The sequence below is a fragment of the Pseudomonas sp. F-14 TE3482 genome, from assembly GCF_053629455.1.
The window spans coordinates 4,087,725-4,145,395 of sequence record NZ_JBRJII010000001.1; the positions used below are offsets into that span (position 1 = coordinate 4,087,725).

Sequence of the window (57,671 nt, forward strand, 5' to 3'; positions counted from 1 at the left end):
CCATGGCCTTGGCCAGCTCCGAAATGCGCACGTCCTGGGCGAAGCGTTCCTCCAGCCACAGCTGGGCGTTGGCGGTGAGCGGGTCGTCTGCCAGGTGATCTTCGGCGGCCTGGTGAAGGCTCGTCACATCGCTCAACCAGCGGGCAAGCTCCGGGGTGGTGACGTACTCCACCACGCGCGTGAGTAGCTGAATATCCGCCGCCAGGCCACTGCCGCTGATGACCCGTCCGTGCTCCACCACCGCCGAGCGATGATCAATACGAATATTGGGATACCTACGGCGGAAGAGATGTATCAACGGGCGAGCAATCGTCGCGGTGCCATCGCCCAGGAGTCCTGCTTCGGCAAGCAGGAAAACCGCTGAGCCACTGGCCGAAATCAGTGCACCGCCTGCGTGTTGGCGAATCAGCCACTGGCAGAGCGGACCGTTTTTATCCAGCCAGGGCGGCAGTGTCGATTGGTCGTCAAAGATGAAGGCCGGAAGATGGATCAGGTCATACTGGACCGGCGCATCGAGGCCGCCGTCGGAAGGGAGGGTTCTGCCTCCGGCCAATCGGGCAGGGCGTCCGTCGAGCGTCAGCAGATGAACGCGGGTCTGCATGGCAATCGGTTCGCGGGTGCGATACAGCTCAATGACTTGCCGGCCGATAAGCTCGAATGCATCAAGGAAGACACCCAGGCTGGAAAGGTAAGCGCCTGAGAGGCCGACGACTGCGAAACCCGACATTTATTGGTCCTTGTCAGTGGGGCGCTTTGGCGCAGTATGGCGCAAGCCAGGCGTCAGGCGCATCTGTGTTCACCGGCATTGGCCAGTCAGCCGAACCGTGCGGGGTTCAACACCGGGCCGGCCACGTGCTGGCCGCCGTCGCCATGCAGGGTCTCGCCATTGACGAAGGTGCAGGCGTCCGAAGCCAGAAACAACGCCGCTGCGCCAACGTCTTCAATCGGATCGCCCAGGCGCCCCAATGGAAGCTGGTCGATCATCAGGTCCATGACCCGGGCGCGACGCGCATGGCACTGGCGCATTTCGGGCGTATCGGCCAATGGCAGCAGCAGGTTGGTAGTTATCTGGTAGCGCCCCCAGTCGACCGCCGCAGTGCGCGTCAGCCCAGCCAGGCTCCACGCGGCGCAGTTGTACGCGGCCAACGCTTCGTTGACACCTTCGCCATAACGGTGCCCGACATTGACGATACGTCCGCCGCCTGCCTGTTGCATGACGGGCAGCGCGGCCTGCATCGCGCACACCGCTGCTTGGACCCGGGCGAACGCGTCGTTGAACGCATCGGCCGATTGCTCTTCAAGGGGCGCGATGACGGGAATGGGCAGGACGTTATTGACCAGCACATCGACACCGCCCAGTGCAGCGATGGCGGTTTGCAGTGTCGGTCCAACGTGTGCATCAAAGGCGCCAGCAAACGCGACGGCACAGCCGCCGCCGGCTTCAATGGCCTCGGCGACTTCCTGGGCGAGGGCGAACGTTGGGTCCAGTATTGCAACTCGGGCACCTTCTCGCGCAAAACGGATGGCGATCCCGCGGCCGATCGCATCGGCGCCTACGACCAGCACATGTTTATCTTGTAGCTGGCTCATGGCGCAATCTCCTGCTGAAGGGGTTCCAGGGTGTGCAACTGAGGCAGGCCGAGCAAGTTCTGACCGCCATCGATGTAGAGTGATTGCCCTGTGATAAATCGACTGTCGTCGCTGGCAAGCCCCAACACCGCTGAACCAATATCTTCCTGAGCTCGTCCGTGGCGCCGCATCGGCGTGTGTCGGGCTACACCTTCGAGCTTCTGCAGATCGTCGCCATAGAAGGCCTGATACGCCGGACTCCAGCCGGAGGGCAACACTACGTTGACGGTGATGTTGTGCCGCCCCCATTCGTTGGCCAGGGTTCGGGTGAGGCCGCGAATGGCCTCTTTGGTGGCGTTGTAGGCCAGACCGTAGCGACTGCCGTAGGCACCGTTCACCGAAGCGAAGTTGATGATGCGGCCAGCGCCGGCCTGGATGAACCAGGGAAGCGCGGCTTGTCCGGTCCAGAGCGAGGCATACAGCCCGGAGCGCAGGGCTGCGTCGAGAAGTCCGTCGTTGACTGCAAATTCGGCGGGCGCCAGCGGCGGCACAACCTGGGCATTGTTAACCAGGATGTCGAGACGGCCGAAGTGCTGCGCCGCGTCCTGGACCAGGCGCTGTGCCTGATCTTTATCGGTCAGGTCGGCGCGTATGAATATCGCTTCAGCACCCAACTGCTGCAAGGCGCTGACGACCTTTCGCCCCCTCTCTTCGGATCGACCGTTGACGATCAGTTTCGCCCCTTCCTGGGCGAAACGCATGGCAATGCCCTCGCCGAGGCCTTGGGTGGATCCAGTGACGAGCGCCACCTTGCCGCTGAGCTGATTCATGATGATTCATCCTCCGGATGACGTTGCTGGCTCGAGCGAAGGCACTGATCACCCTTGCCCGGTCTGGTGCATTACCCAACCGCTTTGAGGGCGGGCGTCTTCGAACTCAACGCTCAATACCCTTGCAGAAGAGGCGGCTGTATTGGTCGATGATGTACGTCGCGTCATGTCCGGGGTTGCGCTGCAGTCTCAAGGCGGCGCAATGACACAGGTCGATCAACGCGCGCACGGCGAGTTGGCAATCGATGTCAGCGCTCAATTGGCCATCTGCGCGCGCATCCTCAAGCATCTGCTCGAGCAGGGCTCGGTATTCGCGCCTCTGCGCACGGACCGCAACCTGCTGGTCCTGCCCCAGATAACGACGTTGTTCGGCGAGCACGATCATGCAATCCCGGTGAGTGTCCAGATCGTGCAAATAGGCATGAATCACGGCATGAATCTGATCGGCCAGCGGCGCTCCGGTGTTCTGCGTGATCTGGCGTAGCCGGTTGGTCGACTCCTCAACGGCATAGAGGCACACCGCTTCCAGCGCGCTTTCCTTGGTCGGGAAGTAGTAGTACAGGCTCGCCTGCTTGAGGTTGAGCCGATCGGCGATGTCTTGAGTCCGGCAGCCATGGAAGCCCTTTTCAGCAATCACCGAGGCGGCCGCCATCAGGATTTCCAGGCGACGTCGGGAATACTTGTCGGTACTTGTCCTGTTAGACATGGTTATTTCCGGGGCAAGGCAAGGGAGAGGATGCAGGTAAGGTAGCCGGCACTTCAAAGGAATTCAATAGATCTATAGAAAAACTCGATACGGCGTTGAGGGGGTGTTTATTCGCTCCAGAGCAGCGGAGCATCCGATAAACAGGGTGGGCGGTCGCGATGTTGAATTCACCCCCTGATTATGTCGAATACGACCCTAATGGTGGGGGCGAAGGGGTGGCAGCATGGGGCATCATCAACCTGCTTGGCCGAACGCGAGCCAGAAGGATAGACGGTCCATGAACAATAAAAATGCACAAGCCGTACCGTTGGAACAGCCCCGGACAATGGGGCAGTTGAAGACTGCCAATCATTTGCTTGGTGACCGGGAGGCGCTCAACAAGGCTTGGGAGCGAGACGGTTACTGGTACTTCAAGGATGTATTGGACAAAGGCGTGATCGGCGAAATGCGTGCGCGCTGGATAGACTACCTCCAGCGCCATGGTCTGATCGATCCGGGTGTCAATGAAAACCGCTACAACGGGTCCAGTTTCGAAGGCAAGAGCGTTTCTCCCGCCGAGCTGGCGCGTGTCAGCGAGTTCAATCACAACAACATGCACCGCATGCTGACCGAGAATCCGAAGATTGTCGCCACCATGAAGGAGTTGCTGGGCGACGATCCGTTCTGGTTGCCGATCGCCGAATACCGGGCGAACCCACCTGTGGAAGATCCGGGCCAGAACCGCTTTATCTATCCGCACCAGGATGGCTTTTACAGCCGTGGCCTGGAGATGAAAATCTGCTGGGTGCCCATCGACACGGTGGACGATGAAGTGGGCGGCTGTGCCTGGGTGGAGGGTGCCCATCGCGGCCCGATTTTGCATGATCTGAACAACCCGCCACAATTCCCCATTCCAACCGACCTCATCCCCATCGAGGGTTGGAAACGTGCGGATTTCGAAGCCGGGGATATCATGATTTTCGACTTGAATCTGCCGCATAGCGGGCTCACCAACCTGTCCCGGGATCGCTTTCGCATGTCGATGGACATTCGCGTGACCGAAGCTTCGGGCAAGGTGCCCTCGATTGGCAGTGTGGTGAGCATTACGCCGCAGCATATCACCCTGCGTGACGACCGCACTCAACTAGAGAGGACGTTCGATATCGAGCCCCAGACGTACGTGCGCGGGACCGATGGCAAGAAGCGCGAAGGTGCTGACATTCCGCAGACGTTCCAGCACGGCGAGACCGTACTCGTCAACAGCGACGACGGACGGGCGGCGACGTTGGTGCGTTCGATTCACTGATTCCTTGACTGAAAACCGAGTGGCCAGATGGCTCGCCATGCCCATCATCGGGCAGGCGGGCCGGGGTCATCCTGCTGCCTGCTCGGAACCCGCACGAACTCGGAGTTCCATCATGCCCCAACCCAAGCATTACAACGCCACATTGGCCGGTAAGGTCGCCATCGTCACGGGAGCTGGCGCCGAAGGCGACGGCATCGGGATCGGCCGTGCCATCGCTGTCGTTCTCGCCGGCGAAGGGGCCAAGGTGTGCCTCGTTGACCTCGACGCCCAACGTGCGCAGGACACTCTCAAGCATATCCAGGACATGGGCGCCGAAGCCTTCGTTTGCACTGGTAACGTTACGCTGCGCGATGACTGTGCCCGCATCGTCGAGCAAACGGTCGCCCGTTACGGTCGCCTCGATATTTTGGTCAACAACGTCGGTGTGGCGACGCCCGTCACCCTGGACGCGCCGGACGAAGAAGCGTGGATGAGGGTACTCAACATCAACCTGACCAGCGCGATGCTGATGAGCCGCTACTCCGTGCCTGAAATGATTCGCAACGGTGCCGGTTCGATCATCAACATTTCTTCGATAGCAGGCATTCGCGCCCATGGAAGTATCGCCTATGGACCATCGAAAGCGGCAATGGCTGCGCTTGCGCGCGAACTGACCGTTCTTTATGGGCGCCAGGGCATTCGCGCCAACACGGTCGCTCCTGGTCATGTGCTCACGCCGTTGGCAATGTCGCTGCTGCCTGCGCAGATGCGCGTCACGCGTAAAAATGTCGGCCCGCTCGGCATTGAAGGTGACGGGTGGGACGTTGCCCTGGCGGTGCGATACCTGGCCAGCGATGAAGCGCGCTTCATCACCGGCGTGCACCTGCCGGTCGACGGTGGCGTGACGGAGATCGGCCCGATGGCGGCGCATGCTTTGATCGAAGCAGGTGCGGACGAAAACTGACAGCAGTTTTGTCTGTCCCGTCTATCCATGGGCCCCGATCAAGGGGCCAGCCTGCGTGGCATGGCCACACTGGGTAAGCCAAAAGGAATCTGGACGATGATATTCATTCCCCCGAACCCGGCGCAGCACGCCGCGATTGCCGCCACGTTGCCCGCTGTCAACCTGCTGATTGGTGAGCGCAGCCTTGCGCGCGGGAGCGGCGGCACCTTCAGTCACCGCAATACCGCGACGGGACAGTTTCAGATGGATATTCCCATGGCGGGGCGCGATGAAGTCGTGATGGCCGTCGCTGCTGCACGCGCCGCTTACCCGGCATGGCGTGCGATGAAGCCTGTCCAGCGCCGACAGATTCTTGATCGTTTTGCCGACCTGATTGATCAAAACATGGAGCGTTTTACGCACATTGCCGTGGTCGAAAACGGCATCCCGATCAGCACGATGGTGCACGGCATGGCGCCGCGTATCAGTGCTTGGGTGCGCTACTACGCAGGATGGGCGGACAAGATCGAAGGCCTCGTAACCGGTACATCGCCAGCGGGGCATTTCGAGTACACGGTTCCTGAGCCCTATGGCGTGATCGGCCACATCATCACCTGGAACGCGCCTTTGCTGTCTTTGGCGATGAAAGTCCCGCCATCGCTCGCAGTGGGCAACACCGTTGTGATCAAACCCGCGGAGTCCACGCCCTTCAGTTCGCAACTCTTTGCCGAGCTGGCCCTGGAGGCCGGTGTGCCGCCAGGTGTCATCAACGTGTTGCCAGGCGGGGTCGCGGCAGGGGCCGCACTGGCGAGCCATCCGGGGGTCGACAAAATCTCCTTTACCGGCGGCCCGGAAGCCGCCCGCGCAATCATGCGGGCCGCGTCTGACACCCTCAAGCCATTGGTGTTCGAGTTGGGCGGTAAATCAGCCAACATTGTTTTTCCTGGTGTCGACATTGCTTCCACGGCGGCCTATTGCGCCACATTCGGGCTGTCCAATAGCGGGCAAGGTTGCGCGCTGCCAACCCGCTTGATCATTCATGAGGCGGTGTACGAGCCGTTCCTGGAAGCATTGCAGGCCACTGTCGAACAATTGCCGTATGGCGATCCGCTCAACGAGAACGTGATCGTTGGGCCAATGGTCGACGCCAAGGCCAGTGGACGGGTGCTGGAAATGATCGGCGCAGCGCGTGCTGGCAATGCGGGTCGTTTTCTCGCTGGAGGCATTGCAGTGCAGGGGCAGGGCAATTTCATCCAGCCCACCCTCATTGCCGATACGGACCCCTACGCGTCCATCGCCCAGAAAGAGGTCTTCGGACCGGTGCTTTGCGCCTTCAAATTCCGCGATGAAAACGAAGCTGTGGCCCTCGCCAATGCAACCGAATATGGATTGGCGGCTTACGTGCAGACGAATGACCTGAACATCAGCCAGCGTCTCATTCATCGCCTGCACGCGGGCACGGTCTACATCAATCGGGCAACTCCCGCCTTGCATCCTGCATCGCCGTTTGGCGGCGTGGGTCTCTCCGGATTTGGCCGTGAGGGAGGCAAGGCGGGCCTCGATGAGTTCATCCGTATCAAGGGCGTTGGGGTGAGCGTGATGCCTGAGTGAGCAATGACCGGGAGGCTTGTTCGGTCGGGGACAGCATGACAAGTTGAATGACGTTCAAATATAAGAACAAACAATGATCAGCGCATGAGGAGAAGGGCATCATGAAAACTGCAGTGACGGAGCTGCTGGGCATTCGCTACCCGATTATTCAGGGGGGCATGATGTGGGTGGGTCGCGCCGAACTGGCTTCTGCGGTTTCCAATGCCGGCGGGCTTGGCATTCTGACTGCGTTGACGCAGCCAACGCCCGACGCGTTGCGCGATGAAATTGAACGTTGCCGTACTCTTACCCGTGAACCTTTTGGCGTTAACTTGACCGTGCTGCCGACGGCCAACCCGCCGCCCTATGCCGAATATCTTCAGGCGATTATCGACAGTGGCGTGAAGATCGTTGAGACAGCAGGTAACTGTCCCAAGGAATACTTTGACAGGCTCAAGGCAGCCGGTATCACTATCCTGCACAAGTGCACCTCGGTCCGCCATGCACTGAGTGCGCAACGCAGTGGCGTCGATGTCATCAGTATCGACAGCTTCGAATGCGCGGGGCACCCCGGCGAAGATGACGTCGGCGGCCTGGTGCTGATCCCGGCAGCGGTCAAGGCGCTCAGCATCCCGGTCATCGCCTCCGGCGGCATTGCCGATGGCTATGGATTGGCGGCGGCACTGGTGCTTGGCGCGCAGGGTGTAAACATGGGTACACGTTTCATGCTTACGCAGGAGGCGCCGATCCACTCCGGCATCAAGGAGTCAGTCGTGCAAGGCAGTGAGCGTGACACCGTTTTGATTTTCCGAACCCTGAAAAACAGCGGCAGGGTGTTCAAGAACGCCATTTCCGAGCAGGTCGTGGCCATCGAGCGTCAGCCTGGCGGCTGCACATTCGAGGACGTGCGTCCGCTGGTAGCAGGCGCTCGAGGTCGCGCGACGCTGGAATCGGGCAACGTGAACGACGGCTTGGTGTGGGCCAGCCAGTCGATTGGCCTGATGAATGACATTCCCAGCTGCAAGGAATTGCTCGATCGCATGGTCCGCGAATGTCGAGTGCAGCTTGCCCAAGCGGCAGAACTGGCTTCAGCCTGATCGACACATACGAACGGACGTGCTTGAAGGCGTTCTGCGACTGCGGAGCGCTGTGAGACGACAGTCGGATCAGGTATCACCTCCTAGAGCGAGTCATGATGTTCAAAACCAGAATCACTGAGCTGTTCGGTATCCAGTTTCCCCTGATCCAGGGCGGTATGCGTTATGTGTCGCGCGCCGAGCTTGTGGCAGCGGTTGCCAACGCAGGCGGGCTGGGGTTCCTGTCCGCTCACAGTTTCCCGTCACCGACTGCTTTGCACGAAGAAATCGAGAAGACCCGCGGCCTGACGAACAAGCCTTTTGGCGTCAACCTGACGATCCTGCCCAAGCTCAGCGTCAGACCTGAAGACAGCGCCAAGGTCATCCTGGATGCGGGCATCACTTGTGTGGAAACGGCCGGCGGTAATCCAGCCCAGTTCATTACCGCCTTCAAGGAGGCTGGAATCAAGGTGCTGCATAAATGCACGGCGGTTCGCTTTGCCTTGAAGGCGCAACAGTTGGGGGCCGATGCGGTCAGCTTGACCGGGTTTGAGGCAGCAGGCCATCCGGGTGAGGACCATGTGCCCAATATGGTGCTGATTCCGGCGGCGGTCGATCAACTGAGAATTCCCGTGGTCGCCAACGGCGGATTTGCCGACGGTCGCGGCCTTGTAGCCGCCTTGGCGTTGGGTGCGGAGGGGATAGCGATGGGCACGCGCTTTCTGATGGTTCAGGAGTCGCCCATGCCGAAAGCGATCAAGGCTCGCTACCTGGCGGCCACTGAGCGCGACACCACGCTGATTTGTCGCAGCATTGGCGATACGACGCGGGTACTGCGCAACGCTTTGACCGAACAGATCCTGGAGATGGAAAAGGTCGGAGCGGCGCATGATGAAATAATGGCGTTGGCCAGCGGCCTGCGTTGGGTGCTCGCCACGGAGCGTGGCGACCCGGACGACGGTGCCTATGCCGCAGGCGTGGGAGTAGGGCTGATCCATGATGTGCCCACTTGCGCCGACCTGGTGCAATCGATCATGTCGCAAGCGCGTGCGGTCATTGACGGGCGTCTGACACGATTTTCAGAGTGAGCGCCTTCTTCAGGATGGGGGACGCTCTGTGCCGTGTCAGAGTGGAGGCAGCGTCGTCAGCAGGCGATCCAACACTTCATCCAGCCCATCGCGTTGGGCGGCGGAAAGCGCAATGAAGCCTGCGTAACTGTGGGTGAACTGTTCGTGGCTGATCGCTTCGAAGACCTTCGCCCCTGCGTCTGTCAAAATAACCTGTACCGAGCGCCGATCCCGATCAGCCATCGTGCGCTCGATCAGGCCCATCTGTTCGAGACGGCTTAGCCGTTTTGCAATGCCCGGCAGGGATATCAGCGAGTGCCGGCCCAATTGAGTGGGTGTACAAGCGCGTTCGCTGCCCAGGCGCTTCAACGTACCTAGAATCATCGCTTCTCCGACGTTCAAGCGGTGACGTGCAGCCGTGCGCGCCAGGAGTTGCTCCATGCGGTGACCTGCTACATAGAACCGACCTGCCAGCGCAACGACCTGAGTATCGACCTCAGCGTTCACCGCCTGCCAATTCAACTGTGCCATTTCGGATCGATCATCGCCGCGCAGGGGCGGGACGCATTCATCCACGATGATTGCTGTGGACTCCATGAATGAGCGCGCGTATTCGCTCAGTTTCTCCAGCACTCCCTGCCTTTCTTTCCTGAGCGCATAAATTCGCCGTTGGCCACTCCTGGTTTGCTCGATCAATCCGGCTTTATGGAGCACCTGGAGGTGCTGAGAAACCGCAGAGCGGGTGACCGGCATTTGCTGCGCCAACGCGCCAACAGATGACGGTGCGGTCGCCAGCAACTCGAAAAGTGTCCGTCGAGTGGGGTCGGCCAAGGCAATGAAGGCTTCCGTAAGAACATCAGATTGGTTAGTCATGGCTGTTATGTTGGTCGTTGCCGTAATGAGGCTTGAAGTTAGCAGCTGTGCTCAACAGAGGCCATGGTTTTATTGATTTAAAAGGCGTTGCAATGACAGTCGGAAAGAAGGGGTTGACCACGGCTTTAAACCGGGCTATTAATTTCCCTCGTAAATTAAATGCCGTTCACATATAAGAACAACAAGCCGAGGTATTCAATGACGCCCATACGAAAACAATTGCTTGATCAGATCGTCGAGCCCCACGCGTTCGATCAGCCACAAGCACAGGTCCATGAACTTCAGTTGCTCGCTGCGCAAGAGCTGTTCGAGGTCCGTATCGAACAGATACCGCTGTTACGTCACCGCGCGGAGGAAGCGGGCATCACTCGAATCGACAGCCTCGAGCAGCTGGTGCCGCTGCTTTTCTCTCACACGGTCTACAAGTCCTACCCGCAAACCTTCATCGACAACAATCAATGGGATCGGATGCTTCAGTGGCTGCAAACGTTTTCCGTGGCGGATGTCAGCAACGTCGACGTCACAGGCGTGAAGGACGTTGATGAGTGGCTTGAACGCTTATATGCGGCAGGGCACCGACCGCTGGCGACCAGTGGTTCGAGTGGCAAATGTTCCTTCCTTAATCACACCGCCGCCGATCAAGAGAACAAGGCGCTGCATTACAAACACGCCACCGGTTGGCCGTTCGTGCGTGCCGAGCCCAACCGGGCGCTGTTCTGGCTGGGCCCTATCAAGGGTTATAACAGCGCCATCGAATCGGCGCAGATCGGCCGCCTGAATTGGGGCCGCGCGGGAGCAATGTATGCGTTGACCGAAGAGCCGTTGCTGATCAGCGAGGTCAGCCGCGCCGCTGCCATGCGCAAGGCGATCGCGGAGGGTACTGCACTGCCCGAGGAGATCCAGGCCTTCGAAGCAGCGGCACGACTCAAGGCTCGCCAGGGTGCTGAGGACATGCGCAAGCTTGCCGATAAAATTCTTGATCACCGGCATGAGCCCATCATGATCAGCGGGCTGTGGGCCCAGCACATGATGATCATCGAGTGCGCCCGCGAGCGCGGAATCGGTGACGGTGAATTCCATCCCCAGAGCATCGTTCAGGCGGGCGGCGGCATAAAAGGCGTGGCGTTGCCTGAGGATTATCAGGATCAGGTCGCTCGATTCTATGGCAATGTCATCCGCCCCGCGGCCTACGGCATGACCGAAATCGCCCAACTGATGCCCCGCTGTGAAGCCGGGCGCTATCACCGTGCGCCGGGTCTGATCTGGTTGATCACTGATGAGCCCGGCGAGCGCTTGTTAACGATGGAAGATGCCAATGCAGAAGGTTTCGCCGAGGGGCGCTTTGCGTTTCTCGACCTGCTGTACGAAGGCCGGTGGGGTGGTGTCATCACGGGCGACAAAGTGACCGTCGATTTTTCCGACAGCTGTCCCTGTGGGCGACATGGCCCGACCTTGCTCGACAACATCACCCGTTTCAGCCAGATCGGCCAGGACGATCACATCGGCTGCGCCGGGACGTTAGATGCCTACATTCGAGGAGCGCTTGCAGAATGACTTATTCTCCCGCAGCACAACAAGTGCCCGGTACGGTTACGGTTTGCCACTTCATCAAGGGCCAGACAGTGCACGGCGCTGAATGTGAACACGGACCCGCCCGCGCGCGCTTTGCGACGCCCAGGCTGGACCTCGACCAGTTGGTGTGGACGCGCGACCAGCCCGGGCCTGCATTCGATACGCCTGTTGCTGAGATCATCGAAGTGCTGGAGCAGACGGGGCAGTGGCTCAAGTCGGACCCGCACGGCCTCGTCGCCGAGGCCCTGGAAAACTCGCTGAGGACCGGCCCGTTGCCGCGTCACATCATGGAGTTTTCCTACGAGAACATTTCGGCACCATTCAACCGTACAAGCCTGGAGTTCCAGATTCGCACCGAGCTGGGTGGTGCCGACGTACTGGATGGTTGGCGTGTGATCAACGACGCTCCAAGCGGACGGCAAAGTCGCATCCGTGCGTTCCCCCCAAGATTGATCCACATCGTCGCGGGCAACGCTCCAGGGGTTTCGGCTTTGACGGTGGTGCGGGGTGCGCTCACCAAAGGCGTGCACCTGCTCAAGTTGCCCTCGAACGACTTGTTCACGGCACCCGCCATTTTGCGCGCCATGGCTGCCGTGGCGCCTGGCCACCCGCTCACGCGTTCTTTCTCTGCGGTGTACTGGCGAGGCGGCGATGAGCAGGTCGAGCGTGCGCTGTTCAGGCCGCAGTTCTTTGACAAGGTGGTTGCCTGGGGCGGGGACAGCGCGATCCGCAGCGTGAGCAAATACATCGGCCCAGGGTTCGAGTTGGTGTCGTTCGATCCGAAAACCTCCATCTCCATGATCGGCCGCGAGGTGTTCGACTCGCAGGACACGCTGGAAGCGGTCGCCGACAAGGCGGCTTTTGATGTGACGCTGATGAATCAGCAAGCCTGCGCCTCCAGCCGCTTCCAGTTCGTCGAGGGAAGCACCGAGCAGGTGGACCGATTCTGCGCCCTGTTGCAACGGCGAATGAATATCGACAGGCCGACGGCATCGGCGATCGGACCGCGTGTGTCTGCAGAACTGCGGGATGAAATCGACGGATTGCGCATGCTCGAGCCGTCCTATCGCGTATGGGGCGGGCACGGCGGGGAAGGGCTGGTAATCCGTTCCCAGGAGCCTGTCGATTTCCACCCTGATGGCAAGGTCGTCAATGTCGTGCAGGTGGATGACCTACAGGACGCTGTTCGTCATGTGAACATCGCCACGCAGACGGTGGGCGTCTATCCCCCAGAACGCAAGGCACAGTTGCGCGACCGGCTGGCCTGCGCCGGGGCGCAAAGGGTCGTGAATATTGGCGGTTCCGCTGGCGTGGAAGCGGGCTTGCCCCACGATGGTTTCAACCCTCTGCAGCGTTTTGTTCGCTGGGTGAATGATGAGGGATAGGGCCAGGTACTGATGATTTTTCATCGCCGCCGCGTTGTACGGCGGTTCACGACATTCGAATTCAATAGCGAGGAAACACATGAATTATCAACTACTCGGCCGCTCCGGTTTGCGGGTATCTGAGCTTTGCCTGGGAACCATGACCTTCGGGGCCAAACAATGGGGTACTTCCGAGCAGGAGGCTGGCCCGATTTATCAGGCGTTTCGCGACGCCGGTGGCAATTTCTTTGATACGGCCAACGAAATCTATTCCGATGGTCGCTCGGAGGAAATCCTGGGACGCTTGGTCAAAGGGCACAGGGATGAAGCGGTCATCGCCAGCAAGTACAGCTTCCATGTACCCGGCTCGCGCAATCCGAACATCGCCGGGAACCAGCGCAAAAGTCTCAAGCGTTCGGTGGAGGCCAGCCTGCGTCGGCTGGGCACTGACTACCTTGATGTGCTCTGGACACACTGCTGGGACGGTATCACCCCGGTGGATGAGGTGATGCGTGCATTGGACGATCTGGTTCGAGAGGGCAAGATCCTTTATATCGGTGCCTCCAATACCCCGGCTTGGGTAGTGGCGCAATCCAATACCCTGGCCGAGCTGCGGGGCTGGACCTCATTCGTGGGGCTGCAGATCGAATACAACCTGATCGAACGCGCGGCAGAACGCGAATTGCTGCCTATGGCTGCAGCGCTGGGGCTTTCCGTTTGCGCATGGTCGCCGCTGGCCAGTGGCATTCTTAGCGGCAAATATGGCAATGCTGACGATACTCAGGGCAAACGTCTGGAGACCTTCCAGCTCAAGCCCCTCGATGAGCGTAGCCTCGCAATCGCCCAGGGGGTAAGCGTACTGGCCGAACAGTTACGCAGGCATCCCGTGCATGTGGCGCTGAACTGGCTACGCGCCAAGCAAGGAGTGATCCCTCTGCTGGGAGCCCGGACCTTGGCACAATTGAGCGACAACCTGGCCTGCCTGGATTTCCAGCTGGATGCAAATCAGGTGGCGTCACTAGACCAGCTCAGCAAGCTGGAGCTGGGTTACCCGCATGACTTCATCAAGCGTACTAAAGGCATTGTGCTGGGGGGCTTCGAGGGCGTGATCAAGCTGTAGAGTCTAAAAAGGGGCCGTGCAGCGGCCCCAATTCCAGGGGCGTGATAGTTCCTCGCCCCCGTGTTGCCTTTCAATTCGTCTTACCGCGCGACGTCACGCGCGCGTTTGGCAGCCGCCAGTACTTCGGCAAATTCCGGATTGACCGAAGCGATACCGGCTGACAGCCGCGCACCTGATTGATCAGAGCTTCTGGGCACGGCGTAGTCAGTCTCATCCATAATGCGTGGCAACGCTTCGAGCAAGCCTTCGGGCGACATATCCTCCAGCGTGAATGTCACGCCGGACGTTTCCCCCACGAATACCCGCGAGACGAATCCGCCACCACAATGGAACATTTCGCCATTCACCGGGCAATCGGTATGGGCCAGCAGCATCACCAGATTGCTGACCATGATGGGCGGGGCGAAACGCTCCATGATCGACGGTATGCCCTGAGCTTTGGACTGGTCGGTGAACGCTACCGGGCCAACCAGATTGACCATGATGCCCTGGCGTTCGCCCTCGGTGGCGAGCACCTTGGTCAGGCCTATGAGCGCACTTTTTGCCACGCTGTACGCTTGATCGCGGCGGCGACCGAACATGCCGGCGCCTGAGCCTGTCATGACGATGCGGCCCTGTCCCTGGCGCTGCATGTGCGGCCAGGCGGCATGGGCGACATTCCAGCCTCCGGTCACGTTGACGCGCATGATGCGTTCAAGGTCATCCACGCGGGTCGATTCGAACGGGCCGAGATCCGCGTAGGTGCTCGCGTTGTGGATCACAATGTCAATTCTGCCCCACCGTGCAATGACCGCATCCATCATCTCGGCCACCTGGGCACTGTCGCCGATATCGCAGCAAGCGACCATGGCCTGACCGCCTGAAGCGTGAATCTCGGCCACCACCGAAGCCGCCGGGTCGGCATTCCCGCCTTGCTCGCCGCGCCCGTTGACGCCGTAATCATTCACCACGACAAAAGCGCCGCGTTCAGCCAACGAAAGGGCGTGCTGGCGGCCGATGCCGCGTCCTGCACCGGTGATGAGAGCGACTTTTGCATCGAAACTGAGCATTTGGGTTTTCCCCCTTTTTGTAATCGGGCCGTCGCCAGTACTAAGCAAGCCGATGTCCGGCCTTCAAGTGCCAGCGTGATGGCCAATGAGAAGTGATCTACTCGGGTTCTTGATCCATGGTCAGAACTATCTTGCCCCGGGTCCTGCCCGACTCGCTGCGAACGTGGGCCTGGGCCGCATCCGCCAGGGGGAATTGCTGATCGATCACGGGTTTTAGAGTGCCCTTGTCCAGAAGTGCAGCTAGCTCGGCGGTACGAATGCCATTAGCGGAGACAGCCACCAATGCTGTACGCACCTGCATCTGTTGCGCGAGGGCGGCATCGACGCCAGGCGGCTGCAGCGTCACGATCAAGCCATTTTGTCGCAGCGTACTCATCGATTTCGCCTGGCCTTCACCGCCAAGAGCGTCCAGAACCACATCGACATCTCGCACGACGCTTGCAAAGTCCACAAGCCGATAATCGATCACCTGATCAGCGCCAAGCGAGCGAACCAGGTCCACGTTGGGCGTGGACGTTGTGGCTATGACTTCAGCACCCGCAAGCTTGGCCAGTTGAACGGCGAATATTCCTACACCGCCTGCCGCGGCATGAATCAGTATTCGCTGCCCCTGTTTCAGCTGTGCGTGATCGAACAGAGCGCTCCATGCAGTCAACGCGGCCAAAGGCACAGCGGCTGCTTCGGCATGGCTCAAGTGCTTCGGTTTCAAGGCAATCGCGTCGCTGCTCACAACGATGTACTGCGCGTAGCTACCGCCCGCCTGGACGTCCCGCATGCCAAACACATCATCCCCAGGCTTGAAGCCGTCGACCTGCGAGCCAACTTTCTCCACCGTACCGGAAAAATCCGCACCGGGAATGAAGGGCAGGGCAAGGTCGACGAAGTCCCTGAACCAGCCTGCGCGGAACTTGAAGTCCGCCGGGTTGACGCTCGCCGCATGAATTCGCACCAGAACCTCGTTGGCGCCTATACCCGGCGTGGCTACATCATCCAAAACAAGTTGCTCGGGCCCTCCGTATTGATGGAAGCGAATCGCTTTCATTTTTTTCTCCCTTAATCGTTTTTTATTCTATTATCTGATCGCCGTTCAGATAATGGCATCCCTGGCGAGATAGATGAAGCGTTTTTGAACAAGGCTTCGCGACGTTCATTGATCCGGTGCGGTACCTCTGACAAGAAAAGGAAAATCCATGACCAGCCCATTTGTTCCTGTTGAATTGCAAGAGCTTATCGACCGTCAGAAAATCCATGACTGCATCATTCGGTATTGCAGCGGCGTGGACAGATTCGACCGGGAAATGGTGAAAAGCGTGTATCACGACGATGCCCTGGATGATCATGGCGCGTTTGTCGGGTCGGTAGATGAGTTCATCGACTGGGCGTTCGCTTATCACGCCAAGTATCAACACACCCATAAGCATTACGTGCTCAACCATCGATGCGATCTGGATGGCGATACGGCGCACACCGAAACCTATTGGATATTCTCGGGCAAGAATCAGGTCGGTCCAGGCCTCACTCTGAGTGGCGGCAGGTACCTTGACCGTTTCGAACGCCGTGACGGCAGGTGGGCGATTGCTGCACGCAAGTGCGTGATTGAATGGAACGGTGCGCTTGGCGAATTCCCTCTGCCTCAGGAAGCGCTGGACGCTTATGCCGCTACGGGCGTGGCATCGCGCGATAAGACCGACCCTTCCTACGAGCGTCCACTAACAGTGACTCGCCCTCGAGGCCACTTGCCGTTCTGAGGAGGATGATTGCGTCGATCATTTTCCAGCACAGTCATTGCCGGGCAGAACGAAATTCACTCTGGTGCGCTCGCAGACTCAATTACTGCCGCTCGGTTTGCTCGTATTCACCTGAGGCCCATCAACGAATGATCAACATGAAAGTCAGGACCACAAGCGGCTGGTTCGTGGGCGCTAAAACCGGGAACACCTTACGCTGGCTGGGCATTGCGTACGCACATGCCGAGAGCTTTGGCGCGCCGAATCCCCCGAAGGTCTGGAAGGGCATCAAGCCGGCGGCGTTTGCCAGCGGCCCGATAAGGGTTACGCGCGCTGCACTAGGGGATCGTATCAAGCCCAACTGGGTCCACTTCGTGCGCAACGGCCGCATCGCAAGCCACTTGTGGCGTCGTCATTTGAGCGTAACAACGACCTTGCCCTTGGCTCGTCCCTGCTCGAGGTACTTCAACGCCTCTGCCGTTGATTCAAAGGTGAAGGAGCGATCAACCACAGGTTTAATGATGCCGTCCTCAACGAGTGCGGTGATTTGTTGCAGTTGAGCGCCATTGGCCCGCATGAACACGAACGCGTAGCTGACGTTCTGTTTGCGCGCTTTGCGACGAATGCCAAGTCTCAGCAGACGCATGACTTGCTGCAATGGCCAGGACAACCTTTGCTCCCGCGCGAACTGTGCAGTGGGTGGACCTGAGATGGAAATAAACTGGCCGCCGGGCTTGAGGACCTCGAGTGACTTCTCCAGTACATCGGCGCCGAGGCTGTTCAACACCACGTCGTAGTCGTGCAAGACACTTTCGAAGTTCTGCTGTGTGTAGTCGATCACTGCATCGGCCCCGAGTGCCTTCACCCATTCGACATTTGCGGTGCTGGTGGTGGTCGCGACAAAGGCGCCGAGGTGTTTGGCGAGCTGGATGGCGAGGGTGCCGACGCCGCCGGAGCCGGCGTGGATCAGTATTTTCTGGCCCTTTTTCAGTTGGGCGGTTTCGACCAGCACTTGCCAGGCGGTCAGTGCAACCAAGGGGAGGGACGCGGCTTGTACCATGGTGGTATTGGCGGGTGTGCGTGCGACCGCGTTTTTGTCCACAGCGATCAATTCGGCGAACGTTCCGATCCGCGCTTCAGGCGGGCGGGCATAGACCTCGTCTCCCGGCTTGAACCCCGTCACCTGTGCTCCAATCTGAACCACTACGCCCCCCAAGTCATTGCCCAGCACCAGCGGAAATGCATAGGGCAGGATCAGTTTGAATTCGCCTTTCCTGATCTTCGAATCCAGCAGGTTGACGCTGCTGGCGTGTACCTCGATCAAGACGTCGTGGGCGCCCACGTTAGGGACGGGCACTTCTCCAATGCGCCCAGTGTTCTTGCCATAGCGATCAATTAGAAATGCCTTCATCGTGGTGCGGCTCTTGTCGGTTGGAGGGAGGGGGGGCGGTACGTTTTCGGTGTTGATGGGCTGCGTCGTCAAGCATCGAGGAACGCCAGTGCCTTGGCCACGAAGTCAGCGTAGTTCTGGAAAATTCCGCCGTGCCCGGCATCTTCATAAATAACCAACTGTGCGTTCGGGACGCGGTTGGCCAGCGCCAGCGAGTTAACACTGGGCACCATGATGTCGTTGTTGCCGTTGACGATCAGCGTCGGCGTCCGCAAGCGCTCGAGGTCTTGCGGTGCCTGATTACCCCACGCGGTGATGGCTTTTAACTGCCGCAGGAAAGCGTAGGGCGTCGGGCCTTTGTCGCGATTTGTTTTGCGCGCTTTCAAGCGTTGCAAATACTGCGAGGCGGCTCGGCGGCCATTGGGCGTCGAAGTAAAGAACAGGTAGCACTTGGGATCGCGCAAGGTCAGCAAACCTTTGATCATCAATGGCCACGTCACCGAACCGACCTTGTCGATACCGGTTCCGCCGGCCGGCCCGGTGCCGGTCAGAATCAAGCGACGCACCTTTTCGGGGGCTTTCAGGGCGATGTCTTGAGCGACGAAGCCACCGAGCGAAAAACCGAGCACATCAACGGTTTCGAACCCCAGCGCATGGATCAACTGGATGGCATCGTCAGCCATTTCGCCGACCGTCAGTGGCGCGGTTCCGCCAGAGCCGCCGATCCCGCGATAGTCAGTGGCAATGACGCGTCGTGTTTGTGCCAGGCCATCGATGATCGCGGGATCGAAGTTGTCCAGCACCGCGCCCCAATGGTTGAACAGTACGAGAGGCACACCGGTTGCGGGGCCGATGTCGCGGTAGGCGAAGGGAGTGCCATTGACTGTGATCGACCGGTTCGCCGCGTTGATGAACGCGCGAAATCATGGAAGTGGACGATCTGGTGGATGCCGCACTGGTCGGTTTCGATCGTCGCGAGCCGGTGACGATCCCGCCGCTGCACGAAGCTGAACGCTGGGATGACCTGCAGAGCGCACGTCAGGGATTGCTGGGCAAATCCGCCAAGCTGCGGTTGCCCAGCGCTACCAAACCCTACAGTGATCTTTTGATGAGTGCGGCCAAATCAACGATCGGCAGCTCAGAGCGCGCTAGCTTGTGGCCACGATGTCGAAGTTCTGGTCGACCAGATTCGCAACCTTCGAGTGTCTTCGGTAGCAGCGCGTTCTGAATCGAGTTAGCAACAGAGGCGGAATGATGATCCTGGAGCCTTCATGAGGCAGATGCTCGATATCGAGGTAACACGATCGAAGTTGGAGCGCACGTCAGCCGCTTGCTGACGGAGCAAGCAGCACGACGGCTGGAATATTTTGACGTAGAAACTTGCACCTGCAACCCATCCGGCTTGCCGCTGCCAGACGGTGCTCCGGTTGAGCATCCCAAGATTCAGGATTTCTGTGATTTGTGATCGGTCGACCAGGTCGGGCGTTTTCCCGAACCTAAGCTTCCGACCAACTACCTTCCGAACTAAAACGAGCCTTAAATAGGTGTTGATGCAGACTTCAACATGTCGCAGAAATTCGAGCCCCAGCGGTGATGAAGTCAATCACTCGGTTAACGTCTGGAACCTGCTGTTTCCCGTCCCTTAGACGCTCTCGAATCGGAGCAAGTACGAGCAACGAATAAAAGGCCTGTGCGGAAATCTCTGACTCCATGGCCCCCGCCTCTGATAGCAAGGCTTGGACTATGGAAGTAGCGCGCTCATATCCAGCTCTGTGCAGCGAATCGAGTAGTTCGGGGAAGCGCTTGGCAGCAGTCGCCATACTCCGATCTAAAGATAGGGTATCCGGATTAACAGCTTGCTCCACGAAGACATGACCCAACATCTGTAACCGTGCGCGCAAATCCAAACTAGGGTCGCTTTCAAATCGCTTCAGCACCGCCTGCACTGCTGCGAAACTGCGAACCGTATGGTCGGCTATCACCGCCGCAAACAGCAGCTCTTTTCTAGGGTAACGAAGATAAAGCGTTCGCTTGGAAACACGCGCTTCCATCGCAATGGAGTCCATGGTCGTTACGTCATATCCATTGGCGACGAAAAGGCGGTGCGCAATATCAAGCAGATGCTGCTCCAAACGCGGCGCGTCGGCTTGCGACGGGCGCCCTCTACGCGGCTTGCGAAGCTCGCCTGATGCAGCAGCTGCGTCGGACTCAGTAGAAATGGTTTGCTTCATGTACAAGTAACCCTTGATAAAGATACACGACCGTACCATTATGGTCCTGGCCGCGGCCCGCCTGGCTCTCTACGTAGTACCGGTCGAAACGTTGATTCCGGCGCCTCTGTACACTGTCCATATAGGAGAAAGCTGCACATGTCCAATCTGCAATGGCCTCAACGAGGTAATTTCGGCTACAAGCCCCTAGTCGGGCCGCATTTATATGAACCTGAACGACTGATTGAAACTAGAGGCTATTTTGGCCTTAGTTGGGAAGGCGCGCTGCACTATGGGACGTTGCGAGACGACGAAGGTCATCTCTATTCCCTAACCCGGCGCTTTTGTGATACGAGCAAAGGAGGGCGGGATAGTCTCATCATCCAGTCATCGCGCAATGCTGAGGGGTGCCTGCATTTCGATCCCCCGTTATTCCAAGGCGCCGCGTCCGGCAAGAACGTTGTTAGCGGCATTGAGAACGGCAACGCCTTTCGTCGTAGTCCGACCGACGCTGACGGCGCCGCCTACGAGATTGTCTACGGCTCGGACACGCTGCAATGGCGCGAGCAGGGTGTGATGGAATTGCACGGTAGCCTCTGTGGTCCCGGCCTGCATTGGTACCTGCCGCAGACTGACTCAGGTATCTATTACGCTTCAGCAATGTTCCAAGTGACGGGTAAACTAGCCGGCCGTGATGTTCGGGGCTTCGTCTGCGCCGACACTGTGTTCATGCGCGAAGACGCGATGCTGTATGGCGATGGAGATCCAATGGCCGGCGATCATACGCACGTCACTTGGTACACTTGGGGAACGCGCTATAAGGATGGCTCATTTGAGGGGGGCCACTTTAGTGCCGGACATGACCGATGGGGTTTCGCACTTATAACCACGGACCAACAGGTGGTCACCACCTGCACCGATGTCGAAGCCATCGTAAAGGCTGGCCCCGATCGAAACTTCCCTCAGGCCATCTACCTGCGCGCCGGGGACTCTCTATGGGAGTTCATCCCCGATCCGAAAGGGCGTATGCCTGATTTTCTCGGAAAATCTCAGCCGTCGACCCCTCAGAACGAAGGACGCTGGCGCCGGGTAGGAGACACAAGGGAACCAGAGACGTACTGGGCGTGGGGCGAAATAAGCCCGCTAACCGGCACCGAGCGAAAACTGAGATTTCGACTCTGAATAATCCTGTTCTGGAAAGAAAGAAACCCCTTAGGTTTCAATGAATCGGACGCCAGATACGAGTCTCGTTTCTTTCTCCAAAAACGCAAAAACGCCGCTCACTGAGCGGCGTTATTGTTTGTGTGTAATTTGTGGGCTGCGTCGAGGAGAAGATCGCGATCTCTACATTCGTTCCGGCGCTTCCTGCGAAAACTCCCCCTGAGCCCGTTTCTCAGAACGGTAGGTGCACGCAACAGGCCATTCGAAAAACTAGCCGCCGGTCGAAAAGCAAGACTTCATCCAAGGTGTGGGCTGGAGTGTGGGCTGTGAGGTTTTTCCAAAAGCCAGAAACGACAAGGCCCTGAAAAATCAGGGCTTTGTCGTATAAAGATGGCGGAGGCGATGGGATTCGAACTCATGGACCTGTTACAGTCGACGGTTTTCAAGACCGTTGCCTTAAACCACTCGGCCACACCTCCGTTTGCGTTGCGGGCGCCATAATACCTGAATGAAACACACTGTCAAACTCTCTGCATGGCTTGTTACAGAGCGTCTGTTATGATCTTTGCGACTGAACGTTTCAAACCCAACAGGAGTGTCGCCATGCGCGAACAGGATTACGCAGTTAATAACAGCGTGCAGGCTGAGCAGCTAGAGGTTAGCCGCGTCCTGCGCAACACTTACGGCTTACTCGCCCTCACCCTCGCATTCAGCGGCGTGATGGCGTTTGTCGCGCAGCAGATGCGTGTCGGCTACCCGAATATCTTCGTGGTGCTGATCGGCTTCTACGGCCTTTTCTTTCTCACCAACAAACTCCGTGATTCGGCATGGGGCCTGGTTTCTGCGTTCGCGCTGACCGGTTTCATGGGTTTCCTGCTCGGCCCGATTCTCAACCGTTACCTGGGTATGCAGGGCGGCGCGGAAGTCGTCAGCTCGGCCTTCGCGATGACCGCGCTGGTGTTTGGCGGCCTGTCGGCTTATGTGCTGATCACCCGTAAGGACATGAGTTTCCTCGGTGGTTTCATCACCGCCGGTTTCTTTGTGCTGTTGGGCGCGACTCTGGCGAGTTTGTTCTTCCAGATCAGCGGTCTGCAACTGGCGATCAGCGCAGGTTTCGTGCTGTTCTCCTCGGTGTGCATTCTGTTCCAGACCAGCGCCATCATTCACGGCGGCGAGCGCAACTACATCATGGCGACCATCAGCCTGTATGTATCGATCTACAACCTGTTTGTCAGCTTGCTGCAACTGTTCGGCATCATGAGCCGCGATGATTGATCGTCAGCCTTGAGTAAAAAACCCGCTTCGGCGGGTTTTTTATTGTCTGTGATTTGGCTCAGCGTTGGTTTCAATCAGGTTCGTGGCAACACACGCAGAGTTTGTTGCCGTCCGGGTCGCGCATGTAGGCGCCGAAGTAATCGGGATGGTAGTGCGGACGCAGGCCAGGTGGCCCTTCGCAGGATCCACCATGAACCATGGCCAGTGCGTGACAGCACTTGACGATCTCGCGACTCGGCGCAAGCAGGGCGATCATCTGCCCATTCCCCGGTGTGGCCGGCTGTTCGTCGAACGCAGTGCCAATGACGAACAGCGGACGCGGTGCGTTCTTGCTCATCCACGCAGCCCAGGGTTTGCCGGGATCGCAAAATTTCATCTGTAGCTGCAGTGCATCCATGATCGGTCGGTAGAACGCTAATGCACGATCGAAATCGGTGATGCCGATAAAAACGTGAGACAACATTCACCTGCTCCTTATTCGGCCACAATGATGCTGCCATCAGCCTGTTGCCGATAAATGGTGTAGGGCAGCAGCATGGTGTCGAGAACGCCGGAAATCACTACGTCGATCAGTACAAAGGGCGTGCCGTTGTTGTATTTGTACTCATCGATGCCCGGGCCTGGAGGCGCATGCAGACTGCAAAAGTCATACGTCACGCCGCTATAGATCCGTGGAACCGCACCGCAGTAGGTTTTCTGTTCCTTGAGACTCTTCGCCGCGGCCTCGTCACTGCGCACCACGGTCTGAAACGTGCCGCAACCAGTGAGTATCATTGCCGCCAATAACATGACCTGAGTTTTCATACCGCCAATCCTTCGCCGGAAAACCCCCAATCTACCTCTTTGTGAACAAAACAGCACTCAAGCCATCGGTGGCAGCCGGCGCTTGACCGGGGTCTTCTTGACGATGGCGGTGTTGGTTTCGGCGTGGCTGTTGAGGCGATCGAGGAGGGTGTCCAGTTGTTCCATCGAGCGCACATGCAGGCGGGCGATGAAGCAGTCATCGCCAGTGACTTTGTCGCACTCGGTGAATTCGGGGATGGCCTGAATCTGTCGCTCCACTTCCTGTAACTGGCCCGGCAACGGGCGAATACGGACGATGGCCTGGAGTTGGTAACCGAAGCATTTGGGGTCGATCTCGACGGTGTAGCCTTTGAGCACGCCACGTTCTTCGAGGCGGCGCAGGCGCTCGGCAACACTGGGCGAGGACAGGCCGCTGATCTGTGCCAGGGCCTTGAGCGAGCGGCGGGAATCTTCCATCAACGCGCTAATCAGCACTTGGTCGATGTCGTCGGTCATGGCGAATCCCCTGTTAGGCAATTGGCTGAATAAGCCTTGATAAAAAAGGCAGAAGCCGAGTTTAGCCTGCTTTTTGCGCTGGAGAAGCCCCCAAATTGATTGGCATACTTTGGGCTCAAATACAGGAGGTGGATGATGGACAAAACATTACGTCGCGGCTCATTCGAAATGACCGCCGCCATGCTGATTTCCGGGACCATCGGCTGGTTCGTGCTGGTGTCCGGGCAACCGGTACTGGACGTGGTGTTCTGGCGCTGCGTGTTCGGTGCCGCCACCTTATTGCTGATCTGCGCGGCGTTCGGCTTTCTGCGTCCTGGCATTTTGACGTCCACCACTTTTTTGCTGGCCGTACTGAGCGGGGTGGCGATTGTCGGCAACTGGGTGCTGTTATTCGCGTCCTACTCCCGCGCCTCGATTGCCATTGGCACGGCGGTTTATAACGTTCAACCATTCATGCTGGTGGGGCTGGCCGCGTTGTTCCTGGGGGAGAAGATCACCCTGCAGAAGTTGTTCTGGCTGGGCATTTCGTTTCTAGGCATGCTGGCGATTGTCAGCGCACATGGTGAGCAGGGTGAGGGTGGCAACGATTACCTGATGGGGATTGGTCTGGCGCTAGGGGCTGCCTTTCTGTACGCGATTGCCGCGTTGATCATCAAACGCCTGACCGGCACACCTCCGCACCTGATCGCATTGATCCAGGTGTGCACCGGCGTGCTATTGCTCGCGCCCTTTGCGCACTTCTCGGCGATACCGCAAACGCCCGATGCCTGGGCCAGTCTGGTGACCCTGGGCATCGTGCATACCGGTTTGATGTATGTGCTGCTTTACGGCGCGATTCAAAAACTGCCGACAGCGCTGACCGGCGCGTTGTCGTTCATCTACCCGATTGCGGCGATTTTCGTTGACTGGTTCGCCTTCGGCCATCGCCTGGAGCCGCTGCAATGGATCGGTGTCGCCGCGATTCTGTTGGCCGCCGCCGGGATGCAACAGGGTTGGAGCCTGAAGCTTCGGCGGATGGCGGCGCAGTAAACAGGCCTCAGAAAATGTAGTCAGTGGTCAGGAAACTCGAGTTGCGTCCGCTGATGATCTCGCTGAGAAGCTCTTTGCTGCTCTCCTGGAACTTGGTCGCCACCAGAGTCCGAATCGAAAATACCCGCAGCGCATCGTGCACCGACAGCGTGCCCTCGGCGGAGTTCTTGCGGCCGTTGAACGGATAGGTGTCCGGACCGCGCTGGCACTGGGCGTTGAGGTTGATCCGGCCGACCTGGTTGGCGAACGTATCCACCAGCCTGCCGACTGCCACCGGGTTGGTGCCGAAGATGCTCAGTTGCTGGCCGAAGTCGGATTCCAGGACGTAATCGATCACGGTGTCCAGATGACGGTAAGGCACGATCGGCACGACCGGGCCGAACTGTTCTTCCTGGTAGACGCGCATCTGCGGTGTCACCGGGTACAACACGGCCGGGTAGAAGAACGATGCGCGGGCTTCACCGCCATTGGGGTTGACCACGGCTGCGCCTTTGCTGACCGCGTCCGCCACCAGGGTGTGCAGATAATCGACCTTGCCTGATTCCGGCAATGGCGTCAGGGCCACGCCACTGTCCCACGGCATGCCGGGTTTGAGGCTGGCGAGTTTGGCGTTGAACTTCTCGATGAACGCTTCGACCACGTCTTCATGGACGAAGAGGATTTTCAGCGCGGTGCAGCGTTGACCGTTGAACGACAGCGAGCCGGTGACGGCTTCGCTGACCGCATTGTCCAGATCGACCTCCGGCAGAACGATGCCGGGGTTCTTCGCATCCAGGCCCAGCGCCGCGCGCAAGCGGTGAGGCCTTGGGTGGAGTTTTTTCAGGTCGCTGGCGGCCTTGTTGGTGCCGATGAACGCAAAGATATCGATCTTGCCGCTGGCCATCAGTGCGCTGACCGTCTCGCGGCCGCTGCCGTAGATAACGTTGATGACACCGGCCGGGAAGCTGTCGCGAAAGGCTTCCAGCAACGGGCGAATCAACAGCACCCCAAGCTTGGCCGGTTTGAATACCACGGTGTTGCCCATGATCAGCGCCGGAATCAGCGTGGTGAAGGTTTCGTTCAGCGGGTAATTATAAGGCCCCATGCACAACGCCACGCCCAACGGCACGCGGCGGATCTGGCCGAGAGTGTCCTGCTCCAGTTCGAAGCGGCTGGAGCGGCGGTCGAGTTCCTTGAGGGCATTGATGGTGTCGACGATGTAGTCGCAGGTGCGGTCGAACTCTTTTTCCGAGTCCTTGAGGTTTTTACCGATCTCCCACATCAGCAACTTGACCACCGCCTCGCGCTGTTCGCGCATGCGAGCCAGGAAGGTTTCGACGTGCTGGATACGCTCGGCCACGCGCATGGTCGGCCACAGGCCCTGGCCGCGGTCGTAGGCGCGGACGGCGGCGTCGAGCGCGGTCAATGCGGTGTCCGCATCGAGCAGCGGCGTGCTGCCGAGGATCACCTGTTCATCACCATTCGCACCGCTCAGGTACACCGGGCTGCGGACTTGAGCGAGGGGCCCGGACCAGGTTTTCAGTTCGCCATCGACCAGATACTCGCGCTGTTCGATCGGGCCGTTGAGGCGGTACTTTTCCGGGACGTTGTCGGCGGTGGGAAACAGGTTGCCAAGGATTTGTGCTGTGGTCATATCGCTACCCCGTCTGGATTGGGTGATGCACTGATGAATCGTTTTAGCAGACCTCGGACTCGCTTGTCATGGCTCATCTTATGATTTTTTTTGCTCGGCGTTATGGATCGCGAATCTGTCGGCAGCTGCTACAGGTCGATCTTTTGCCCTGAAAACACACAAGTAACGATCCCCCGGTTAAACTTCACGCTCTTTCTCAAAGGAGTTCATATGAGTTATTACCAGCCGGGCATTCTCGCCACCCCTGTTCCGCCTCAAGCTCGTCATATGTTCTTCGCCCTTGAATCCGTTGAGGCACTGCCGGCTGCGCTGGATAACCTGATGCGCCTGGTGGACGGCAAGTCGGCTGTAGTCGGTTTTGGTGAATCCCTGGTCAAGGCGCTGCACGCGCAGATCGACGGGCTGCGCGCTTTTCCTGCGCTGGTCGGTGTCGGTGTCGACAACCCCTCGACCCAACACGCGCTCTGGTGCTGGCTGCACGGTGTTGACCGTGGCGAACTGCTCAATCGCAGTCATGCGCTCGAAGCCGCGCTGGCACCGGCCCTGCGTCTGGTGCAGATGAACGAAACCTTCCGCCACATGACCGGGCACGACTTGACCGGTTACGAAGACGGCACCGAAAACCCTCACGATGAAGCCGCTGTCGCCGCTGCATTGTTGAGCGACGGCGTGGACGGTCTGGTCGGTGGCAGCTTCGCCGCGATCCAGCAGTGGCAGCATGATTTGAAAGGCTTCCACGCGATGCCGCCCCATGAGAAAGACAACATCATGGGCCGTCGCTTGAGCGACAACGAAGAACTCGATGACGCGCCGATCTCTGCCCACGTCAAGCGCACCGCCCAGGAAAGCTTCACACCTGAAGCCTTCGTGGTCCGTCGCTCGATGCCGTGGATCGAAGGCGATCGTGCCGGCCTGATGTTCCTGGCCTTCGGTTTTTCCCTCGATGCCTTCGAATCCCAGTTGCGGCGCATGAGCGGTCTGGAAGACGGCATTACCGACGGCCTGTATCGCATCAGCCGACCGATCACCGGCGGCTACTACTGGTGCCCACCGCTCAAGGACGGTCGCCTTGACCTGCGCGCACTGCGTGTCGGCTAAACCTCAAAGGATTGGCTACGGCGGTAAACCGTTCGTGGGCATGAGCTGACTGGTGGTCCTTGTCAGGAAAATTCCAAAAGAGTACAAATGTACTCCATGACGACTTTAACTCCCCGCCGTACCGCCATCCTGACCTTCATCCGCGATCGAATCGCCGAACATGGTCAGTCCCCGAGCCTCGCTGAAATCAGCGAGGCCTTTGGCTTCGCCTCCCGCAGCGTGGCACGCAAGCATGTGCTGGCGCTGACCGAGGCCGGTTTCATCGAGGTTAATCCGCATCAGGCGCGCGGCATTCGGCTGTTGAATCAACCGCCGCGGCCCGAACTGCTGGACGTTCCGGTACTCGGTCGAGTGGCGGCCGGTGCGCCGATCGGTGCCGATGCCGAGATCCACAGCCGTTTGCTGCTTGATCCGTCGATCTTCTCGCGGCTACCGGATTACATGCTGCGGGTGCAGGGCGATTCGATGATCGAGGACGGTATTCTCGACGGCGATCTGGTGGGCGTGCGGCGCAATCCCGAAGCGGTCAACGGCCAGATCGTCGTGGCGCGGCTCGATGGCGAAGTCACCATCAAGCGTTTCGAGCGGGTCGGCGATTCTGTTCGGCTGTTACCACGCAATCCGGCTTACAAACCGATCATTGTTCGAGCCGATCAGGATCTGGCCATCGAAGGCGTGTTCTGCGGTCTGGTGAGGCAAGGGTAATGGGCGCCGTCGTTGCGTTGGATACGCTGTTCAATGGCGGCCAGGTCTGGAAGGGCCGGCCTGCACCACCGGCCGTCAGCCCGCAACCCACCGGGCATGCGGCGCTGGATGCGGCATTGCCCACAGGTGGTTGGCCGGAAGCGGCGCTGACTGAAATCCTGCTGGCCGGGCAGGGCGTGGGTGAGTTGCAACTGGTGTGGCCGGCGCTGGCGCGGCTGTCGGCGGCAGGTGAACGCATCGTGCTGGTGGCGCCGCCTTACGTGCCGTATCCCCAGGCCTGGCAGAACGCCGGGGTCGATTTGCGGCAACTGTCGATCATCCAGACCAGTGAGCGCGATGCGCTGTGGGCGGCGGAACAATGCCTGCGTTCGGGCAGTTGCGGGGCGGTGTTGTGCTGGCCGCACAAAGCCGACGATCGGGCATTGCGACGTTTGCAGGTGGCGGCGGAAACCGGTCAGACCCTGGCGTTCGCCTACCGTTCGCTCAGTGAGGCCATCAACCCGTCGCCAGCGGCCCTGCGCATCGCCATCGACTCCAAACCTGCGCAATTGCGGGTGCTCAAGTGCCGGGGCGGGCTGGCCCGTTCGGCGCCGATTGCCTTTGCCACCGGGCATTGAGGTTGCCATGCGCTGGGTTTGCATTCTCTTCCCGCAATTGGCGCTGGACGCGGTATTGCGTCAGCGGCCCGACCCCGATGAGCCGCTGGCGCTGCTGACCGGCCCGGCCCAACGTCGGGTGCTGCAAGCGGTCAACGGTTCGGCGCGGGCGCTGGGCTTGCGGCCCGGCCAGTCGATGACCGCCGCTCAGGCCTTGAGCAAAGGGTTTGTCACCGCCGAATACGACGCCGCCGAGATCGAGCACTGGCAGCAATTCCTGGCCGCCTGGGCCTATCGGTTCAGCTCTCAGGTCAGCGTGCATTATCCGCGCGCCGTGGTGTTTGAAATCGAATCCAGCCTGGGCTTGTTCGGGCCTTGGCCGCAGTTCGAAGCGCGGTTGCGGGCGGAACTTGGCGAGCTGGGGTTTCGTCACCGAATTGTCGCCGCGCCCAACCCGGTGGCGGCGCGGGTGCTGGCCAACGTTTATGACGGTCTGGTGGTGCCGGACAATGACGCTTTGCAGCACCATCTCGGGCAGTTGCCCGTTGACCGGATCGCCCTGGAGCCAAGCGTTGCCACGGCACTGTCGCGCATGGGGCTGCGCACCTTGAGTCAGGTGCAGGCGCTGCCACGACATAGCCTGGCCCGGCGTTTCGAAGCCCAGGTGCTCAAGCATCTGGACACCCTGTTCGGTTTACGACATCTGGCGCTGGCGTTTTACCTGCCGCCGGACCGTTTCGATGTGCGCATCGAACTCAACTTCGATGTGCAATCCCATCAGGCATTGCTGTTTCCATTGCGCAGGCTGACCGGCGATCTGGCGGCGTTCCTCTGCGGGCGCGACAGCGGTGTGCAGCGTTTTGACCTGCATCTGGAGCACGCCGGGTTACCAGACACGCTGATCAAGGTCGGCCTGCTCAGTGCCGAGCGCGATCCGGCAATGCTGTTCGAGCTGGCCCGAGGGAGGCTGGAGCAGGTTCAGGTCGAGGCGCCGGTGCGCGGTTTTCGTCTGCGCGCCGAAGAGCTACCGGCCTTTGTGCCCCAGTACCAGGAACTGTTCGATGATCGTCCGCAGCAATCCTTGCCTTGGGAGCAACTGCGCGAACGCTTGCGCGCACGGCTGGGGGATGACGCGGTGCAAGGCTTGCGGTTCCAGGCCGATCACCGACCGGAATGCGCGTGGCAGGCCAGTGTCGACAGCCAGACCTGTGAGGTATTGCCTGCCGTGCAACGTCCGGGCTGGTTGCTGACGGAGCCGCAGGCAGTACACGAAGGTTCGACGCGCATCCTCATGGGGCCGGAACGCATCGAGTCGGGCTGGTGGGACGGCGACGACGTGCGCCGCGATTATTACCTGATCGAAACCCGTTCCGGCCAGCAAGGCTGGGCCTATCGGGCGGTGGGCGAAGGCGGTCCGTTGTGGCTGCAAGGCTGGTTCGCATGAGTGTCGATTATGCCGAGCTGCACTGCCTGTCGAACTTCAGTTTCCAGCGCGGTGCTTCCAGTGCGCTCGAGCTTTTTCAACGGGCGAAAAAGCAGGGCTATCGAGCGTTGGCGATCACCGACGAATGCACCTTGGCGGGCATCGTCCGCGCCTGGCAGGCGGCCAAGGCCGTGGAATTGCCGCTGATCATCGGCAGTGAAATACGCATCGAAGACGGCCCGAAACTGGTACTGCTGGTGGAAAGCCTCGAGGGTTACCAAACCCTGTGCCGCCTGATTACCCGCGCCAGACGCCGTACGCAGAAAGGCCAGTATCAGGTGCTGCGGGAGGATTTCGGCGAGCCGTTGCCGGGGCTGTTGGCGTTGTGGGTGCCGGACGCCGTCGATGACGTTGAGCAGGGTCACTGGCTGAAGCAGACCTTCGCCGAGCGCCTGTGGCTGAGCGTTCAGTTACATCGCGGGCAGGACGACACCCGGCGACTGGCGGCGCTGCTGACCCTGGCGCGGGAATTGCGGATCCCGGCGGTGGCCAGCGGCGATGTGCACATGCATGCCCGTGGCCGTCGCGCCTTGCAGGACACCATGACTGCGATTCGTCATCACTTGCCGGTGGCCGAGGCCGGGTTGCGCCTGCACCCCAATGGCGAACGGCATTTGCGCAGCCTCGACGCCTTGCGCGAGCTCTATCCGCAGGCACTGCTCGACGAAACGCTGAGCATCGCCCGCCGCTGCACGTTCGACCTCGGTCAGTTGCGCTATCAATATCCCCGGGAGCTGGTGCCTGAGGGGCGCACGGCCACGTCCTGGCTGCGGGAGTTGGCCGAAAAGGGTGTTCGGTGGCGCTGGGAAAAAGGCCCTAAAGTCGAGGTGTTGGCGCAGATCGACAAGGAACTGCAACTGATTGCCGAGCTGGGGTACGAAAGCTATTTCCTGACCGTTCACGACATTGTCAATTTCGCCCGCAAGCAACACATTCTGTGTCAGGGGCGCGGTTCTGCGGCCAACTCGGCGGTGTGCTACGTACTGGGGATCACGGAGATCGACCCGGAGCGGAGCACGTTGCTGTTCGAACGTTTTCTCTCCAAAGAGCGCAACGAGCCGCCAGACATTGACGTCGATTTCGAGCACGAGCGGCGTGAAGAAGTCCTGCAATACGTGTTTCAGCGTTATGGTCGGACCCGCGCGGCGCTGACGGCGGTGGTCAGCACTTACCATGGTGCCGGCGCAGTCCGCGATGTGGCCAAGGCACTGGGTTTGCCGCCCGATCAGGTCAACGCCCTGGCCGACTGTTGCGGTCACTGGAGTGATCAGGCGCCTCCCGTCGAGCGCCTGCGTGAAGGTGGTTTCGATCCCGACAGCCCGGTGTTGCGCCGGGTGCTGAGCCTGACGGGGCAGTTGATCGGTTTCCCCCGGCACCTGTCCCAGCACCCTGGCGGTTTCGTGATTTCCGAGCAGCCCCTGGACAGCCTGGTGCCGGTGGAAAACGCCGCCATGGCCGAACGCACCATCATCCAGTGGGACAAGGACGATCTGGATGCGGTCGGGCTGCTCAAGGTCGATATTCTGGCGCTGGGCATGCTCAGCGCGATTCGCCGTTGTTTCGATCTGCTGCGTCGGCACCGTGGCCGGGACCTGAGTCTGGCAACGGTGCCGGCCGAAGATCCGCAAACCTACGAGATGATCGGACGTGCCGATACCATCGGGGTGTTCCAGATTGAATCCCGGGCTCAGATGTCGATGCTGCCGAGGCTCAAACCCACGACCTTCTATGATCTGGTGATTGAGGTGGCGATCGTTCGCCCGGGGCCGATTCAGGGCGGGATGGTGCATCCCTATCTGCGGCGGCGTAAGGGCGAAGAAGAGGTGATCTACCCGTCGAAAGAACTCGAAGCGGTGCTGGAGCGTACGTTGGGCGTGCCACTGTTCCAGGAACAGGTGATGCAGATCGCGATTGTCGCCGCCGACTACAGCCCCGGCGAGGCCGATCAATTGCGCCGCTCCATGGCCGCCTGGAAACGCCACGGCGGACTGGAACCGCACAAGGAACGTCTGGCCGACGGAATGAAGAAAAACGGCTACACGGCGGAGTTCGCCGCGCAGATCTTCGAGCAGATCAAAGGCTTTGGCAATTACGGCTTTCCCGAATCCCACGCCGCCAGTTTCGCCTTGCTGACCTATGCCAGTTGCTGGTTGAAATGCCACGAGCCGGCGGCCTTCGCCTGTGCGCTGATCAACAGCTGGCCCATGGGTTTCTACAGCCCGGACCAGATTCTTCAGGACGCCCGCCGACATCATTTGCAGATTCGTCCGGTGGACGTGCGGGCCAGTGACTGGGATTGCAGCCTGGAACCGATCATCGGCGCGCAGCCGGCCATTCGCATGGGGTTGCGGATGATCAAAGGCTTTCGCGAGGACGATGCCAGGCGCATTGAAGTTGCACGGTCGAAAGGGGCGTTTGCCGACATCGCCGACCTTGGCGAACGGGCGCGACTCGATGCCCGTGCCCAGGAGCAACTGGCCGATGCCGGTGCATTGCGCGGGCTGGCCGGTGACCGGCATCGGGCGCGCTGGGAAGTGGCGGGTGTGCAGAAGCAGCTCGGCTTGTTTGCCGGTTTGCCGAGCCAGGAAGAGCCGACGGTGTCTCTGCCCAAACCCACCGTGGGCGAGGACCTGCAAGCCGATTACAACAGTGTCGGCACCACCCTCGGCCCGCATCCGCTGGCATTGCTGCGAGGCGAGTTGAAAGCCCGGCGTTGCCGCAGTTCGAAAGAGCTTATGGATGTCGAGCACGACCGACCGGTCAGCGTCGCCGGGTTGGTGACCGGTCGACAACGCCCGGGCACCGCCAGCGGCGTGACCTTCGTGACGCTTGAAGATGAGTTCGGCAACGTCAACGTGGTGGTCTGGCGCGACCTGGCCGAACGGCAACGGCAGGTACTGGTCGGCTCGCAATTGCTCAAGGTCGATGGACGCTGGGAAAAGGAAGGCGAGGTGCGGTATTTGATTGCCGGGCGCTTGAGCGACCTGAGTTCACTGCTCGACGGTATCCATGTGCGCAGCCGGGATTTCCGCTGAACCGGCGACATTCAGCTATACCTCAATGAAACCATTGGCGTCGGCGGTGCTCGAAACAAACGGGCACGCACCGTCTCCTCACGCCGTTGCACTGCCTGAAAACATGTCATTCACAAGACATAGGCCAGTCGATGCAGTTTCTAGACAATAGCCACGGATGTACCGGCTGGAGCGGCGAAATGGCTGGACGCATTCGCGCGTTCGACTGGAGCCTGACCGAGCTCGGGAGCATCGATACCTGGCCCGGGAGCCTGTGCAGCACGGTGCAATTATTGCTCGCCTCACCCCTGCCCATGGTGATGCTGTGGGGCCGGCCCGGTTATATGATCTATAACGATGCCTACTCGAGATTTGCCGGTGGGCGCCATCCTTACCTGCTGGGTTCCCCGGTGGAGTTGGGCTGGCCAGAGGTCGCCGAATTCAATCGGCATGTGGTGGACACCTGCCTTGCGGGCGGCACCTTGTCCTATCACAACAAAGCTTTGGTGCTGTTGCGTGACGGCGTACCCGAAGACGTCTGGATGGATCTTTACTACAGCCCCGTCGCCGATGATGACGGGCACCCCGCCGGGGTCATGGCGATGGTGGTCGACACCACTGACCATGTGATTTCCGAGCGCCGCCGCCAGGAAGCCGAAAGCGCTTATCGCGCCGACAACGAAAGAGTTCGCCTGGCTCTTAATGCCGGGGCTTTGCTCGGCTCATTCGTCTGGGATATCAAGGCTGATGTGCTGTCTGCCGACGAACGCTTCGCCCGCACGTTTTCCTATCCGCCCGACCAGGACCTGGCCAACCTGTCACCGCTCATCGCCGAAATGCAGATCCATCCCGACGACCGCAGTTGGGTTCAGGAACGGATCAATCAGTCGGTGGAAACCGGCATACCCTATAACGCCGAATACCGGGTCCTGCGCCCCGATGGCAGTTACCTGTGGGTGCTGGCCAGCGGGTGTTGCGAGTTCGATGAGCAAGGCGAGGCGTTCCGCTTTCCCGGGGTGTTGATTGACATCCATGAACGCAAGAGCGCCGAAGAATCTTTGCTCAAATTCACCCGCAACCTGGAGCAGCGAGTCGCCGACGAAGTCGAGGCGCGGCTGGCGGCTGAAGAGCAGTTGCGCCAGTCACAGAAACTCGAAGCCATCGGCGGTCTCACCGGTGGTGTGGCCCATGACTTCAACAATCTGTTGCAGGTGATCGCCGGCAACCTGCATTTGCTGGCGCGTCACGAGCCGGACAACGCCAATGTGCAACGCCGGGTCAGCGCGTCGATTGCCGCGGTCGAGCGCGGTGCCAAATTGTCGTCGCAATTGCTCGCATTCGCCCGTCGTCAGCCTTTGTCGCCGGCGGTCTGCGATCCACGGCAGATCTTCGAAGGCCTGGGAGAATTGTTGCAGCGGGCGCTGGGGGAAACTATCCAGATCAAGGTGACGGCGCCTGACGATCCATGGCATCTCTACGTGGACCGCAATCAACTGGAAAACGCCATTCTCAACCTCGCGATCAACGCCCGAGACGCCATGAACGGCGAGGGGACCATTGCCCTGAGTGCCGAGAACATTGCCCTCGACCGCAAGTTTTGCGCAGGCAAGGGCATCGTCGCCGGCGACTATGTTTGCGTCGCGGTGGCTGACACGGGTGTCGGCATGTCGCCTCAAGTGCTCGCACAGGCCTTTGAACCGTTTTTCACCACCAAGGCCGACGGCCAGGGCACCGGCCTGGGTTTGAGTATGGTGTTCGGTTTCGTCAAACAGAGCGACGGGCATATCGAGATTTCCAGCGTCGTCGGGCAGGGCACTCGGGTGCAGCTATATTTCCCGCGCAGCTTGCGCCCGTTGCCCGGTGAAACAACGCGCCATGATCCGCAGCACCGTGGCGGGCACGAAACCATTCTGGTGGTCGAGGACAACGAAGCGGTGCGTGGCTCGGCGGTGGATTTGTTGCGTGAAGAGGGCTATCAGGTTCTGACCGCGGCCAACGGTGACCTGGCCATGCAGATGTTGCTCGATGGCGTGGCAGTGGATCTGATCTTCACCGATGTGGTTATGCCCGGTCTGATCAAAAGCGCGGACCTGGCCGCCTGGGCCAAGGTACAGAATCCACCGGTGGCGGTGCTGTTTACCTCCGGCCACACCCGGGACATTATTTCGCGCAATCACCAACTCAGCCCCGACACTTATCTGCTGAGCAAACCTTATGGCCCTGAAGCGCTGTTGAGTAAGATCCGCAATGTGCTGGGTGGTTGATTCTGGATTTTCATTGATTGCGCAATCCATGTGGGAGCGGGCTTGTGTGGCGAGGGGGCTTGCCCCCGTTGGGCCGCGCAGCGGACCCAGGACCAGCGAGCGCTACGCACTCGAACGGGGGCAAGCCCCCTCGCCACAAAGCCCCCTGACCACAGCCCGCTCCCACAGGTTCCGCACCTTGACTGACTGTCATCAGCGCGGGGTTATTTGTCGGGATGAGCCGCCTGGAGTTTTTTCGCCATATCCAGGTGTTTTTCCAGCGCCGGCAACATTTTTTGCGCGAAGGCCTTGAGGTCGGTGGCGCCTTTGGTCTTGTCGTCCGTCACCGTATTGGCTTCTTTCTTGAACCGTTCAATGGCTTCTTCGTGAGCCTTCACCTGATTGTTGGCATAGGCCGTGTCGAAGGATTCATCGCGCAGGTCGAGAATTTTTTCCTTGGCCTGTTTAACTATTGTCGTCGTGTCCGGCACTTCGATGTCATGCTTTTTCGCCAGTGCCGCCAGTTCTTCATTGGCTTTGGAATGATCGGTGACCATCATGTTGGCGAACGCCTTGACGTCGGCCGATGAGCTTTTTTCCAGGGCCAGTTTGCTGGTCTCGACTTCCGCGATGCCGCCCGCGACCGCGTCATCGACGAAGTCGTTGGAATCGGCGGCAAAAGCTGTGCCCATGCTGGTGCTCAAGGCAACGGCCAGGGCGAGGTGACGCAGATTGAAGCCGTCCATTGATCATTCTCCACACAGGTTTCTATGGGCGATCCGGGTGATCGTTATTCAATGGAGGCGGGCGCTCGAGTAAAGGTTTTATCGCGTTTGCGACAGGACGACGAACGGACACCGCTGGTCTGATAGACGGTCGACAGAACCGGGTAAGCGAGGCCATTCTGATAGCTGGTGAACGCAATCGATCACGTTTGCCACCGATTAACAAACGGAGGTGTTCCATGCCGGTGACCCATGACCTTTATCAGGATTTGCGCTGCACGAAGGAAGAGATCCAGCAAAAACGCACCAAGGATCCGTTACTGGATTCACTGCTCAACAAGTACTCCCAGGCGGACGCCGAAGTGTTGAAGGCCGAGTCCGCACAATCGGATGCGCCCAGCGATGATGCACTGAAGAAGCTCAAGGAGAAGCGCTTGCAGGTCAAGGACAAGATCGTCCAACAACTCCAGGCACGGTCCTGAGGCGCTATGTCGAGTCACCGACGACCGGTGACTGAAAAATTGGAACGGGGATAAATACCGGCACCTCGAACGATCAGAGCCGACTTTGCGGCCCATGCGAGGTGCCCCATGCCCCCTTCAGCCTTTCCCCATAAAGAAAAGTACCCCAGCGAACAACAGGGCGGCTATGACCCGATCCCGACTCATCCCGAACCCCTGAGCCCTGGACGCACCACCGTCAATCCCGAGGATGAACCGGGCATCGATGAATTGCCGGACAATGAGGACATAACGCCTCTGGAACAGGATGACGTCACTGACATCGACCCGGAGCGAGTGCGCGAAGAGACAGACAATTCGGTTCGTGATGGTGAGATGGATCCGCGTTGAGTCCACGAGGGATGATCACAAACTTCGCGGCAACCCCAATCAACTGTGGGAGCGGGCTTGCTCGCGAATGAGGCCATGCCAGTCGACATCAATGTTGAATGTCAGTCCGCCTTCGCGAGCAAGCCCCGCTCCCACAGATTGATCATCGTTACTACTGCAATGCCGTGCTCAACGGCAACCGCGCCATGTGCCGCGCTTTCAGCGATCCCAGATACAACCAGTCCCCATACTCGCGCACGGTGGTGATGGGGGAGTAGTTGCCGCTGCTGGCGTCCTGCAGATTGGCAATCACTTTACCGTCGAGGTCCAGGCCAAGGGCGAAGGCGCGTTTCTCCACCGGTTTGGGCAGGACCGTCATCGCGCGCACGATCATTTTGCGTACCAGAGGGTAGGGCGCCGTGGCGTCAAGCAGTGCATTGCGCGGTGCATACAGCGCCACCCAGAAACGGTCGCGACCATTGAATGCCAGGTTGTCCGGCAGCCCTGGCAAATTGTCGATGAACAGATCGTGGGTTCCGGCTTTTGGCCCGGTCAGCCAATAGCGGCTGATGCGATAGGCGCCGGTTTCGTTGACCAGCACAAACGCATCATCAGGCCCCAAGGTCACACCGTTAGCGAACTCCAGTTTGTCCAGAAGAACCGTCGTTTTGCCGGTCTGGAAGTCATAACGCAGCAATCGGCCGTCGCCGCCGTGCTCGATGATTGCCTCGCCATCCTTGCCGTAACCCCAACGGCTGGATGCATCGCTGAAATAGGCGTAATGCCCTGACTTGTCGATGACCACGTCGTCGGTAAAGCCGAAGGGCACGTTGTTGGCCGTGGTGCTCAATGCAATCAATCGGCCTTGAGCATCGAGCGACAGCAAACCCTTGACCCCGTCGGCGATCACTAGCAAACCATTGGGATGGCGCGCCAGGCCCAATGGCCTGCCACCGGTATCGGCCAGCACCCTGGTGGTCTTGCCGTCGAGGCTGGTGCTAATCAACCGGCCGTCATGCAGGCCGGTGATGAGGATGTTTTCTTCCAGAAGCAACGCTTCCGGGCCGTCGATGTCGGCGGCACCGACACGCTCCACGCCTTTGAGGCGCTGATTGTCTGTGTAGATGCCATCGATGAGGGAGGGCGCTGGTGACGGTGTCCAGGCGATCGGCTGGACCTTGGTGGGTAATAACAACAGGAAGCCGCCAACCACAATGATCAACAGCAACAATAAATGCCGAAACCTGAAGGCTCTTTTCACGCGGTGACTCCTGTCGAGGCCAGATGTTTTTGCGCCATCTCGCGTAACGCCAGCATCGATTGCGCCGATTCATGCTCAATGCGCCGTTTGAGCAACAATCGATTGGCGATGCGCATCAGTACACTGCTAAAGCAATATTCCAGGGTGCGGACAAACCGCGTGCCATCGCCAAAAGCCTCGCACTCGTAAGTCAACACCAATGACAGCCCATGATCGTCCTGGGCCCGAGCGCTCCAGCGACGGCCGGGCAAGTATTCGTCGACCTCCCAACTCAAATGTCCCTCACGCCCACCGGCCCGAATGTCTTCCTCGAACCGCGCCCCGGCATACAACGGGCCGCTCTGGCCATCGACCTTGAGGGAGGACGGATGCCACTCCGGCCAACGCGTCGCCGTGCTGGCGTAGGCGAGCACGGCGAGCGGATTTCCTGCGATGTCGACCACGTGCTGCAGGCGGATGGGCGTTCTCGTCAGGTGTGGAGGCGCTTGTTCCGGCTCCCAGTGCAGGGTGCCGAACAGGTAGTCCATCAGTGGAAACACGATATTGAAATTGCGCTCCTGCATCAGTTCACGGCGGTGATGCAGTTCATGCAGACGGCGCATCTGGCGGACCCATGGCAGACGTGTCAGCGGGTTGCCGGGCGGTAAATGTTCGCAGGCATGGAACACTTCATAAGTCAGGTAACCGAGGACCATGCAGCCGCCGAACAGCCCCGCGACGTTGCCATTGAGCTGAGCCAGCAGCCACCACGCGGGCGCGGTAATGACGAGGGTGTGCAACACAATCAGCCAGGCCGGAAACAGAATCACCCGCCAGTCCCGGGCGCTGTCGTAGGTCATGTGGCCGGGGGTGAAAAAGCTGTGATGGTCACCGGCGTGACGGGCGTAGAACATTCGCGCCAAGCGCTTTTTATGGTGCCCCAGATGCCGATGCACGACGTAGACGCCGAAGTTGAAGAACAACAGGGTCAGCGGCACCGCCAGCCATTCCAGGGGGTGTACCTGATGCACGGTGCTCCAGAACGCGCCGATGGCCAGCAACCCGAACAGCAGCACAAACACGCCGTGCAACCAAGGGTTGTAGAGCGGATGAATATCGGCACGGTAGCGCGCGCGGAATGCTTCGGTGGTCTGCCTCACTGCGTTCACCTGTGGTTATTGTTATAACCAGCAGATTAGCCGATCCCACCGCAGAGGCTGGCCCAACCTTGAGGCCACATGCGCCATGCTCCGGTGCAAGGCGCCCGGCGTCAGGTCAAGGGGTTCCAGCGCTGGGACCAATCGTCGTCCGACTTGATCACTTCACGCAGTAAGTCGAAGGCTCGTTGCAGGGTCACCGAGTCGCGGTCCCGGGAGTAAACCAGGTAGGTCGGATAGCTGAACTCCGGAGCCTTGGGCACTGGCTCCAGCACGCCGCTTTCCAGGTAGCTCTGGACCACGCGGGTGCGAAAATAGCCGCTGCCGCCGTTTTCCAGGATGTACTGCAAGGCCAGCGGGCCGAGGTTGAAGCTCAGGGCTGCCTTGGCCTTTTCCGGCAGTGCGGCATCGTGCTGACGACGGAAGTCCGGGCCCCAGTCGATATACACATAAGGATCGGGCTGTCCGGCCAGGCGTACCAGGATGAGTTTTTCTTCCAGCACCTGCTCGACTTGCAGGCGTGGCCAGTACTCGGGCTGATAGACCAGCGCCGCATCCAGCACCCCCAGCTCCAGTTGCCGCAGCAGGTTTTCGCCGTCGCGGATTTCCATGCGCAATGCGTGGCTGGGAATTTTCTCGCGCAACTCGCCGGCCCAGCTGAGCATCAACGGGTTGCACAGGCTGACCTCGCCACCGATGTGCAGCACGTCGCGGTAGCCCTCGGGCAGCGGCAAGTCACGACGCGCCGCCTCCCAGGTCTGCACCAGTTGATTGGCGTAAACCACAAAGGCCTCACCGTTCGGCGTCAGGCGTGCCCCGGCGCGGTTGCGCACGAACAGCGTGCTGCCGAGCTGGCTTTCGAGTTTCTGCACGCGGGCGGTGATCGCGGTCTGGGTGACGTGCAGCTTTTCAGCCGCCGCGGCCAGGCTGCCGTGGCGGACGATTTCCAGAAAGGTGCGGGCGAGGTCGATGTCCATGGGCAGGCCGATGTGGGAGGTGCGGGCATTGTAAGAGCAGCATTTGTCTTCCGATACCACTTGTGGCGAGGGAGCTTGCTCCCGCTGGGACGCGAAGCGGCCCCAAGACCCGTCGACGCGTAATGTCAGATAAAACGCGTCTACCTGTTTTACGACTGCTGCGCAGCCGGACGGGAGCAAGCTCCCTCGCCACAGGTTTCACTGTCTGGTCCAGTCACCTCATGCCAAACGATCAATCCGCCAACTCGACCTCCCTTACCACCGCCCACTGCGCCACCAACCGCTGGGGCGTGCCACACGCCTTGCGCTTGAACACAAAATTTCGGCATTTCTCGGCAAACTGTTTGCGGTTCTGCACCATGTCCAGCTGCATCTCTTCCAGCTCGGCATTGCGACAGTGCTGCATCAGCTGAGTCTCGAGCTGGCTTTTGCGTTCACGCACCGCCTGATACGCCGGATCACTCAACGCACCATTGGCTCGCTGCAACAACCACAGGCCAAACTCGTCAGGGCAGCGCGGGCCGATTTCCTGGACCATGCCCAACTGCAAGGCCTGGGTGGCGCTGATCGGCAGACAGTCTTCAGTGAGTTTTTTCGCCATTGCCTGGCCGACGGCGCGGGGAAGGCTGTAGGTCCAGTACTCGGAGCCGTACAGGCCCATGGTTTTGTAATGAGGGTTGAGCACGATACCGGACCGGGCGAAGACAATATCGGCAGTCAGCGCCAGCATCACGCCGCCGGCCCCGGCATTCCCGGTCAAGCCGCTGACCACCAGTTGCCGGGCGCTGAGCAGTTCCTGGCAGACGTCATCGATCGCCTGAATATTGGCCCAGGCTTCCAGCCCCGGAACCGCTGCGGCCTGGATCACGTTGAGGTGCACGCCGTTGGAGAAACTGCCGCGCCCACCCTTGATCAGCAGCACCTGGGTGTCCCGGGACTTGGCCCAGCGCAGGGCCTCAACCAGTCGTTGGCACTGTTCGGTGCTCATTGCGCCGTTATAAAACTCGAAGGTCAGTTCGCCGACATGCCCCGATTCGCGATAGCGGAGCGGTTGATAGCTTTCATTGCTGAAGGGCCGGGAGGCGATCGACCAATCAAGGGTAGGTACTTGCGCCAGCTGTTCGGCGAGCACATGGCGGGCCGGGCGCTTGAAGGTTTCTTCACCGGGCCGGGGTTTGTGTCGCAATGAACCGATCCACAGGCTGTGATCGCCGGTTGCCACCAGCACCGCATCGTCATGCACCGCGAGAATCTCCCCCGGCGTGCCGCTGCGTGAATCCAGGTGAGCGTCGTAGAGGTAATACTGACCGCCGGCCAGGCTCGCCAATACGCCGGGCTGGCCGTCGGCAGCGTCGATGCGGCGTTTGATGAAGTGTGAGCTGTCGTGCCAGCTGAAGGATCGGTCGGCTTGCTTCATGTTCGGCTGCAAACGGCCAATCACATGGCGTTGGCTGTAATCCAAGGGCACCGGCACGAAACCGTCGATGAATTTTTCCACCACTTCGCGGATGCAGGAGATCGCCGCATCGCTGACGCGCCCGTTGTACAACTCGGATTTACGCAGGCCTTGAGGCAAGTTGAACTCACAGGTGGCCCAGACTGGCCCGGCATCCATTTCCTCCACCGCTTGCAACGCGGTCACGCCCCAGCGGCTGAGTTCGCGGGTGATCGCCCAGTCCAGCGCACTGGCACCACGGTCGCCGACAATGCCCGGATGAATGATCACCACGGGACGCTGGCGGTTGCTCCACAACTGTTGCGGTACCCGATCCTTGAGGAACGGGCAGATCACCAGGTCGGCGCCGGAGTGTTCGATTTGCTCGCATACCGCCTCTTCATCGGTGAACAGCACCATGCTGGGCGAATGACCGGCGTGACGCAAGTCCAGCCAGGCCCGCTGGGTCAGGCCGTTGAACGCTGACGCCAGCAGAGTGATTTTCAATGACCGCACGATTTGACTCTTCCTTGAGAATGACGGGCCGCAGGCTCCCAATGAGCCGTCCGTGGCCTTCGATGGAAGCGCGATAGTAGTGATTGCGAGGGGGGGAGCAACTGATCGAGGTCAAGCTTGTGTCAGTGGGTGTTTCATTGGCGGCCGAGCGGCTTATTTCTGTGGGCGAGTGGATCCTGGTTTTTTTATTGCTTCAAATGTATTTGGGGAATGTTGAGGCTGAAAATCAAAAGATCGCAGCCTGCGGCAGCTCCTACAGGATTCATATTCACCGAAATATCGCGGGTGAACATCGATCCTGTAGGAGCTGCCGCAGGCTGCGATCTTTTCTCTTTTTCAAAACGCAAAACACGAACAGCCAAACGCCCCCCAGAACCCTTGGAAGTCACTGACCGGCGCCGACGACAACCGCGCCCGCTCATGGCTGTGGGCATGCACCGCGCAAGCGCCCACGCATTGATGAACCTGAGCCGTCAGCGGCGTCAGGGGTTTCCAGTGCCCCGGTACGTTCACCACCGGCGACCACTCAGGCACTACCGGAATCGGCGCAGGCCCCAGTTTTTCGAACTCGGCTGTGCCGTAGACGATCTTGCCGTCGACAATGGTCAGCACCGACTCGATCCATTTGATGGCTTCGTCTTCGATGTGAAAGTAGTCCGTCGACAGCGCAATCAGGTCCGCCAGTTGCCCGACCTTGATCTGGCCTTTCTTGCCTTGTTCGGAGGAAAACCAGGCGCTGCCGTGGGTGAACAGTTCCAGCGCCGTATCACGGCTCAAACCTTGCGGGTACAGCGCCAGCCCGCCGACGGTGCGGCCACTGACCAGCCAGTACAGGGAAGTCCAGGGGTTGTAGCTGGAGACTCGCGTGGCATCGGTGCCGGCGCCCACCGGCACACCCTCGGCCAGCATGCGTGCGATCGGTGGTGTCGCTTCGGCAGCCTTCGCGCCGTAACGGTCGACAAAGTACTCGCCCTGAAATGCCATGCGGTCCTGGATCGCGATGCCGCCACCGAGCGCTTTGACCCGCTCAATGTTCCGTGGGCTGATGGTTTCGGCGTGATCGAAGAACCATGGCAAACCGTCGAACGGAATATCCCGGTTGACCTTCTCGAACACGTCGAGCATGCGGCTGATGGATTCGTTGTAGGTGGCATGCAGGCGGAAGGGCCAACGCTGTTCCACCAGATGCCGCACCACCGGCTCCAGCTCCTGCTCCATGGTTTGCGGCAAGTCTGGGCGAGGTTCGAGGAAGTCTTCGAAATCGGCTGCCGAGAACACCAGCATTTCCCCGGCACCGTTGTGCCGCAGGAAGTCATCGCCCTGACCGTAATGGGAGGTGCTGGTCCAGTTTTTGAAATCGGTCAGCTCTTCCTTGGGTTTTTGAGTGAACAGGTTGTAGGCAATGCGCACCGTGAGCTGTTGGTCTTTGGCCAGTTGCTGGATAACTTGATAATCGTCCGGGTAATTCTGATAACCGCCGCCGGCATCGATGGCGCTGGTGACGCCCAGCCGATTGAGTTCACGCATGAACTGGCGGGTCGAGTTGACTTGATACTCCAGCGGTAATTTCGGTCCCTTGGCCAGGGTCGAGTAGAGGATCATTGCGTTGGGTCGGGCGATCAGCATGCCGGTGGGGTCGCCATTGGCATCGCGCTGGATCTCGCCGCCCGGCGGGTTTGGCGTGTCGCGTGTATAGCCGACCACTTTCAACGCCGCGCGATTGAGCAGGGCGCGATCATAAAGATGCAGAACGAATACCGGGGTGTCCGGCGCGGCCTTGTTCAGTTCTTCAATCGTCGGCAGGCGCTTTTCGGCAAACTGGAACTCGTTCCAGCCACCGACCACCCGCACCCATTGCGGCGTCGGTGTGCGATCGGCTTGATCCTTGAGCATGCGCAAGGCATCGGCCAGGGACGGCACGCCTTCCCAGCGCAGCTCAAGGTTGTAGTTCAGGCCGCCACGGATCAAGTGCAGGTGAGAGTCGTTGAGACCGGGAATCACCGTGCGGCCATGCAGGTCGATGATTTGGCTGCCGGGGCCTTGCAGGGCCATGGCCTGGGCGTCGCTGCCGACCACTACGAAGCGCCCGTCCTTGATCGCGACGGCACTGGCCTGGGGTTTCTTGCGGTCAACGGTGTGCAGGCGTCCGTTGTACAAAATCAGGTCGGCTGGGCTATCGGGCATGGCTTTACTCCCTGCGAATAGTGGGCTGACCCAGGCACCGACGGCGCCTGCCGAGAGGCCTTGCAGTACACGGCGACGACTGAAGTCGTTGTGCTCGTCAGGTGGGCTCATGGCAGCGCTCTCCACAAAGTTCTTCACAAAGAAGCGAGGATCAACAGCCGATGTCTGACGCATGCGGCCAGAAGGAATATAGTCGGCAAATCCACAGATAGCCGTTTGCGAGGGCGAAAAACGACGAATCCCGCCACGAGGGCGGGATTCGTTTGCAGCCAGACGTGCTCCCGAAAGACGGGAGCGGCGTGCTTAGCCCGGGAACAGCTCGGACAGTTTCATGGCCAGCATCATGTCGCCTTCAGCGCGCAGTTTGCCGCCCATGAACGCTTGCATGCCGTCGGTCGAACCGTCGACGATGCCTTGCAGGGTTTCGCCGTCCATGACCAGAGTCACCTGGGCGTCCGGGTTCTCGCCTTCTTGCAGTTCGCAGGTGCCGTCTTTGACGATCAGCGAGAAGTTCTTGGTGTCGTCGATGCGAAAACCGAATACCAGGTCCAGACCGGCAGCAGCGGCTGGGTTGAACTTGGCTTTCATTGCTTGTACGGCATCAGCTACGGAGGTCATGGTTCGATCCTTTCTTGGGTAATAAGAGCTGGGTGATTACAGCCAGGGTCACAATAATCCGGACTCAGCGAAACGTGATGAGTTCCGGGGCCTTCAACAGTTGCAGGTGTGCATGACTGTTGAAGGAAGCCAGGGCCACCTCGCGCCCGCGAAACTTGAGCAGGTTGAGCGAGGTGTTGACGATTTGCCAGTTCAGTTCAAAGGCTTGCTTTGCGGGCATTTGCGTAATGAGATGGAGCAGGGCAGTGATAGTGCCGCCGGAGGTGAACACAGCGATTTTCTGGGTATTGTCGGCTTGTTCGAGCAATCGATGCAGACCGCTCTGTACACGTTCGACGAAGCCCAGCCAGCTTTCCAGTCCCGGTGTGTCGTAGGTACCGGCAAGCCAGCGCTCGATGATCAAGGCAAAGATGCGTTGGAATTCAGCACGGTTTTGTGCGGCGTTGCGCAGGATATCCAGCGCTTGAGGCTCGTCCTCCAGCATCGCCGGCAGCAGGGCGCGGATCACTGCGTCGGCATCGAATTCATTGAAAGCGGAATCGATTTCCAGGGCAGGCACCGGCATACCGACGGCCGCGAACTGTTCCAGCGCACTGTTGGCGGTGTGTTGTTGGCGGCGCAGGTCGCCCGACAGGCAGCGATCGAAGCTGACACCGAGTTCGGCCAGGTGCTGACCGAGGAGTTCTGCCTGGCGAATACCGGTCGGCGACAGGACGTCATAGTCGTCTGCACCAAAGGAGGCCTGGCCATGTCGAATCAAGTAGATGCTGCCCACGTCCGCGTCATCCCGGTACGTTGAAGGTTTGGCGAGGTTATGAGGATGGCGGTGAGCTGTCAATGAAAAAACATACGCTTGTTTGAAATGCCCGTTACAGGCCTGTTGCCAGAGGTTTCACGGCTGGCCGTCGGGCCGGCGGATGGGTATGCTGGAGGTATCCCGCGCGTGTTTACCCCGCGCATTGATTGAAGGAGTCCCTGTGGAGCTTTTGTTCGAGTACGCCATTTTTCTGGCCAAGACCGTGACTCTGGTGATTGCCATCCTGGTGGTCCTGGCCAGTTTTGCGGCGTTGCGCAGCAAAGGTCGGCGCAAGTCGGCCGGTCAGCTGCAGGTCAGCAAACTCAATGATTTCTACAAAGGGCTGCGCGAACGCCTGGAGCAAACCTTGCTCGACAAGGATCAGCTCAAGGCCTTGCGCAAGTCCCAGGCTAAAACCGATAAAAAGCAAAAGAAGAAACCCGAGGCCAAACCACGGGTGTTCGTGCTGGATTTCGATGGTGACATCAGGGCGTCGGCCACTGAGAGCCTGCGCCACGAAATCACCGCGCTGCTGACCCTCGCCACGCCCAAGGATGAAGTGGTGCTGCGCCTGGAAAGCGGCGGTGGCATGGTCCACAGCTATGGCCTGGCGTCTTCGCAACTGGCGCGGATTCGTGAAGCCGGCGTGCCGTTGACCGTGTGCATCGACAAGGTCGCGGCCAGCGGCGGCTACATGATGGCGTGCATCGGCGAGAAAATTATCAGTGCGCCGTTTGCGATCCTCGGCTCGATCGGTGTTGTGGCGCAGTTGCCCAACGTCAATCGCCTGCTGAAAAAACACGACATCGACTTCGAAGTACTGACGGCTGGCGAGTACAAGCGCACCCTGACAGTGTTTGGCGAAAACACCGAGAAGGGCCGGGAGAAATTCCAGGAAGACCTGGACATCACCCACCAGCTGTTCAAGAACTTCGTTTCCCGCTATCGCCCGCAATTGGCCATCGACGAAGTGGCCACCGGTGAAATCTGGCTGGGCATTGCGGCGCTCGACAAGCAACTGGTGGATGAACTCAAGACCAGCGATGAATACCTTGCCGAACGCGCCAAGCAGTCCGAGCTCTACCACTTGCATTACGCCGAACGCAAAAGCCTGCAGGAGCGCATCGGCATCGCGGCCAGCGGTTCGATCGATCGCGTATTGCTGAGCTGGTGGAGTCGCTTGACCCAGCAACGCTTCTGGTAAGCCTCTGGCAGGCGTCTCCGGAAAAAATCAAACCGCGGATTTTCGCGGTTTTTTTTCGTCCGGCATTTAAGACTGTTCACTTTCCTGCGGACTCTGCGAAACGTCCTAACTGGCCTGCCGATCATTCCGACTTACGCTTGAGTTGCGGCTGGGTATTCTGGTGGCTCCCAATAGTTTGCAATGGAATGCACATGAATGATCACGCCCATGGCGACGCCCCAACGCGCAATGTCCTGATGCGTAACGAACTGAAGGCCGCGGTGGAGGCCGCACTTGCGCAAACCCCCGCTCAGTTTGGTGAGCGCTTGATCAAGGAGAGGTGGGGAGCCGACATTGATCCGCAGACAGCCCTGCTGGTAACGCTCGACTATAACTACCATGGGCATCCTCCTGAGAACGGTGTCCACCAGGGGCGGGTGGGAAGTTCTCGCACCCTGATCCAGGCGCTGCTTGGCAATTATCAGACGGTGGGCGACGGGCGCTTCGGCGAAACCGCGTTTGGGCTGTACACACCGCCCGACATCGGGCCATCGGTGCGCATTGTCGAGAAGGTCGATGAGTTTGCCTATGTGGGCAACGGCAACCATGACACCTATGAAGGCATTTACCGCGCCACGGTTCCGCAATCCTACGGCCCGCACACGCAGATCAATCTGCGGCCTGCCGATTTCAAACAGTGGGTCTGGGGGTTGTTTCTTTCCAGTCGATACCAGACTTATCTTGATCAGGCCTGGCCGTCGGACGCGGTCATTGCTGCTCCCGGTCCTTATGCCCTGAGGACATCGGTCAAGGCGGCTTTCGTCATGGCGGCCCGACTGCAATATCAAGAACGGTGCCTGTCCCGAAAGGGACTGGAACTTGCCATGCAAGCCGCCGGGTTGCCTGCCGCGCAGACTTGGGAAACGCTGACAATCGAGCAATTGCAAGCGCCTACAAGGATGCCTTCGAGCGTCGAGGCGAGTCGGTTGAAACTGTACCGTTATACGGCAACCGATATCTGGTGTTTTCGAGCGCGATCAGGTTCCAGGGTGCTGCTGTACATCCCCGGCAATTCTTCACCGTTGCATGAATTCAATGATAGCCGGCAGTTGCGTCAATGGATCGTGGCTCAGGGCCGGGAGGCCGATACGAAACAGGCACTGGCGGCTCACTATTCCGAAGAGGATCGCGAGGACGGCACCTTTCATGCGGGGGTACTGACCGCACTGGAGGGCATGGCGGTTTATCCCGGGATGCACAGGCTGACGAAGAATGCCGGGTTCTTCAACGATGATGGCCATTGGGATCCGGACGACTACATCAATTTTGATCGCTCACCCAGCTCATCCGACCCTTTTGCGCAGTTGGTGAGCTCCATGAAGCAGGCCGCCCAAGACAGCGTCAAGACCATCCGCGACGATGCCCAGGTCAACCGTGACAATCTGAGCGCTTTCGTCGAGCCGATCGTGCAATGGGTCAACCGGTTCGGGCCACTGGCGTTGTTTGTGCCCGGAGGTGAGGGATTGTTGGTGCTGGCCGGGCTTATTGACGCCGGTTACGGTCTGGATGAGTCCATCGAGGGGAAAACGGCCAGTGAGCGTTCTGAAGGCGTGACGCGAACCGTGTTCGGCTTGCTTAATGCACTGCCGCTGGCCGGGGCTGTCGCGTTGTTAAAAGGCGAAGGCGCCGAGGCCGCCGCGCTGGCCTCGGCCGAGCACGGGGTCGAGGAGCCTGCTATGCAGCTCGATGGTATGCCGGTGGACGCTCCACCCGTTCATGTCGCCCCTCTGGAGTCGGCCGCGCAGATGCCGACCCGTCTGAGCCTGCTGCGAGGGATCGGCGCCCCGGTGGACACCTTCAGCGACGAAGTGCTGGCGCAAATCGGCAAGGTCAGCGCCGTTGATGACGACCTGCTGCGAATGATGCAGGCCGGTCGTCAACCCACGCCTGTGTTGGCCGACACTATCAGCCGCTTCAAAATCGATCAGGACGTCATGGAGGCCATCGATAAAGCGCAGGCTGACGGGAACGAGGCATTGCAGGCCCGGCGAGTGGAGTTATTCAACGCTCGCTATCAGGCGCTCCAGCACTCGGAGCATGAATGGGTCCGATTGTTTCAACAGCAATATCCCGGCCTGCCGAAAAGTGCAGTGGAGCAGATGCTTGATCGCTGTGGCATAGCGTTCACAGAGACGCCGGATGCGATCGAGATCAAGGGGGTATTCAGGCAACTGGATGGCAAGGCCCGCCAGTATCAGCAGCATGTGAGGCTGACCCGTGCTTACGAAGGCCTTTATCTGCGATCCGTGGCCCATTCCGATTCGGACACGCTGGCCTTGCATTCGCTGAGAAACTTGCCCGGATGGCCCAAAGGCCTGCGAATCGAGGTGCTAGACGGCTCGCTGCAAGGTCGGGTGCTGGATCGTTGCGGTTCGCTTGATGCGGCTGATTGTCGTCGCTTGATCAAAATCGGCGACCACTATCAATACGTCGATGTGGCCGCCCAGGCCATCGCGCACGCGGACTTTTACGGGGCCGTCATCGGGGTGTTGTCCGCGGATGAGCGGGCGGCGCTGCAGTTGCAGTCGCTGAACCCGGCCAACGAACTGAAGCTCAACCTTCGCGACCGGACGCTATCACGCGCCGAGTTCGGCCTGGGCCTGGGCAGAATGGACGGGGGGCTGCCTTTTGAAATGCAGGGCTTGAGGGGCGGGGGCTTTCCGACGACCCTCCAGGCTACGGCGTTGACTCACGAAACGATGAGACTGCAAGTCAAGGACCTCTATCCCGACTTCGGCAACGCGCAGGCCGATGAATGGCTGCAACATGCCGGAGCAAGCGCTCAGTCACGCCTCGATGGTCTGAAGCAACAGTCTGAGCAATTGAGTACGGATTTGACCAGTTGGATCGACCGGTCCCTGCAGGATGTCGATGACATGGACATCGACTTTCTGGCCGCTGGCGACGAAGACGCTGTGGGCATGACCCATGCGCAAATCGCGGTGCATAACGTCGCGCTGGTGCAGCACGCGATGGAACTCGAGCGCGAGACCCGGATAGAACTGGCTGACGAGCTGATCTCAATCTGGCAAAAGTGTCCGCCCCAGGCCAATCGCCTTTATTCCGACGAAGCGTTAGCGGGATACAAACTGGATCTGGAGTTCGAGGACTACCACCGCTTGCCGATCATGAACATCAAGTTCAACGAGGTGATCGAGTTGTCGATGCGCGGAGTTCACCTGACGGAGCGTGAGAGCTTGAACGAGTTCCTGGAGTCTTTCCCCAATCTGCGGGTATTGAATCTGGAGAAAGTCGATCTGCGTCTATCTGGCGCCATGGGGGAGCTGGAGAGTGTTTTGCCGCCTGCAATCGCGCGAATGAGCCATCTCACAACGCTGAATCTGAAAGGCACGTTTCTCAAATTCAGGGAGAACACGGCATCGCAACTGAGTGACTTGCTCGACTTGCAATCACTGGACCTGAGTGAAAACCCCCTGAGTGTTTCGCCTGTGTTGTTAGGGATGGACAACCTGCGCGAGGTGAATTTGAGGAAGACAGAGATCAGTACGTGCCCGATCGGGATTAGGGACGAGCCTTACCTGACGTCGCTGGACCTGCGTGACAACCGGATCACCCGGGTTCCGTCGGCGGTATTGAGCCAGGCCATTGTTCGGGGGCGAGTGCAGCTTTGGGGCAACCCGTTAACGGACGAAGACACATTGCGGCGCCTGATCAGTCATCGACAGCGCACAGGGATCAACCTGTGGTTGAACGCGCCGGGTCCCGGTTATGGCAATCCAGAGGCGTGGTTACAACAGGGGGAAGAAGCGCTGCAGCAAGCCAGGCGAACGATCTGGCAGCAATTGGCGGTCAAGCCGTCAGGCAGTCGTTTCCTGAGGCTCATCGATGGGCTCAGCCTGACGGCGGACTTTCAGGTCGAGTATATGGCGTTGCAAGCGAGGGTCTGGCAACTGTTGAGTGAGGCGCAGGCATCGGACGAGTTGTGGAACTGGCTGAACCGGGCTGTCGAGAGCACGGAGGTCGATGCTGAGAATCCGTTGGGGATTTTCATGTCGCTGGAGGATCGGGCCAGGCTCTACCGCGATTGGGTGGCGATGGGACGTCCCTTTCCGGTGATCACCGAGCAGGCCTAGAAGAGGATGGCCTTGAACCCGCAAAGGGTTCAAGGCCTGGACATCAACGGCGACGGAACAGCGGCAGCGGTTCGTCGGTGGCGGCCTGATAGGTCACCGAGAAGTCCTTGAGGCCTTCAAGGGCTTCGTACGGGTCTTTATCGGCGCGAATCGCAAACGCGTCAAAACCGCAGCGGTGCAGGTAGAACAACTGGTCGCGCAGCACATCGCCAATCGCCCTCAATTCGCCTTTGAAACCATAACGGTCACGCAGCAAGCGAGCATTGGAGTAGTTGCGTCCATCGGTGAAGGCCGGGAAATTCAAGGCGATGACCTGGAAATTCTCCACGTCTTCACCGATTTCTTCGGCTTCTTCGTCGGCGTCCAGCCACACACCCAGGCCGCCATCGCGAGCCTTGAGCATACGGCTGTGTTCGCGCCACAGTTGCAGCGGGACGATCAGGTCGTCGCAATTGCTGATCTCGTCGATGTTGAAATCTTTCGGCAGCAAGTGCCAGGTTTCGTCGACGACTTCGTTGTTCTTAATTATTCGCTGCATAGACGCGCTCCTTGAAGAGGTCGATGCCGATACGCTGATAGGTGTCGATGAAGCGTTCGTCTTCGGTACGTTGTTCGATGTACACGTCGATCAGCTTCTCGATCACGTCAGGCATGGCTTCCTGTGCGAAGGACGGGCCGAGGATCTTGCCCAGGCTTGCATCGCGACTGGCGCTGCCACCCAGGGACACCTGGTAGAACTCTTCGCCTTTCTTGTCGACCCCGAGAATGCCGATGTGGCCGACGTGGTGGTGACCACAGGCGTTCATGCACCCAGAGATGTTCAGGTCGAGTTCGCCGATGTCGAACAGGTAGTCCAGGTCGTCGAAACGGCGCTGGATCGACTCGGCGATCGGGATCGATTTGGCGTTGGCCAGCGAGCAGAAATCACCGCCAGGGCAGCAGATGATGTCGGTCAGCAAGCCGATGTTCGGTGTGGCGAAACCTTGCTCGCGCAACTCGCCCCACATCGCGAACAGTTGGGACTGTTCAACGTCGGCCAGAATAATGTTCTGCTCGTGGGAAGTGCGCAGCTGACCGAAGCTGTAACGATCGGCCAGGTCGGCAACGGCGTCGAGCTGCTTGTCGGTGATGTCGCCCGGTGCAACACCGGTCGGCTTCAGGGACAGGGTCACGGCTACGTAACCCGGTTTCTTGTGGGTCAGGGTGTTGCGGGTGCGCCAGCGCGCGAAGCCCGGGTGTTCTTTATCGAGTTCGGCCAACGCCAAGGTCTGGTTGTCCAGCGCCTTGTACTCCGGATCAACGAAGTGTTTGGCCACGCGATGCACTTCGGCCTCGGTCAGCGTGGTCTGGCCACCGCGAAGGTGTTCCATTTCCGCGTCGACTTTCTGCGCGAACACTTCAGGCGTCAGGGCCTTGACCAGAATCTTGATCCGCGCCTTGTATTTGTTGTCGCGACGGCCGTAGCGGTTGTAAACCCGCAGGATGGCGTCGAGATAGCTCAGCAAGTCCTGCCACGGCAGGAACTCGTTGATGAACGCGCCCACCACCGGCGTACGGCCCAGGCCGCCACCGACCAGCACACGGAACCCCAGTTCGCCCGCGGCGTTGTGCACTGGTTCAAGGCCAATGTCATGGACTTCAATGGCCGCACGGTCGGACGTCGAACCGTTGATGGCGATTTTGAATTTACGCGGCAGGTAGGCGAATTCCGGGTGGAACGTGGTCCACTGGCGGACGATTTCGCACCATGGACGCGGGTCGATCAATTCGTCGGCCGCGACACCGGCGAACTGGTCGGTGGTGACGTTGCGCAGGCAGTTGCCGCTGGTCTGGATCGCATGCATCTGCACGGTCGCCAGTTCAGCCAGGATGTCCGGGATATCTTCCAGGGCCGGCCAGTTGAACTGAACGTTTTGCCGGGTACTGATGTGGGCGTAGCCCTTGTCGTAGTCGCGGGCAATTTTGGCCATCATTCGCGTCTGGCGCGAAGTCAGTTGGCCATAAGGCACCGCCACCCGCAGCATCGGGGCAAAGCGCTGGATATAAAGGCCATTTTGCAGGCGCAGGGGGCGGAATTCTTCTTCGCTCAGCTCGCCTGCCAGATAGCGTCGGGTCTGATCACGGAACTGCTTGACGCGGTCCTCGATGATCCGCTGATCGTACTCGTCGTATACGTACATATAAGTCCTGTTCTCAGGCTTGGGCCGGTTGGATACAGCTGCGTTTTCGCTAGCTTTCATCCGATACAGCCTCGGCAATTCTGCGCGCACGGCCGCGCACTCCCAACGGAGCCGACGCAAGATACCAGTTTGCAGTTATGCGCAAAAGTGATGTTTGAGTATATGCAAAGAACCAAAACGACTAATGAAACTCATGGGGGTAAAACCCACATTTGTGGTGCGGGCAATCATCGTCTTAACTGTGGTCGAGTCTTTATGCAATCACCGATAAAACCGACAAGAGGCGATGCAATGAGCAACCCAACCAAAGCAGGGAAAAGCGATAGCACGGTCGATGCCTGGGCGATTTTGTTCCTGATCATCCTGGTCGTGGGCACAGCGGTGTTCTGGGTCAGCCATCAATAAACGACCCCGTCCGGGCCCGGCGCCGACGATTGTCGGACAGAAGCCGGAATAAGCGCCGTTCCAAGGGAATTCGCTGGCTATAATGCGCAGCGGATTTTCGGGGGCTCGGACGATTAATGTTGAAGTTCTTCTGTGGTGTAGTGCTGGCGCTTGGTACGGTCCTGGGACCCTGTGCTCAGGCGGCGTCTGTATTGTTCCTCAATCCGGGAACCACCCAAGAGGTCTTCTGGGTCAGTTATTCGCAGTTCATGCAGGCCGCAGCCAAGAACCTGGGCATGGATTTGCGCATCCAGTATTCCGAGCGAAACACTGAAACCACACTCAAGCAAGCCCGCGAAGCCCTGCAAGGGCCGACTCGACCGGATTATCTGGTGTTCGTCAACGAACTGTACGTTGCGCCCGAAATCCTGCGCCTGGCTCAAGGCAGCGGTGTGAAGCTGTTTTTGGTCAACAACGGCCTGACCGCAGACCAGATGCGCTTGCTCGGCGCCCAGCCGCAGAAGTATCCCGACTGGTTGGGCAGCCTGGTGCCCAACAATGAGGAGGGCGGCTACTTGATGCTCAAGGAGCTGATTCGCCTGCATCGCCCGGTCGCGCCCGGTCAGGTCATTGATCTCGTGGCCTTCTCCGGCCTGAAGATCACGCCAGCCGCGCAACAGCGTGAGAAGGGCATGATGCGGGCATTGGCCGAACACCCTGAAGTGCGGTTGCGCCAGTTGGTCTATGGCGGCTGAACCCGCGAGCGCGCCTATGAACAGGCCAGGTTATTGTTCAAGCGTTACCCGCAAACGTCGCTGGTCTGGTCGGCCAACGATGAAATGGCCTTTGGTGCCATGCAGGCCTACGCCGAAACGGGCGGCCAACCCGGCAAGGACGCGCTGTTCAGCGCCGTCAACAATTCACCGACTGCGTTACAGGCGCTGTTGGAAGGGCGGTTGAGTGTGCTGATGGGCGGGCATTTCACTCTGGGTGGTTGGGCCCTGGTGCAACTGCATGACTACGACCTGGGGGTGGATGTCAGTCAGTACGGCGGGCGCGACCGGCAGATTCCGTTGTTGCAGCTGATCAATCACGCGCAAGCCAAGCGGTTGCTGGCGTTGAGCGCGACTCAGGATTATGGCGTGGATTTCCAGAAACTCTCGGCCAAGGGGCGGCCGACGTCGTATCGCTACCCGTTCAGCTTGCAAGCCCTGATGCACTGAGCCGGTTTCAGATACCCGCCAGGTACACCACCAGTTTGACGATGCCAAACAGCGTCAACGCGAACACTGCCGTGAACAGAATCCCCAACATCACGAAATGACTCGGCTTGCCGTGGGTGAAATCCCGGGCCCGGTTTTTCCCGCTCTGCACCCCGAACGCCGCCGCCATGACGCTGTGCAGCATCTGCCAGAAGGTCGGTGGCTTGTTGTTGTCGACTGGATCGTCCATAAATCCCCCGTCACCAATGCATGAGAGGTAAGCATAGACAATACACCCGAAACCTGTGGGAGCGTGGCTTGCCCGCGATGGACGCGTCGCGGTCTCACAGGGAAACCGTGTCATCGTTCATCGCGGGCAAGCCACGCTCCCACAGGGGGATGGAGGTTAGTTGTCGTAACCCAGGTTAGGCGCTAGCCAACGCTCGGTCACGCTCAATTCCTGACCCTTGCGCGAGGTGTAGCTCTGCACCTGGTCCTTGTCGATCTTGCCCACGGCGAAATACTGCGCCTGCGGGTGAGCGAAGTACCAGCCGCTTACCGCTGCCGCCGGGAACATGGCGTAGTGCTCGGTGAGGAACACGCCGCTGCGGCCGGCTTTGAGTTCTTCCGCTTCCGGGTCCAGCAGCTTGAACAGCGTGGCTTTCTCGGTGTGATCCGGGCAGGCCGGGTAGCCTGGAGCAGGGCGGATGCCGGTGTATTGCTCTTTGATCAGCGCCTCGTTGTCCAGCGTCTCGTCCTTGGCGTAGCCCCAGTAATCTTTACGCACCTGTTGGTGCAGCCACTCGGCACAGGCCTCGGCCAGGCGGTCGGCCAACGCCTTGACCATGATCGAGTTGTAGTCGTCGCCCGCATCCTGATAGGCCTTGGCCACTTCTTCGGCGCCGATCCCGGCGGTGGTGATGAAGCCCCCGACGTAGTCGGTCACGCCGCTGTCCTTGGGCGCAACGAAGTCGGCCAGGGAGAAGTTCGGTTTGCCGTCGGTCTTGATGATCTGCTGACGCAAGTGGTGCAGCTTGGCCAATGGCTTGCCGTCATCGCCGTAGACTTCGATGTCATCGTCGCGCACCTGATTGGCCGGCCAGAAACCGAACACCGCACGGGCGCTGATCAGCTTTTCGTCGATCAGTTTGGCAAGCATTTCCCGGGCATCGGCGTACAGCGCGGTGGCGGCTTCACCGACCACTTCATCCTTGAGAATGCGCGGAAACTTGCCGGCCAGGTCCCAGGAGATGAAGAACGGTGTCCAGTCGATGTACTCGGCCAGCACCTTCAGGTCGATGTTATCCAGCACCTTGGCGCCGGTGAACGTCGGTTTGACAGGTTCGTAGCTGCCCCAGTCGAACTGCGGCTTCTTGGCGATGGCCACCGGGTAGCTCAGGCGTTCGGTGCGGGCGCTGCGGTTGGCGGTGCGCTCGCGAACGTCGATGTATTCCAGGCGAGTCTTCTCGACGAAACCAGCCTTCAGCTCCTTGGACAGCAATTGCGTCGCCACGCCCACAGCGCGGGAGGCGTCGGTGACGTAGATCACCGCGTCGTTACTGTACTTGGGCTCGATCTTCACCGCCGTATGCGCCTTGGACGTGGTCGCGCCACCGATCATCAGCGGCAAATGGAAGTCCTGACGCTGCATCTCGCGGGCCACGTGAACCATCTCGTCCAGTGAGGGCGTGATCAAGCCGGACAGGCCGATGATGTCGCATTTCTGTTCTTTGGCGACTTGCAGGATCTTTTCTGCCGGTACCATCACGCCAAGGTCGACGATGTCATAGCCGTTACAGCCCAGCACCACGCCGACGATGTTCTTGCCGATGTCGTGTACGTCGCCCTTGACCGTGGCCATCAGGATCTTGCCCTTGGCTTCCGGCTTGTCACCTTTTTCCAGCTCGATGAACGGAATCAAGTGGGCCACGGCCTGCTTCATCACGCGGGCGGACTTCACCACCTGCGGCAAGAACATTTTACCGGCACCGAACAGGTCGCCGACGATGTTCATCCCGGACATCAGCGGGCCTTCGATCACTTCGATCGGGCGGGCGAAGGACTGACGCGACTCTTCGGTGTCTTCCACGATGTGGGTGGTGATGCCCTTGACCAGCGCATGCTCCAGACGCTTGTTGACGTCCCAGTTGCGCCACTCTTCGGTCTCGGCTTCCTTGACGCTGCCGTCGCCCTTGTACTTGTCG

Annotated in this window: 48 protein-coding genes, 1 tRNA gene and 3 pseudogenes (2 of these 52 cut by a window edge); 25 read left to right on the forward strand and 27 right to left on the reverse strand. The window is 59.6% G+C overall.

Going from position 1 to position 57,671, the window contains the following annotated elements:
- The 4 genes from AB7M26_RS18570 to AB7M26_RS18585 form a co-directional block, all read right to left on the reverse strand.
- A protein-coding gene (locus AB7M26_RS18570; protein ID WP_429385695.1) for a GlxA family transcriptional regulator crosses the window boundary here: on the reverse strand, nt 1–727 show its 5' portion. Its footprint begins 278 nt before the window's first position; only the first 727 of its 1,005 coding nucleotides appear in the window; the start codon lies at nt 725–727; its stop codon lies beyond the left edge, outside the window.
- Nucleotides 728–813: 86 nt separating this feature from the next.
- Nucleotides 814–1,590 (reverse strand): SDR family NAD(P)-dependent oxidoreductase, encoded by a 777-nt coding sequence (locus AB7M26_RS18575; protein ID WP_429385697.1) that lies wholly within the window; start codon nt 1,588–1,590, stop codon nt 814–816.
- Complete coding sequence (locus tag AB7M26_RS18580; protein WP_429385699.1) at nt 1,587–2,399, reverse strand: SDR family NAD(P)-dependent oxidoreductase; 813 nt, start codon at nt 2,397–2,399, stop codon at nt 1,587–1,589. Before AB7M26_RS18580 ends, AB7M26_RS18575 begins: the two co-directional genes overlap by 4 nt.
- 106 nt (nt 2,400–2,505) lie before the next feature.
- Nucleotides 2,506–3,105 carry a TetR/AcrR family transcriptional regulator gene (locus AB7M26_RS18585; protein ID WP_429385701.1) on the reverse strand — a complete coding sequence of 200 codons (600 nt, stop codon included), beginning with the start codon at nt 3,103–3,105 and terminating at the stop codon, nt 2,506–2,508.
- Between the two features lie 277 nt (nt 3,106–3,382).
- On the opposite strand from AB7M26_RS18585, the gene AB7M26_RS18590 reads away from it, so the two are divergent.
- The 5 genes from AB7M26_RS18590 (at nt 3,383) to AB7M26_RS18610 (ending at nt 9,066) form a co-directional block, all read left to right on the forward strand.
- A complete protein-coding gene (locus AB7M26_RS18590) occupies nt 3,383–4,390 on the forward strand; it encodes a phytanoyl-CoA dioxygenase family protein (RefSeq protein WP_429385703.1) in 1,008 nt (335 codons plus the stop codon).
- 112 nt (nt 4,391–4,502) lie between these two features.
- Entirely contained in the window at nt 4,503–5,333 is an 831-nt protein-coding gene (locus AB7M26_RS18595; RefSeq protein WP_429385705.1) for an SDR family NAD(P)-dependent oxidoreductase, read from the forward strand.
- A 96-nt stretch (nt 5,334–5,429) separates the two neighbouring features.
- On the forward strand, nt 5,430–6,923 hold the full coding sequence (locus AB7M26_RS18600) for an aldehyde dehydrogenase family protein (protein ID WP_429385707.1): 1,494 nt from the start codon (nt 5,430–5,432) through the stop codon (nt 6,921–6,923).
- Nucleotides 6,924–7,024: 101 nt separating this feature from the next.
- On the forward strand, nt 7,025–7,999 hold the full coding sequence (locus tag AB7M26_RS18605; protein WP_429385709.1) for an NAD(P)H-dependent flavin oxidoreductase: 975 nt from the start codon (nt 7,025–7,027) through the stop codon (nt 7,997–7,999).
- A 98-nt stretch (nt 8,000–8,097) separates the two neighbouring features.
- Nucleotides 8,098–9,066, forward strand: coding sequence for an NAD(P)H-dependent flavin oxidoreductase (locus AB7M26_RS18610; RefSeq protein ID WP_429388880.1), 969 nt, complete (start codon nt 8,098–8,100; stop codon nt 9,064–9,066).
- Between the two features lie 36 nt (nt 9,067–9,102).
- On the opposite strand, the gene AB7M26_RS18615 is transcribed toward AB7M26_RS18610, so the two are convergent.
- Nucleotides 9,103–9,918, reverse strand: coding sequence for a metalloregulator ArsR/SmtB family transcription factor (locus tag AB7M26_RS18615; RefSeq protein ID WP_429385711.1), 816 nt, complete (start codon nt 9,916–9,918; stop codon nt 9,103–9,105).
- A gap of 198 nt (nt 9,919–10,116) precedes the next feature.
- Here AB7M26_RS18615 and AB7M26_RS18620 point away from each other — a divergent pair, with 198 nt between their 5' ends.
- The 3 genes from AB7M26_RS18620 to AB7M26_RS18630 all read left to right on the forward strand — a co-directional run bounded on the left by AB7M26_RS18620 (nt 10,117) and on the right by AB7M26_RS18630 (nt 13,974).
- Nucleotides 10,117–11,472: a hypothetical protein gene (locus tag AB7M26_RS18620; protein ID WP_429385713.1), complete on the forward strand. Its 1,356-nt coding sequence runs from the start codon at nt 10,117–10,119 to the stop codon at nt 11,470–11,472.
- Nucleotides 11,469–12,875, forward strand: coding sequence for an acyl-CoA reductase (locus AB7M26_RS18625; RefSeq protein ID WP_429385715.1), 1,407 nt, complete (start codon nt 11,469–11,471; stop codon nt 12,873–12,875). Before AB7M26_RS18620 ends, AB7M26_RS18625 begins: the two co-directional genes overlap by 4 nt.
- A gap of 79 nt (nt 12,876–12,954) precedes the next feature.
- Entirely contained in the window at nt 12,955–13,974 is a 1,020-nt protein-coding gene (locus AB7M26_RS18630) for an aldo/keto reductase (RefSeq protein WP_429385717.1), read from the forward strand.
- An 80-nt stretch (nt 13,975–14,054) separates the two neighbouring features.
- Here AB7M26_RS18630 and AB7M26_RS18635 read toward each other — a convergent pair whose 3' ends face one another.
- Together AB7M26_RS18635 and AB7M26_RS18640 are read right to left on the reverse strand one after the other, a co-directional pair.
- The gene (locus tag AB7M26_RS18635; protein ID WP_429385719.1) at nt 14,055–15,023 is read right to left on the reverse strand and encodes an SDR family NAD(P)-dependent oxidoreductase; all 969 of its coding nucleotides are present in this window, start codon (nt 15,021–15,023) and stop codon (nt 14,055–14,057) included.
- Nucleotides 15,024–15,120: 97 nt separating this feature from the next.
- Nucleotides 15,121–16,065 carry an NADP-dependent oxidoreductase gene (locus AB7M26_RS18640; RefSeq protein WP_429385721.1) on the reverse strand — a complete coding sequence of 315 codons (945 nt, stop codon included), beginning with the start codon at nt 16,063–16,065 and terminating at the stop codon, nt 15,121–15,123.
- A 148-nt stretch (nt 16,066–16,213) separates the two neighbouring features.
- On the opposite strand from AB7M26_RS18640, the gene AB7M26_RS18645 reads away from it, so the two are divergent.
- Nucleotides 16,214–16,771 carry a nuclear transport factor 2 family protein gene (locus AB7M26_RS18645; protein WP_429385723.1) on the forward strand — a complete coding sequence of 186 codons (558 nt, stop codon included), beginning with the start codon at nt 16,214–16,216 and terminating at the stop codon, nt 16,769–16,771.
- 391 nt (nt 16,772–17,162) lie between these two features.
- On the opposite strand, the gene AB7M26_RS18650 is transcribed toward AB7M26_RS18645, so the two are convergent.
- Both AB7M26_RS18650 and AB7M26_RS18655 read right to left on the reverse strand, forming a co-directional pair.
- Nucleotides 17,163–18,161 carry an NADP-dependent oxidoreductase gene (locus tag AB7M26_RS18650; RefSeq protein WP_429388883.1) on the reverse strand — a complete coding sequence of 333 codons (999 nt, stop codon included), beginning with the start codon at nt 18,159–18,161 and terminating at the stop codon, nt 17,163–17,165.
- Nucleotides 18,162–18,229: 68 nt separating this feature from the next.
- Nucleotides 18,230–19,051, reverse strand: a complete 822-nt coding sequence (locus tag AB7M26_RS18655) for an alpha/beta fold hydrolase (RefSeq protein WP_429440004.1) — start codon at nt 19,049–19,051, stop codon at nt 18,230–18,232.
- Nucleotides 19,052–19,059: 8 nt separating this feature from the next.
- Here AB7M26_RS18655 and AB7M26_RS18660 point away from each other — a divergent pair.
- Together AB7M26_RS18660 and AB7M26_RS18665 are read left to right on the forward strand one after the other, a co-directional pair.
- Nucleotides 19,060–19,241 (forward strand): annotated as a pseudogene (locus AB7M26_RS18660) (SDR family NAD(P)-dependent oxidoreductase); the annotation flags it as partial.
- A 223-nt stretch (nt 19,242–19,464) separates the two neighbouring features.
- Nucleotides 19,465–19,602 (forward strand): annotated as a pseudogene (locus AB7M26_RS18665) (arsenical resistance protein ArsH); the annotation flags it as partial.
- Between the two features lie 97 nt (nt 19,603–19,699).
- Here the strand turns inward: AB7M26_RS18665 and AB7M26_RS18670 are convergent.
- A complete protein-coding gene (locus tag AB7M26_RS18670) occupies nt 19,700–20,371 on the reverse strand; it encodes a TetR/AcrR family transcriptional regulator (protein ID WP_429385725.1) in 672 nt (223 codons plus the stop codon).
- Nucleotides 20,372–20,509: 138 nt separating this feature from the next.
- Here AB7M26_RS18670 and AB7M26_RS18675 point away from each other — a divergent pair, with 138 nt between their 5' ends.
- A complete protein-coding gene (locus AB7M26_RS18675; protein WP_429385727.1) occupies nt 20,510–21,532 on the forward strand; it encodes a hypothetical protein in 1,023 nt (340 codons plus the stop codon).
- A 370-nt stretch (nt 21,533–21,902) separates the two neighbouring features.
- On the opposite strand, the gene AB7M26_RS18680 is transcribed toward AB7M26_RS18675, so the two are convergent.
- Nucleotides 21,903–21,990 (reverse strand) — tRNA-Ser (locus tag AB7M26_RS18680).
- 124 nt (nt 21,991–22,114) lie between these two features.
- Here AB7M26_RS18680 and AB7M26_RS18685 point away from each other — a divergent pair.
- Nucleotides 22,115–22,786, forward strand: coding sequence for a Bax inhibitor-1/YccA family protein (locus AB7M26_RS18685; RefSeq protein ID WP_007898177.1), 672 nt, complete (start codon nt 22,115–22,117; stop codon nt 22,784–22,786).
- A 70-nt stretch (nt 22,787–22,856) separates the two neighbouring features.
- Here the strand turns inward: AB7M26_RS18685 and AB7M26_RS18690 are convergent, their stop codons facing one another.
- From AB7M26_RS18690 to AB7M26_RS18700, 3 genes are read right to left on the reverse strand one after another with little or no spacing between them, the layout of a single operon-like run.
- Complete coding sequence (locus tag AB7M26_RS18690; protein WP_123495056.1) at nt 22,857–23,249, reverse strand: VOC family protein; 393 nt, start codon at nt 23,247–23,249, stop codon at nt 22,857–22,859.
- Between the two features lie 11 nt (nt 23,250–23,260).
- Complete coding sequence (locus AB7M26_RS18695; protein WP_008066990.1) at nt 23,261–23,590, reverse strand: YceK/YidQ family lipoprotein; 330 nt, start codon at nt 23,588–23,590, stop codon at nt 23,261–23,263.
- Between the two features lie 57 nt (nt 23,591–23,647).
- Nucleotides 23,648–24,085, reverse strand: a complete 438-nt coding sequence (locus tag AB7M26_RS18700) for an Lrp/AsnC family transcriptional regulator (RefSeq protein WP_008006559.1) — start codon at nt 24,083–24,085, stop codon at nt 23,648–23,650.
- A gap of 135 nt (nt 24,086–24,220) precedes the next feature.
- On the opposite strand from AB7M26_RS18700, the gene AB7M26_RS18705 reads away from it, so the two are divergent.
- Nucleotides 24,221–25,114: a DMT family transporter gene (locus AB7M26_RS18705; protein ID WP_123495055.1), complete on the forward strand. Its 894-nt coding sequence runs from the start codon at nt 24,221–24,223 to the stop codon at nt 25,112–25,114.
- A gap of 7 nt (nt 25,115–25,121) precedes the next feature.
- Here AB7M26_RS18705 and AB7M26_RS18710 read toward each other — a convergent pair whose 3' ends face one another.
- Nucleotides 25,122–26,747: an NADP-dependent glyceraldehyde-3-phosphate dehydrogenase gene (locus AB7M26_RS18710; RefSeq protein ID WP_123495053.1), complete on the reverse strand. Its 1,626-nt coding sequence runs from the start codon at nt 26,745–26,747 to the stop codon at nt 25,122–25,124.
- A gap of 210 nt (nt 26,748–26,957) precedes the next feature.
- On the opposite strand from AB7M26_RS18710, the gene AB7M26_RS18715 reads away from it, so the two are divergent.
- From AB7M26_RS18715 to AB7M26_RS18740, 6 genes are all read left to right on the forward strand, one after another.
- Complete coding sequence (locus AB7M26_RS18715; RefSeq protein WP_123495052.1) at nt 26,958–27,845, forward strand: Dyp-type peroxidase; 888 nt, start codon at nt 26,958–26,960, stop codon at nt 27,843–27,845.
- Nucleotides 27,846–27,932: 87 nt separating this feature from the next.
- A complete protein-coding gene (gene lexA, locus AB7M26_RS18720; RefSeq protein ID WP_123495051.1) occupies nt 27,933–28,550 on the forward strand; it encodes a transcriptional repressor LexA in 618 nt (205 codons plus the stop codon).
- On the forward strand, nt 28,550–29,167 hold the full coding sequence (gene imuA, locus AB7M26_RS18725; protein WP_123495050.1) for a translesion DNA synthesis-associated protein ImuA: 618 nt from the start codon (nt 28,550–28,552) through the stop codon (nt 29,165–29,167). Before lexA ends, imuA begins: the two co-directional genes overlap by 1 nt.
- 7 nt (nt 29,168–29,174) lie before the next feature.
- Nucleotides 29,175–30,590: a Y-family DNA polymerase gene (locus AB7M26_RS18730; protein ID WP_123495049.1), complete on the forward strand. Its 1,416-nt coding sequence runs from the start codon at nt 29,175–29,177 to the stop codon at nt 30,588–30,590.
- Nucleotides 30,566–33,664, forward strand: a complete 3,099-nt coding sequence (locus AB7M26_RS18735; RefSeq protein ID WP_221178754.1) for an error-prone DNA polymerase — start codon at nt 30,566–30,568, stop codon at nt 33,662–33,664. Before AB7M26_RS18730 ends, AB7M26_RS18735 begins: the two co-directional genes overlap by 25 nt.
- A 131-nt stretch (nt 33,665–33,795) precedes the next feature.
- Nucleotides 33,796–35,907, forward strand: a complete 2,112-nt coding sequence (locus tag AB7M26_RS18740; protein WP_123495047.1) for a hybrid sensor histidine kinase/response regulator — start codon at nt 33,796–33,798, stop codon at nt 35,905–35,907.
- A 203-nt stretch (nt 35,908–36,110) separates the two neighbouring features.
- Here AB7M26_RS18740 and AB7M26_RS18745 read toward each other — a convergent pair whose 3' ends face one another.
- Entirely contained in the window at nt 36,111–36,632 is a 522-nt protein-coding gene (locus AB7M26_RS18745) for a DUF4142 domain-containing protein (protein ID WP_123495044.1), read from the reverse strand.
- Nucleotides 36,633–36,850: 218 nt separating this feature from the next.
- On the opposite strand from AB7M26_RS18745, the gene AB7M26_RS18750 reads away from it, so the two are divergent.
- Both AB7M26_RS18750 and AB7M26_RS18755 read left to right on the forward strand, forming a co-directional pair.
- A complete protein-coding gene (locus AB7M26_RS18750) occupies nt 36,851–37,093 on the forward strand; it encodes a YdcH family protein (RefSeq protein WP_008066957.1) in 243 nt (80 codons plus the stop codon).
- A gap of 108 nt (nt 37,094–37,201) precedes the next feature.
- Nucleotides 37,202–37,462 (forward strand): hypothetical protein, encoded by a 261-nt coding sequence (locus tag AB7M26_RS18755; protein ID WP_123495043.1) that lies wholly within the window; start codon nt 37,202–37,204, stop codon nt 37,460–37,462.
- A 151-nt stretch (nt 37,463–37,613) separates the two neighbouring features.
- On the opposite strand, the gene AB7M26_RS18760 is transcribed toward AB7M26_RS18755, so the two are convergent.
- From AB7M26_RS18760 to AB7M26_RS18790, 7 genes are all read right to left on the reverse strand, one after another.
- Nucleotides 37,614–38,702 (reverse strand): SMP-30/gluconolactonase/LRE family protein, encoded by a 1,089-nt coding sequence (locus tag AB7M26_RS18760; protein ID WP_123495042.1) that lies wholly within the window; start codon nt 38,700–38,702, stop codon nt 37,614–37,616.
- Nucleotides 38,699–39,841: an SRPBCC family protein gene (locus AB7M26_RS18765; protein WP_123495041.1), complete on the reverse strand. Its 1,143-nt coding sequence runs from the start codon at nt 39,839–39,841 to the stop codon at nt 38,699–38,701. Before AB7M26_RS18765 ends, AB7M26_RS18760 begins: the two co-directional genes overlap by 4 nt.
- Before the next feature lie 110 nt (nt 39,842–39,951).
- Nucleotides 39,952–40,815: a LysR family transcriptional regulator gene (locus AB7M26_RS18770; protein WP_429376120.1), complete on the reverse strand. Its 864-nt coding sequence runs from the start codon at nt 40,813–40,815 to the stop codon at nt 39,952–39,954.
- 232 nt (nt 40,816–41,047) lie between these two features.
- Nucleotides 41,048–42,766: a hydrogenase maturation protein gene (locus AB7M26_RS18775; RefSeq protein ID WP_123495040.1), complete on the reverse strand. Its 1,719-nt coding sequence runs from the start codon at nt 42,764–42,766 to the stop codon at nt 41,048–41,050.
- Nucleotides 42,767–43,102: 336 nt separating this feature from the next.
- On the reverse strand, nt 43,103–44,950 hold the full coding sequence (locus tag AB7M26_RS18780) for an amidohydrolase (RefSeq protein ID WP_123495411.1): 1,848 nt from the start codon (nt 44,948–44,950) through the stop codon (nt 43,103–43,105).
- A gap of 303 nt (nt 44,951–45,253) precedes the next feature.
- Nucleotides 45,254–45,568 carry an SCP2 sterol-binding domain-containing protein gene (locus AB7M26_RS18785; RefSeq protein ID WP_123495039.1) on the reverse strand — a complete coding sequence of 105 codons (315 nt, stop codon included), beginning with the start codon at nt 45,566–45,568 and terminating at the stop codon, nt 45,254–45,256.
- A gap of 64 nt (nt 45,569–45,632) precedes the next feature.
- Complete coding sequence (locus AB7M26_RS18790; protein WP_123495038.1) at nt 45,633–46,343, reverse strand: histidine phosphatase family protein; 711 nt, start codon at nt 46,341–46,343, stop codon at nt 45,633–45,635.
- Between the two features lie 202 nt (nt 46,344–46,545).
- Between AB7M26_RS18790 and sohB the strand changes: the two genes are divergently transcribed.
- Both sohB and AB7M26_RS18800 read left to right on the forward strand, forming a co-directional pair.
- Nucleotides 46,546–47,568: a protease SohB gene (gene sohB / locus AB7M26_RS18795; protein ID WP_030129051.1), complete on the forward strand. Its 1,023-nt coding sequence runs from the start codon at nt 46,546–46,548 to the stop codon at nt 47,566–47,568.
- Between the two features lie 191 nt (nt 47,569–47,759).
- Nucleotides 47,760–51,701, forward strand: coding sequence for a dermonecrotic toxin domain-containing protein (locus AB7M26_RS18800; RefSeq protein WP_123495037.1), 3,942 nt, complete (start codon nt 47,760–47,762; stop codon nt 51,699–51,701).
- A 43-nt stretch (nt 51,702–51,744) separates the two neighbouring features.
- On the opposite strand, the gene AB7M26_RS18805 is transcribed toward AB7M26_RS18800, so the two are convergent.
- Nucleotides 51,745–52,239, reverse strand: coding sequence for a DUF934 domain-containing protein (locus tag AB7M26_RS18805; RefSeq protein ID WP_123495036.1), 495 nt, complete (start codon nt 52,237–52,239; stop codon nt 51,745–51,747).
- Nucleotides 52,223–53,881 (reverse strand): nitrite/sulfite reductase, encoded by a 1,659-nt coding sequence (locus tag AB7M26_RS18810; protein WP_123495034.1) that lies wholly within the window; start codon nt 53,879–53,881, stop codon nt 52,223–52,225. The genes AB7M26_RS18805 and AB7M26_RS18810 overlap by 17 nt, the downstream gene beginning before the upstream one ends.
- Nucleotides 53,882–54,402: 521 nt before the next feature.
- Here AB7M26_RS18810 and AB7M26_RS18815 point away from each other — a divergent pair.
- Nucleotides 54,403–55,488: pseudogene (locus tag AB7M26_RS18815) on the forward strand (ABC transporter substrate-binding protein).
- A 7-nt stretch (nt 55,489–55,495) separates the two neighbouring features.
- Here AB7M26_RS18815 and AB7M26_RS18820 read toward each other — a convergent pair.
- Entirely contained in the window at nt 55,496–55,717 is a 222-nt protein-coding gene (locus AB7M26_RS18820) for a DUF2970 domain-containing protein (RefSeq protein ID WP_123495032.1), read from the reverse strand.
- A 156-nt stretch (nt 55,718–55,873) separates the two neighbouring features.
- Nucleotides 55,874–57,671, reverse strand: the 3' portion of a protein-coding gene (metH, locus tag AB7M26_RS18825; protein WP_123495031.1) for a methionine synthase. The gene runs 1,913 nt beyond the window's last position; 1,798 of the gene's 3,711 nt are visible here — the last part of the coding sequence; its start codon lies off the right edge, out of view — the gene reads right to left on this strand; the stop codon is at nt 55,874–55,876.

Coding starts and splice junctions, on each gene's coding strand:
- AB7M26_RS18575 (WP_429385697.1), bottom strand. CDS start 1,590: ATGAGCCAGCTACAAGATAAACATGTGCTGGTCGTAGGCGCCGATGCG.
- AB7M26_RS18580 (WP_429385699.1), bottom strand. CDS start 2,399: ATGAATCAGCTCAGCGGCAAGGTGGCGCTCGTCACTGGATCCACCCAA.
- AB7M26_RS18585 (WP_429385701.1), bottom strand. CDS start 3,105: ATGTCTAACAGGACAAGTACCGACAAGTATTCCCGACGTCGCCTGGAA.
- AB7M26_RS18590 (WP_429385703.1), top strand. CDS start 3,383: ATGAACAATAAAAATGCACAAGCCGTACCGTTGGAACAGCCCCGGACA.
- AB7M26_RS18595 (WP_429385705.1), top strand. CDS start 4,503: ATGCCCCAACCCAAGCATTACAACGCCACATTGGCCGGTAAGGTCGCC.
- AB7M26_RS18600 (WP_429385707.1), top strand. CDS start 5,430: ATGATATTCATTCCCCCGAACCCGGCGCAGCACGCCGCGATTGCCGCC.
- AB7M26_RS18605 (WP_429385709.1), top strand. CDS start 7,025: ATGAAAACTGCAGTGACGGAGCTGCTGGGCATTCGCTACCCGATTATT.
- AB7M26_RS18610 (WP_429388880.1), top strand. CDS start 8,098: ATGTTCAAAACCAGAATCACTGAGCTGTTCGGTATCCAGTTTCCCCTG.
- AB7M26_RS18615 (WP_429385711.1), bottom strand. CDS start 9,918: ATGACTAACCAATCTGATGTTCTTACGGAAGCCTTCATTGCCTTGGCC.
- AB7M26_RS18620 (WP_429385713.1), top strand. CDS start 10,117: ATGACGCCCATACGAAAACAATTGCTTGATCAGATCGTCGAGCCCCAC.
- AB7M26_RS18625 (WP_429385715.1), top strand. CDS start 11,469: ATGACTTATTCTCCCGCAGCACAACAAGTGCCCGGTACGGTTACGGTT.
- AB7M26_RS18630 (WP_429385717.1), top strand. CDS start 12,955: ATGAATTATCAACTACTCGGCCGCTCCGGTTTGCGGGTATCTGAGCTT.
- AB7M26_RS18635 (WP_429385719.1), bottom strand. CDS start 15,023: ATGCTCAGTTTCGATGCAAAAGTCGCTCTCATCACCGGTGCAGGACGC.
- AB7M26_RS18640 (WP_429385721.1), bottom strand. CDS start 16,065: ATGAAAGCGATTCGCTTCCATCAATACGGAGGGCCCGAGCAACTTGTT.
- AB7M26_RS18645 (WP_429385723.1), top strand. CDS start 16,214: ATGACCAGCCCATTTGTTCCTGTTGAATTGCAAGAGCTTATCGACCGT.
- AB7M26_RS18650 (WP_429388883.1), bottom strand. CDS start 18,161: ATGAAGGCATTTCTAATTGATCGCTATGGCAAGAACACTGGGCGCATT.
- AB7M26_RS18670 (WP_429385725.1), bottom strand. CDS start 20,371: ATGAAGCAAACCATTTCTACTGAGTCCGACGCAGCTGCTGCATCAGGC.
- AB7M26_RS18675 (WP_429385727.1), top strand. CDS start 20,510: ATGTCCAATCTGCAATGGCCTCAACGAGGTAATTTCGGCTACAAGCCC.
- AB7M26_RS18685 (WP_007898177.1), top strand. CDS start 22,115: ATGCGCGAACAGGATTACGCAGTTAATAACAGCGTGCAGGCTGAGCAG.
- AB7M26_RS18690 (WP_123495056.1), bottom strand. CDS start 23,249: ATGTTGTCTCACGTTTTTATCGGCATCACCGATTTCGATCGTGCATTA.
- AB7M26_RS18695 (WP_008066990.1), bottom strand. CDS start 23,590: ATGAAAACTCAGGTCATGTTATTGGCGGCAATGATACTCACTGGTTGC.
- AB7M26_RS18700 (WP_008006559.1), bottom strand. CDS start 24,085: ATGACCGACGACATCGACCAAGTGCTGATTAGCGCGTTGATGGAAGAT.
- AB7M26_RS18705 (WP_123495055.1), top strand. CDS start 24,221: ATGGACAAAACATTACGTCGCGGCTCATTCGAAATGACCGCCGCCATG.
- AB7M26_RS18710 (WP_123495053.1), bottom strand. CDS start 26,747: ATGACCACAGCACAAATCCTTGGCAACCTGTTTCCCACCGCCGACAAC.
- AB7M26_RS18715 (WP_123495052.1), top strand. CDS start 26,958: ATGAGTTATTACCAGCCGGGCATTCTCGCCACCCCTGTTCCGCCTCAA.
- lexA (WP_123495051.1), top strand. CDS start 27,933: ATGTACTCCATGACGACTTTAACTCCCCGCCGTACCGCCATCCTGACC.
- imuA (WP_123495050.1), top strand. CDS start 28,550: ATGGGCGCCGTCGTTGCGTTGGATACGCTGTTCAATGGCGGCCAGGTC.
- AB7M26_RS18730 (WP_123495049.1), top strand. CDS start 29,175: ATGCGCTGGGTTTGCATTCTCTTCCCGCAATTGGCGCTGGACGCGGTA.
- AB7M26_RS18740 (WP_123495047.1), top strand. CDS start 33,796: ATGCAGTTTCTAGACAATAGCCACGGATGTACCGGCTGGAGCGGCGAA.
- AB7M26_RS18745 (WP_123495044.1), bottom strand. CDS start 36,632: ATGGACGGCTTCAATCTGCGTCACCTCGCCCTGGCCGTTGCCTTGAGC.
- AB7M26_RS18750 (WP_008066957.1), top strand. CDS start 36,851: ATGCCGGTGACCCATGACCTTTATCAGGATTTGCGCTGCACGAAGGAA.
- AB7M26_RS18755 (WP_123495043.1), top strand. CDS start 37,202: ATGCCCCCTTCAGCCTTTCCCCATAAAGAAAAGTACCCCAGCGAACAA.
- AB7M26_RS18770 (WP_429376120.1), bottom strand. CDS start 40,815: ATGGACATCGACCTCGCCCGCACCTTTCTGGAAATCGTCCGCCACGGC.
- AB7M26_RS18780 (WP_123495411.1), bottom strand. CDS start 44,950: ATGCCCGATAGCCCAGCCGACCTGATTTTGTACAACGGACGCCTGCAC.
- AB7M26_RS18785 (WP_123495039.1), bottom strand. CDS start 45,568: ATGACCTCCGTAGCTGATGCCGTACAAGCAATGAAAGCCAAGTTCAAC.
- AB7M26_RS18800 (WP_123495037.1), top strand. CDS start 47,760: ATGAATGATCACGCCCATGGCGACGCCCCAACGCGCAATGTCCTGATG.
- AB7M26_RS18805 (WP_123495036.1), bottom strand. CDS start 52,239: ATGCAGCGAATAATTAAGAACAACGAAGTCGTCGACGAAACCTGGCAC.
- AB7M26_RS18810 (WP_123495034.1), bottom strand. CDS start 53,881: ATGTACGTATACGACGAGTACGATCAGCGGATCATCGAGGACCGCGTC.
- AB7M26_RS18820 (WP_123495032.1), bottom strand. CDS start 55,717: ATGGACGATCCAGTCGACAACAACAAGCCACCGACCTTCTGGCAGATG.